Source organism: Proteus sp. G2673, assembly GCF_009915125.1.
In the GTDB taxonomy this organism is placed as follows: domain Bacteria; phylum Pseudomonadota; class Gammaproteobacteria; order Enterobacterales; family Enterobacteriaceae; genus Proteus; species Proteus penneri.
The window spans coordinates 115,344-173,014 of sequence record NZ_JAABLT010000014.1; the positions used below are offsets into that span (position 1 = coordinate 115,344).

54 protein-coding genes (1 of these 54 only partly in view) are annotated in these 57,671 nt (G+C 37.3%); 19 read left to right on the plus strand and 35 right to left on the minus strand.

Features of this window, described 5'->3' with window-relative positions; all coding sequences use genetic code 11:
• Window positions 1-163: 163 nt before the first annotated feature.
• Window positions 164-1,492 carry a 30S ribosomal protein S12 methylthiotransferase RimO gene (gene rimO / locus GWI59_RS07470; protein WP_109848264.1) on the minus strand — a complete coding sequence of 443 codons (1,329 nt, stop codon included), beginning with the start codon at window positions 1,490-1,492 and terminating at the stop codon, window positions 164-166.
• 359 nt (window positions 1,493-1,851) lie between these two features.
• On the opposite strand from rimO, the gene GWI59_RS07475 reads away from it, so the two are divergent.
• The 5 genes from GWI59_RS07475 (at window position 1,852) to GWI59_RS07495 (ending at window position 5,314) form a co-directional block, all read left to right on the plus strand.
• Window positions 1,852-2,289, plus strand: coding sequence for a rhodanese-like domain-containing protein (locus tag GWI59_RS07475; RefSeq protein ID WP_023583406.1), 438 nt, complete (start codon window positions 1,852-1,854; stop codon window positions 2,287-2,289).
• A 69-nt stretch (window positions 2,290-2,358) separates the two neighbouring features.
• Entirely contained in the window at window positions 2,359-2,829 is a 471-nt protein-coding gene (gene secB, locus GWI59_RS07480) for a protein-export chaperone SecB (protein WP_006534205.1), read from the plus strand.
• Window positions 2,829-3,845 carry an NAD(P)H-dependent glycerol-3-phosphate dehydrogenase gene (gene gpsA / locus GWI59_RS07485; protein ID WP_006534204.1) on the plus strand — a complete coding sequence of 339 codons (1,017 nt, stop codon included), beginning with the start codon at window positions 2,829-2,831 and terminating at the stop codon, window positions 3,843-3,845. Before secB ends, gpsA begins: the two co-directional genes overlap by 1 nt.
• A gap of 90 nt (window positions 3,846-3,935) precedes the next feature.
• Window positions 3,936-4,757, plus strand: coding sequence for a serine O-acetyltransferase (cysE, locus tag GWI59_RS07490; RefSeq protein WP_072064676.1), 822 nt, complete (start codon window positions 3,936-3,938; stop codon window positions 4,755-4,757).
• Window positions 4,757-5,314, plus strand: coding sequence for a serine acetyltransferase (locus GWI59_RS07495; RefSeq protein ID WP_006534202.1), 558 nt, complete (start codon window positions 4,757-4,759; stop codon window positions 5,312-5,314). The genes cysE and GWI59_RS07495 overlap by 1 nt, the downstream gene beginning before the upstream one ends.
• Before the next feature lie 70 nt (window positions 5,315-5,384).
• Here GWI59_RS07495 and trmL read toward each other — a convergent pair whose 3' ends face one another.
• The 11 genes from trmL to cpxR all read right to left on the minus strand — a co-directional run bounded on the left by trmL (window position 5,385) and on the right by cpxR (window position 17,460).
• Window positions 5,385-5,888, minus strand: coding sequence for a tRNA (uridine(34)/cytosine(34)/5-carboxymethylaminomethyluridine(34)-2'-O)-methyltransferase TrmL (trmL, locus tag GWI59_RS07500; RefSeq protein ID WP_006534201.1), 504 nt, complete (start codon window positions 5,886-5,888; stop codon window positions 5,385-5,387).
• A gap of 11 nt (window positions 5,889-5,899) precedes the next feature.
• Window positions 5,900-7,066 (minus strand): nucleotide sugar dehydrogenase, encoded by a 1,167-nt coding sequence (locus GWI59_RS07505; protein WP_161669202.1) that lies wholly within the window; start codon window positions 7,064-7,066, stop codon window positions 5,900-5,902.
• A gap of 231 nt (window positions 7,067-7,297) precedes the next feature.
• Window positions 7,298-8,245 carry an NAD-dependent epimerase/dehydratase family protein gene (locus GWI59_RS07510; protein ID WP_161724364.1) on the minus strand — a complete coding sequence of 316 codons (948 nt, stop codon included), beginning with the start codon at window positions 8,243-8,245 and terminating at the stop codon, window positions 7,298-7,300.
• A 13-nt stretch (window positions 8,246-8,258) separates the two neighbouring features.
• Complete coding sequence (locus GWI59_RS07515) at window positions 8,259-9,074, minus strand: glycosyltransferase family 2 protein (protein WP_109406992.1); 816 nt, start codon at window positions 9,072-9,074, stop codon at window positions 8,259-8,261.
• Entirely contained in the window at window positions 9,071-10,015 is a 945-nt protein-coding gene (locus GWI59_RS07520) for a glycosyltransferase family 2 protein (RefSeq protein ID WP_161724366.1), read from the minus strand. The genes GWI59_RS07515 and GWI59_RS07520 overlap by 4 nt, the downstream gene beginning before the upstream one ends.
• Window positions 10,012-11,235, minus strand: a complete 1,224-nt coding sequence (locus tag GWI59_RS07525) for a CDP-glycerol glycerophosphotransferase family protein (protein WP_161724368.1) — start codon at window positions 11,233-11,235, stop codon at window positions 10,012-10,014. Before GWI59_RS07525 ends, GWI59_RS07520 begins: the two co-directional genes overlap by 4 nt.
• Window positions 11,236-11,238: 3 nt before the next feature.
• Window positions 11,239-12,384: an EpsG family protein gene (locus tag GWI59_RS17685; RefSeq protein WP_161724370.1), complete on the minus strand. Its 1,146-nt coding sequence runs from the start codon at window positions 12,382-12,384 to the stop codon at window positions 11,239-11,241.
• Window positions 12,374-13,606, minus strand: coding sequence for an oligosaccharide flippase family protein (locus tag GWI59_RS07535; RefSeq protein WP_161724372.1), 1,233 nt, complete (start codon window positions 13,604-13,606; stop codon window positions 12,374-12,376). The genes GWI59_RS17685 and GWI59_RS07535 overlap by 11 nt, the downstream gene beginning before the upstream one ends.
• On the minus strand, window positions 13,603-14,973 hold the full coding sequence (gene ispD, locus GWI59_RS07540) for a 2-C-methyl-D-erythritol 4-phosphate cytidylyltransferase (RefSeq protein WP_161724374.1): 1,371 nt from the start codon (window positions 14,971-14,973) through the stop codon (window positions 13,603-13,605). Before ispD ends, GWI59_RS07535 begins: the two co-directional genes overlap by 4 nt.
• A gap of 384 nt (window positions 14,974-15,357) precedes the next feature.
• Window positions 15,358-16,749 (minus strand): envelope stress sensor histidine kinase CpxA, encoded by a 1,392-nt coding sequence (cpxA, locus tag GWI59_RS07545; protein ID WP_072064663.1) that lies wholly within the window; start codon window positions 16,747-16,749, stop codon window positions 15,358-15,360.
• A 12-nt stretch (window positions 16,750-16,761) separates the two neighbouring features.
• Complete coding sequence (gene cpxR, locus GWI59_RS07550; protein WP_161724376.1) at window positions 16,762-17,460, minus strand: envelope stress response regulator transcription factor CpxR; 699 nt, start codon at window positions 17,458-17,460, stop codon at window positions 16,762-16,764.
• 197 nt (window positions 17,461-17,657) lie between these two features.
• On the opposite strand from cpxR, the gene cpxP reads away from it, so the two are divergent.
• On the plus strand, window positions 17,658-18,197 hold the full coding sequence (gene cpxP, locus GWI59_RS07555) for a cell-envelope stress modulator CpxP (RefSeq protein WP_161724378.1): 540 nt from the start codon (window positions 17,658-17,660) through the stop codon (window positions 18,195-18,197).
• 129 nt (window positions 18,198-18,326) lie between these two features.
• On the opposite strand, the gene GWI59_RS17590 is transcribed toward cpxP, so the two are convergent.
• Complete coding sequence (locus tag GWI59_RS17590) at window positions 18,327-18,851, minus strand: serine acetyltransferase (protein WP_265820734.1); 525 nt, start codon at window positions 18,849-18,851, stop codon at window positions 18,327-18,329.
• A gap of 151 nt (window positions 18,852-19,002) precedes the next feature.
• On the opposite strand from GWI59_RS17590, the gene GWI59_RS07565 reads away from it, so the two are divergent.
• A complete protein-coding gene (locus GWI59_RS07565) occupies window positions 19,003-19,758 on the plus strand; it encodes a glycosyltransferase family 25 protein (protein ID WP_161724382.1) in 756 nt (251 codons plus the stop codon).
• A 37-nt stretch (window positions 19,759-19,795) separates the two neighbouring features.
• On the opposite strand, the gene GWI59_RS07570 is transcribed toward GWI59_RS07565, so the two are convergent.
• Window positions 19,796-20,953 (minus strand): glycosyltransferase, encoded by a 1,158-nt coding sequence (locus GWI59_RS07570; RefSeq protein ID WP_161724384.1) that lies wholly within the window; start codon window positions 20,951-20,953, stop codon window positions 19,796-19,798.
• Between the two features lie 122 nt (window positions 20,954-21,075).
• Window positions 21,076-21,831: a 3-oxoacyl-ACP reductase FabG gene (gene fabG / locus GWI59_RS07575; RefSeq protein WP_006534171.1), complete on the minus strand. Its 756-nt coding sequence runs from the start codon at window positions 21,829-21,831 to the stop codon at window positions 21,076-21,078.
• Between the two features lie 533 nt (window positions 21,832-22,364).
• Here fabG and pfkA point away from each other — a divergent pair.
• Window positions 22,365-23,342, plus strand: a complete 978-nt coding sequence (pfkA, locus tag GWI59_RS07580; RefSeq protein WP_109398909.1) for a 6-phosphofructokinase — start codon at window positions 22,365-22,367, stop codon at window positions 23,340-23,342.
• Between the two features lie 262 nt (window positions 23,343-23,604).
• Window positions 23,605-24,606, plus strand: coding sequence for a sulfate ABC transporter substrate-binding protein (locus tag GWI59_RS07585; protein ID WP_161724386.1), 1,002 nt, complete (start codon window positions 23,605-23,607; stop codon window positions 24,604-24,606).
• Between the two features lie 104 nt (window positions 24,607-24,710).
• On the opposite strand, the gene tpiA is transcribed toward GWI59_RS07585, so the two are convergent.
• A complete protein-coding gene (gene tpiA, locus GWI59_RS07590) occupies window positions 24,711-25,481 on the minus strand; it encodes a triose-phosphate isomerase (RefSeq protein WP_161724388.1) in 771 nt (256 codons plus the stop codon).
• A 106-nt stretch (window positions 25,482-25,587) separates the two neighbouring features.
• Window positions 25,588-26,223: a DUF1454 family protein gene (locus tag GWI59_RS07595; protein ID WP_072064657.1), complete on the minus strand. Its 636-nt coding sequence runs from the start codon at window positions 26,221-26,223 to the stop codon at window positions 25,588-25,590.
• Window positions 26,224-26,320: 97 nt separating this feature from the next.
• On the opposite strand from GWI59_RS07595, the gene GWI59_RS07600 reads away from it, so the two are divergent.
• Window positions 26,321-26,752, plus strand: a complete 432-nt coding sequence (locus GWI59_RS07600; protein WP_161724390.1) for a DUF805 domain-containing protein — start codon at window positions 26,321-26,323, stop codon at window positions 26,750-26,752.
• A 55-nt stretch (window positions 26,753-26,807) separates the two neighbouring features.
• Here the strand turns inward: GWI59_RS07600 and fpr are convergent, their stop codons facing one another.
• Window positions 26,808-27,554, minus strand: a complete 747-nt coding sequence (gene fpr, locus GWI59_RS07605) for a ferredoxin--NADP(+) reductase (RefSeq protein WP_109848270.1) — start codon at window positions 27,552-27,554, stop codon at window positions 26,808-26,810.
• Window positions 27,555-27,886: 332 nt separating this feature from the next.
• Between fpr and emrD the strand changes: the two genes are divergently transcribed.
• Window positions 27,887-29,071, plus strand: coding sequence for a multidrug efflux MFS transporter EmrD (gene emrD / locus GWI59_RS07610; protein WP_109848271.1), 1,185 nt, complete (start codon window positions 27,887-27,889; stop codon window positions 29,069-29,071).
• A gap of 101 nt (window positions 29,072-29,172) precedes the next feature.
• Here emrD and glpK read toward each other — a convergent pair whose 3' ends face one another.
• Window positions 29,173-30,705 (minus strand): glycerol kinase GlpK, encoded by a 1,533-nt coding sequence (gene glpK, locus GWI59_RS07615; RefSeq protein ID WP_109398903.1) that lies wholly within the window; start codon window positions 30,703-30,705, stop codon window positions 29,173-29,175.
• Between the two features lie 42 nt (window positions 30,706-30,747).
• Window positions 30,748-31,563, minus strand: coding sequence for an MIP/aquaporin family protein (locus GWI59_RS07620; protein WP_006534156.1), 816 nt, complete (start codon window positions 31,561-31,563; stop codon window positions 30,748-30,750).
• A 294-nt stretch (window positions 31,564-31,857) separates the two neighbouring features.
• On the opposite strand from GWI59_RS07620, the gene zapB reads away from it, so the two are divergent.
• Window positions 31,858-32,100, plus strand: coding sequence for a septal ring assembly protein ZapB (zapB, locus tag GWI59_RS07625; protein ID WP_072064652.1), 243 nt, complete (start codon window positions 31,858-31,860; stop codon window positions 32,098-32,100).
• A gap of 93 nt (window positions 32,101-32,193) precedes the next feature.
• Here the strand turns inward: zapB and rraA are convergent, their stop codons facing one another.
• The 7 genes from rraA to priA form a co-directional block, all read right to left on the minus strand.
• Window positions 32,194-32,697, minus strand: a complete 504-nt coding sequence (gene rraA, locus GWI59_RS07630; RefSeq protein WP_006534154.1) for a ribonuclease E activity regulator RraA — start codon at window positions 32,695-32,697, stop codon at window positions 32,194-32,196.
• 109 nt (window positions 32,698-32,806) lie between these two features.
• Window positions 32,807-33,724 (minus strand): 1,4-dihydroxy-2-naphthoate polyprenyltransferase, encoded by a 918-nt coding sequence (locus GWI59_RS07635; RefSeq protein WP_072064651.1) that lies wholly within the window; start codon window positions 33,722-33,724, stop codon window positions 32,807-32,809.
• A 97-nt stretch (window positions 33,725-33,821) separates the two neighbouring features.
• A complete protein-coding gene (hslU, locus tag GWI59_RS07640; RefSeq protein WP_006534150.1) occupies window positions 33,822-35,156 on the minus strand; it encodes an HslU--HslV peptidase ATPase subunit in 1,335 nt (444 codons plus the stop codon).
• Window positions 35,157-35,168: 12 nt separating this feature from the next.
• Window positions 35,169-35,699 (minus strand): ATP-dependent protease subunit HslV, encoded by a 531-nt coding sequence (hslV, locus tag GWI59_RS07645; protein WP_006534149.1) that lies wholly within the window; start codon window positions 35,697-35,699, stop codon window positions 35,169-35,171.
• Between the two features lie 114 nt (window positions 35,700-35,813).
• A complete protein-coding gene (locus GWI59_RS07650) occupies window positions 35,814-36,605 on the minus strand; it encodes an SPOR domain-containing protein (RefSeq protein ID WP_072064649.1) in 792 nt (263 codons plus the stop codon).
• 70 nt (window positions 36,606-36,675) lie between these two features.
• Window positions 36,676-37,707 (minus strand): DNA-binding transcriptional regulator CytR, encoded by a 1,032-nt coding sequence (gene cytR, locus GWI59_RS07655; protein WP_072064648.1) that lies wholly within the window; start codon window positions 37,705-37,707, stop codon window positions 36,676-36,678.
• A 305-nt stretch (window positions 37,708-38,012) separates the two neighbouring features.
• The gene (gene priA / locus GWI59_RS07660) at window positions 38,013-40,214 is read right to left on the minus strand and encodes a primosomal protein N' (RefSeq protein ID WP_161724392.1); all 2,202 of its coding nucleotides are present in this window, start codon (window positions 40,212-40,214) and stop codon (window positions 38,013-38,015) included.
• 203 nt (window positions 40,215-40,417) lie between these two features.
• On the opposite strand from priA, the gene rpmE reads away from it, so the two are divergent.
• The gene (gene rpmE / locus GWI59_RS07665) at window positions 40,418-40,630 is read left to right on the plus strand and encodes a 50S ribosomal protein L31 (protein ID WP_006534140.1); all 213 of its coding nucleotides are present in this window, start codon (window positions 40,418-40,420) and stop codon (window positions 40,628-40,630) included.
• Between the two features lie 134 nt (window positions 40,631-40,764).
• On the opposite strand, the gene metJ is transcribed toward rpmE, so the two are convergent.
• Complete coding sequence (gene metJ / locus GWI59_RS07670; protein ID WP_006534139.1) at window positions 40,765-41,082, minus strand: met regulon transcriptional regulator MetJ; 318 nt, start codon at window positions 41,080-41,082, stop codon at window positions 40,765-40,767.
• A 283-nt stretch (window positions 41,083-41,365) separates the two neighbouring features.
• Between metJ and metB the strand changes: the two genes are divergently transcribed.
• From metB to GWI59_RS07690, 4 genes are all read left to right on the plus strand, one after another.
• Complete coding sequence (gene metB / locus GWI59_RS07675) at window positions 41,366-42,526, plus strand: cystathionine gamma-synthase (RefSeq protein ID WP_006534138.1); 1,161 nt, start codon at window positions 41,366-41,368, stop codon at window positions 42,524-42,526.
• Between the two features lie 9 nt (window positions 42,527-42,535).
• Entirely contained in the window at window positions 42,536-44,974 is a 2,439-nt protein-coding gene (locus tag GWI59_RS07680) for a bifunctional aspartate kinase/homoserine dehydrogenase II (RefSeq protein ID WP_072064645.1), read from the plus strand.
• Window positions 44,975-45,095: 121 nt separating this feature from the next.
• On the plus strand, window positions 45,096-45,632 hold the full coding sequence (locus GWI59_RS07685; protein WP_109398897.1) for a TIGR00645 family protein: 537 nt from the start codon (window positions 45,096-45,098) through the stop codon (window positions 45,630-45,632).
• 61 nt (window positions 45,633-45,693) lie between these two features.
• Complete coding sequence (locus GWI59_RS07690) at window positions 45,694-45,855, plus strand: YtxH domain-containing protein (protein WP_006534135.1); 162 nt, start codon at window positions 45,694-45,696, stop codon at window positions 45,853-45,855.
• Window positions 45,856-45,913: 58 nt separating this feature from the next.
• Here GWI59_RS07690 and GWI59_RS07695 read toward each other — a convergent pair whose 3' ends face one another.
• A complete protein-coding gene (locus tag GWI59_RS07695; protein ID WP_109398896.1) occupies window positions 45,914-46,651 on the minus strand; it encodes a cyclase family protein in 738 nt (245 codons plus the stop codon).
• Between the two features lie 639 nt (window positions 46,652-47,290).
• Between GWI59_RS07695 and ppc the strand changes: the two genes are divergently transcribed.
• The gene (gene ppc / locus GWI59_RS07700) at window positions 47,291-49,927 is read left to right on the plus strand and encodes a phosphoenolpyruvate carboxylase (RefSeq protein WP_109398895.1); all 2,637 of its coding nucleotides are present in this window, start codon (window positions 47,291-47,293) and stop codon (window positions 49,925-49,927) included.
• 61 nt (window positions 49,928-49,988) lie between these two features.
• Here ppc and GWI59_RS07705 read toward each other — a convergent pair whose 3' ends face one another.
• Genes GWI59_RS07705 through proP form a run of 3 tightly spaced genes read right to left on the minus strand, consistent with a single transcriptional unit; the run spans window position 49,989 to window position 53,948 of the window.
• Complete coding sequence (locus GWI59_RS07705; RefSeq protein WP_161724394.1) at window positions 49,989-50,966, minus strand: glycosyltransferase; 978 nt, start codon at window positions 50,964-50,966, stop codon at window positions 49,989-49,991.
• On the minus strand, window positions 50,963-52,435 hold the full coding sequence (gene phrB, locus GWI59_RS07710; protein ID WP_161724396.1) for a deoxyribodipyrimidine photo-lyase: 1,473 nt from the start codon (window positions 52,433-52,435) through the stop codon (window positions 50,963-50,965). The genes GWI59_RS07705 and phrB overlap by 4 nt, the downstream gene beginning before the upstream one ends.
• Window positions 52,436-52,445: 10 nt before the next feature.
• Entirely contained in the window at window positions 52,446-53,948 is a 1,503-nt protein-coding gene (gene proP / locus GWI59_RS07715) for a glycine betaine/L-proline transporter ProP (RefSeq protein ID WP_006534128.1), read from the minus strand.
• A gap of 705 nt (window positions 53,949-54,653) precedes the next feature.
• On the opposite strand from proP, the gene GWI59_RS07720 reads away from it, so the two are divergent.
• A complete protein-coding gene (locus tag GWI59_RS07720) occupies window positions 54,654-55,667 on the plus strand; it encodes a LysR substrate-binding domain-containing protein (RefSeq protein WP_072064642.1) in 1,014 nt (337 codons plus the stop codon).
• 66 nt (window positions 55,668-55,733) lie between these two features.
• On the opposite strand, the gene GWI59_RS07725 is transcribed toward GWI59_RS07720, so the two are convergent.
• The 3 genes in view from GWI59_RS07725 to GWI59_RS07735 are tightly spaced (each overlapping or abutting the next) and all read right to left on the minus strand, a layout consistent with a single transcriptional unit that may run on beyond the window.
• A complete protein-coding gene (locus tag GWI59_RS07725) occupies window positions 55,734-56,912 on the minus strand; it encodes a M20 metallopeptidase family protein (protein WP_006534125.1) in 1,179 nt (392 codons plus the stop codon).
• Window positions 56,912-57,361, minus strand: coding sequence for a hypothetical protein (locus GWI59_RS07730; RefSeq protein ID WP_006534124.1), 450 nt, complete (start codon window positions 57,359-57,361; stop codon window positions 56,912-56,914). The genes GWI59_RS07725 and GWI59_RS07730 overlap by 1 nt, the downstream gene beginning before the upstream one ends.
• Window positions 57,358-57,671, minus strand: partial view of a DUF3100 domain-containing protein gene (locus GWI59_RS07735; protein ID WP_006534123.1) — the end only. It continues 508 nt past the right edge of the window; 314 of the gene's 822 nt are visible here — the last part of the coding sequence; the start codon falls outside the window, past its right edge; the stop codon is at window positions 57,358-57,360. The genes GWI59_RS07730 and GWI59_RS07735 overlap by 4 nt, the downstream gene beginning before the upstream one ends.

A 57,671-nucleotide genomic window follows, 5' to 3' on the forward strand; every position in this document is an offset into this window, starting at 1 on the left:
CAACTGACCAGCTAACACGAAATAAAGCCGAAATTTCAGATAATACCTAACAGGTAATCTATTCAATTAATAAGAGATTATAAAGCAATAATAGTGGAAGAGAGGAAAAAAGAGGCAATCTATGTGACAGCGCAATAGATTATCACGCTGTCTAAGATAGAGATTATTCGACGATAGTACCCCACAGATCATATTCATCTGCATGTTCAATAAGCACACGAACGATTTGCCCTGGTTCTACATCAAATTGCTCATTGAGATAAACGGCACCATCAATTTCAGGCGCATCAGCCATACTGCGACCAATTGCCCCCTCTTCATCGACTTCATCAATCATAACAAGCAACACTTTACCGATTTTCTCTTGTAGACGTTCAGTCGAAATTTGTTGCTGTAATTGCATAAAGCGATGATAACGCTCTTCTTTCACTTCTTCAGGCACTTGATCTGCCAGTTCATTTGCTTTTGCACCATCAACAGGGCTGTATTTAAAGCAACCTACGCGATCTAAACGTGCTTCGGTGAGGAAATCCAATAGCATTTGGAAATCTTCTTCTGTTTCACCCGGAAAACCGACAATAAAGGTAGAACGTAAAGTTAATTCTGGGCAAATTTCACGCCAGCGTTTTACGCGCTCTAAGGTACGCTCAACGGAACCTGGGCGTTTCATTAGTTTTAAAATCTTAGGGCTAGCATGCTGTAATGGAATATCCAAATAAGGCAAAATTTTACCTTCAGCCATTAAAGGAATGACATCATCGACATGTGGGTATGGATAAACATAATGTAAGCGAACCCAAATACCTAATTTTGCCAGTTGTTCACATAAACTGACCATACTGGTTTTGACAGGCATTCCATCCCAAAAGCCTGTTTGATGTTTAGTATCCACACCGTAAGCAGAAGTGTCTTGAGAAATAACCAGTAACTCTTTTACGCCCGCATTAACTAATCTTTTTGCTTCACTTAATACTTCACCAATTGGACGGCTATCTAAATCACCTCGCATTGATGGGATGATGCAGAAAGTACAACGATGATTACAGCCTTCAGAAATTTTTAAATACGCGTAATGACGGGGCGTTAATTTTACACCCTGTTCAGGAACAAGGCTGAGAAAAGGGTTGTGATCAGGTTTGGGGACATAGTGGTGAATATGAGATAAAACTTGCTCATAACTATGAGGCCCTGTGATTTCGAGTACTTTAGGATGCACTTCACGAATTTGGTTCTCTTTTGCACCTAAGCAACCAGTGACAATAACTTTACCGTTTTCATCGAGTGCTTCACCAATCGCTTCTAGCGATTCTTGTACTGCGCTGTCAATAAACCCACAGGTGTTGACGATGACTAAATCAGCATCATTATAGGTAGGAACAACTTGATAACCTTCTGTACGCAGTTCGGTTAGGATACGTTCAGAGTCCACTAAATTTTTAGGGCAACCTAATGAAACGAATCCAATTTTAGGCACTTGATTTGTTTGCGACATGCTCGTGTTCTCAATACTTTTAAATAAATAACAGATAGTTGTTGTATCTCAGACAGGTATAAATCTTACGTAATATGGGCGATTTTATACGTAAGTAGCCACTATTAGGGATGTTGATTTATTAATAGCTTGCCTGAAGAGGGATCCTGTAGAGTAAAAAGGTAAGGCCTTTTCAATTCATCATTTTTCACGGAACCGACACTAATGGTACATAAATCCGTCAATAAAAAAAATGATTGTTGAGAAACTTTCCGCAAAAACTGAAAGAGAAACGCAGGAATAGGCTGTAATTGCGCCATGACAAAGGTATACTTTGGCTCTTTGATACTATTTTTAACTAACGAGAGTGATTGCATCCTATGCTGCAAGAAGTAATGCAATTTTTCAACCGGCACACCCTGTTAAGTTTTGTTTGGGTTGCGCTGCTGGTGGCGGTCATCGTATTGACCTTTAAAGGGCTTTTTTCTAAGACGAAAAATATTTCCCGTACAGAAGCGATTTCTTTGATAAATAAAGAGAATGCGGTGTGTGTTGATATCCGTAGCCGTGATGAATTCCGTAAAGGACACATCATTGATTCTATCAATTTAACGCCTTCTGAAATCAAAAATAATAATATTGCTGAGCTGGAGAAATATAAATCACAGCCAGTTATTGTTGTATCACCGTCAGGCATTGAAGGTGCAAAACCGGCAGAAAGCTTAATTAAACTCGGTTTTGAAAAAGTCTTTATCTTAAAAGATGGTCTTTCAGGCTGGAGTGGTGAAAATTTACCACTGGCTAAAGGTAAAAAATAACGAGCGGGCAGATTGAGTTCTATACTTACTGCTATTCAATTAATAAGGATATAAAAAGGTAAGATTATTATGTCAGAACAGCAAAACCAAGAGATGACTTTTCAAATTCAACGTATCTATACAAAAGATATCTCTTTTGAAGCGCCTAATGCCCCACAAGTTTTCCAAAAAGAGTGGCAACCAGAAGTTAAATTAGATTTAGATACTTCTTCTAACACTTTAGCTGAAAACGTCTATGAAGTTATTCTGCGCGTTACTGTAACTGCAACTATGGATAACGAAACTGCATTCCTGTGTGAAGTGCAACAAGCAGGTATCTTCACCGTTGAAGGTATTGAAGGCACTCAATTAGCACATTGCTTAGGTGCATATTGCCCTAACGTTCTGTTCCCTTATGCTCGTGAATGTATCACTAACTTAGTCAGCCGTGGTACTTTCCCACAACTGAACTTAGCACCAGTTAACTTTGATGCGTTGTTTATGAACTATTTACAACAGCAACAAACTGATGCCGCTAATGAAGGGGCTGAAGAAGCTTAATGAACGCTTCTATGACAGTTATCGGTGCCGGTTCATACGGCACCGCTTTAGCGATTACCTTAGCGCGCAATGGCCATGATGTTGTACTTTGGGGCCATGATCCTGAACATGTTGCTGCGTTAGAGCAAGCTCGCTGTAATCAGGCCTTTCTGCCCGATGTTTCCTTTCCTGATAGTTTATACATGGAAGCTTCTTTGCAAAAAGCCATTGAAGCTAGCCGTAATATTCTGGTTGTGATCCCAAGCCATGTTTTTGGTGATGTATTACAGCAGATCAAACCCTTTTTACGTCAGGATGCACGTGTTGTTTGGGCGACAAAAGGACTTGAGGCTCATACTGGTCGCTTATTGCAAGATGTAGCGCGTGAAGTATTAGGTAATGAAATCCCGCTTGCAGTTTTATCTGGCCCTACTTTTGCCAAAGAGCTTGCAGCAGGTCTGCCTACTGCGATTTCTGTGGCTTCAACGGACAATACCTTCTCTGAAGAGTTACAACAGTTGTTCCATTGTGGCAAAAGTTTCCGAGTATATAAAAATCCTGACTTTATCGGTGTCCAATTAGGTGGTGCGGTAAAAAACGTGATTGCTATTGGCGCAGGTATGTCTGATGGTATGGGGTTTGGTGCTAATGCGCGTACAGCATTGATTACTCGTGGCCTTGCTGAAATGAGCCGTTTAGGTAAAGCGTTAGGTGCAGATGCTGCAACCTTTATGGGCATGGCGGGGTTGGGTGATTTAGTTTTAACCTGTACCGATAACCAATCTCGTAATCGTCGCTTTGGTATGATGTTAGGTCAAGGCCTTGATGTGGAGACTGCCCAAGAAAAAATTGGACAAGTAGTTGAAGGCTATCGTAATACTAAAGAAGTTCGCGCATTAGCCGAACAAGTTGGTGTTGAAATGCCTATTACTGAGCAGATCTACCAAATTTTATATCAGCATAAAGACGCGAAAGAAGCGGCATTATCTTTATTAGGCCGAGCTACTAAAGATGAGATAGACAGCAATCTGTTCTAAGTCTATTTTAGATAGTTATTTATTTCAGTTTTAAACATAAGAAGCCTAAGTCTTTACTTAGGCTTCGATGTAAAAAGAATGAGAGTGAGTATGTCGCTAGAAGAGCTAAAAAGAGTCTGGGATCATATTAAAAATGAAGCAAGATGCTTGGCAGATTGCGAGCCAATTTTGGCGAGTTTTTTCCATGCGACATTACTCAAACATGAAAACTTAGGTAGTGCCTTAAGTTATATGTTGGCAAATAAGCTAGCAACTCAAACAATGCCCGCGATTGCTGTTCGGGAGATTGTTGAAGAAGCATATCGTAGTGATAATTCTATGATTGAATCGGCAGCTTATGATATTTCGGCTGTGCGTTTACGCGATCCTGCCGTTGATAAATACTCTACACCACTGCTTTATTTAAAAGGTTTCCATGCCTTACAAGCTTATCGCATCGCGCATTGGTTATGGAATCAAGATCGCAAAGCGTTAGCGGTGTATCTGCAAAACCAGATTTCTGTGACCTTTGGTGTTGATATTCATCCAGCTGCCCGTATTGGCCACGGTATTATGCTTGATCACGCAACAGGCATTGTAATTGGTGAAACCGCTATCGTAGAGAACGATGTTTCTATTTTACAATCTGTGACGTTAGGTGGAACAGGTAAAACTTGTGGTGACCGTCATCCTAAAGTGCGTGAAGGTGTAATGATTGGTGCGGGTGCAAAAATACTCGGCAATATCGAGATTGGTCGCGGTGCCAAAATTGGTGCGGGATCAGTCGTTTTACATGAAGTTCCTGCGCACACTACCGTTGCTGGTGTTCCTGCTCGCATTGTTGGTAAGCCGACCAGTGACAAGCCTTCACTCGATATGGATCAACACTTTAATGGTGTCGTACCCGGTTTTGAATGTGGTGATGGCATTTAATGGCATTAACTGAAGTCACCCTTTCTGAACTAAAGGCTTGTTTACACGCTGAGTATATAGGTGATAACAAGCCTTTTAGTTGGATAAGACTTTATCACCGTGTTTTTTTCTGCCAACGTTCACGTTATCTATTTTGGTGGCGTGTCGCCCAATTCTTTTATTTTTCTAAAAATCGTTTTATCAAAAAATTAGGCATTCGTATTGGTGCTAAAAACAATCGTATATATTGCAACGATATCTCACTAAGAACGCGCATAGGTAAAGGCCTTTCATTACCACATCCCATAGGGATCGTACTAACTAATTACTGTCAGCTAGGCGAGAATGTGACGTTAATGCAAGGTGTGACAATCGGTGTAAAAGAAAAGAATGGCAAAGCGGATATTCGGGTTGGTAATAACGTTTATATTGGTTGTAACTCATCGATTATCGGCGGTGAGATAGAGATTGGTGATAATGCGGTGATTGGAGCTCATGCATTAGTACTGAAGGATGTAGGGGAAGGGTGTCGATATATCACGAAGGTTGTTGCTGAAATAAAACAATCCTCAATGTAATAAATTAACATGTTAGTTATTTGAAGTTAAAAAGCGCTAGTCATTATTTATGATCAGCGCTTTTTGCATTTCAGTCTCTTAGTAATGCACCAGGATAACCAAGTTGGCGCCATGCCTCAAAAACCACAACCGCAACCGTATTTGACAGATTCATACTGCGGCTATCAGCAAGCATTGGGACTCTGATTTTCTGCTGTGTTGGCATATTATCTAATACATAAGGTGGCAAACCACGGGTTTCAGGGCCAAACAGGAGATAATCTCCATCTTGATAACTGACATTGCTATGTGCTGGCGTGCCTTTTGTGGTTAAGGCAAATACACGCGCACCTGATGGTGATTGTGCATTATCAGGGTTTAAACCTTCACTTTCTAAAAAAGCATAATAATCGTGGTGCTGTTTAATATCAGCAAATTCACGATAATCAAGCCCTGCACGACGTAGACGTTTATCATCCCAAGTAAAACCCAATGGTTGGATCAAATGAAGATGAAAGCCTGTGTTAGCACACAGGCGGATAATATTACCCGTATTCGGTGGAATTTCGGGTTCAAATAAGACGATATTGAGCATATAAAATCGATTTAATCGTTACCAAAGAGGTCACGAGTATAAACTTTTTCTTCAACATCGTTTAGTGCTGATGACATTCTATTGGTAATAATGACATCAGACATTGCTTTAAACTCATTTAAATCACGAATTAATTTTGAATTAAAGAAGGTCTCTTCTTTCATCTCTGGTTCATAAATCACCACTTCAATCCCTTTGGCTTTAATGCGTTTCATAATGCCTTGGATAGAAGAAGAACGGAAATTATCCGAGCCAGATTTCATAATTAAACGATATACGCCGACGATTTTGGGTGATTTTGCAATAATAGAGTCTGCAATAAAATCTTTACGTGTGCGGTTTGCTTCCACGATGGCACTAATAATATTATTAGGGACAGAGTCGTAGTTGGCTAACAGTTGCTTGGTATCTTTTGGTAAGCAGTAACCGCCGTAACCGAATGATGGATTGTTATAGTGATTGCCAATACGCGGATCTAAGCAGACACCTTCAATGATTTGTCTTGCATTTAGGCCATAAGATTCGGCATAGCTATCTAGCTCATTAAAGTAAGCAACACGGAGTGCTAGATAAGTATTAGCAAATAATTTAATCGCTTCGGCTTCTGTGGAGTCAGTGAACAGAACATCAATATCTTTTTTCAGTGCGCCTTGTTGTAAAAGGTCAGCAAACTTTTGTGCTCTTTCTGATTGTTCACCAATCACAATACGAGATGGGTATAAGTTATCGTAAAGCGCACGACCTTCACGTAAGAACTCAGGGGAGAAAATAATATTATTGGTATTATATTTCTCTCTCATCTCTTTGGTAAAACCAACAGGAATGGTTGATTTTATAATCATTGTCGTGTTTGGATTATATTCTAAAACATCACGAATAACAGACTCTACAGAAGAGGTGTTGAAATAGTTCGTTTTAGGATCATAATCGGTTGGTGTAGCAATGATAACGAATTCAGCATCTTTATAAGCGAATTCTTTATCTAATGTTGCTGTAAAGTCGAGCTCTTTGGTTGCTAAAAACTCTTCAATTTCTTTGTCTGTAATTGGCGAGATTTTTTTGTTAAGTAATTCAACTTTTTCTTTATTGATATCTAACGCAACAACTTTGTTGTGTTGGGAAAGCAGTATCCCGTTAGATAGACCGACATAGCCGGTACCGGAGATGGTGATTTTCATGGTTTCTCTTATCTAAAGTATATGTATTTATAATTTCACTATACTAGAATAAAAATAGATATTTTAGTGTTAATTCTCACTCTTTAGTAAAGGTATAGTATATTTAGCAATCATAAGGATCATATACTTATTAAATTAATGTAAAATTAATTTTTTATTAGAAAATAAGTAGAGAAGTGTAGGGTGTATTTTAATTATTTGTTAATACAAAGACTATTTAAAATTAATCTATTATAAAAATTCATTTTTAACTGTGTTAGCAATACCTTGTTGAAGAGTAACTGGCGCTTTAAAATCAGTATTAGTAATACTATTTGATTTAAATTGAGTGCGGGCACAGAATTTTTTGATTCGAATACTGCTTACAGGGAATTCTTTACCTGTAACTTTAGAAAGAACATCAAAACAATATCCACCAAGTAATCCAATAGCATAAGGAACTTTAATGTGGGTATGTCGTTTATCTAGAGCTGTATAAATGATATCTGTCAATTCATTCATAGTAAAATCAGGTTTATCAATATAATTAAATATATGATGACCAGATTCTATTTTAGTAGCAAATTTTAAGAAAGCAGCGATGTTTTCTACATAAGCCATAGATTTTTTATTATTACCTGAACCCACCATTAAAAATTTACCCGATGCTATTTGGCGGAATAGGTTATATACGTTCCCTCTATTGCCTTCACCAAATACAACGGTTGGCCTGATAACGATTAATGTATTTGTATTATCTTTTTTATACCAAGCTTCATACTTATGTTCAGCTTCAAGTTTTGATTTTCCATAATCATTAAATGGATGAAACTCACCATCTTCACCCGTTTCTTTTTCAACAAATCCATATACAGCAACAGATGAAGTAAATACGATATGTTTAATATTTAGTTGTTCAGCAACATCACAAACATTTTTAGCTCCATCTACATTAACTTCATAATATAAACTAATAGGATGAACATTATCTTTATGTTGTGCCGCTAAGTTGATAATAACATCAGAGCCTTTTAATGGTTCAAGTAATGTATCTGGTTTTGTTACATCACCAAATATCCATTTTTCAGGATATTTTTCACTTTTAGCAATATCTACAATTTTAAATTCAATATTTTCTTTAGTTAGTTGATCTGAAAGGCGTGTGCCAATAAAACCTGAACCACCGATGATTGTTAGCATAGAAATACCTTGGTTATTTTCTTAACATTTTATAAATTTTAGATAAAAAAGATGTAGGTAGCATTCTTGGAATACTTCTCAGTAGAAAAATAGAATATGCAGAAAAAGAATTATCTAAATTCGTTTTTATTTTTAAATTAGCTAATTTATATTCGCTTTTTATATATTTGAGCCCTTTTCTTCGTGTAACCATAGAGTTACCTGCTCTAACTTTGACAAGAATATCAGGTAAATTAGCTACTTTATATCCAGAAGAAATCATTCTAATCCATAAGTTATAATCTTCCATAAATAAATGATGTTGATACCCGCCGACGGCTAAAACAGCTTCTTTTTTAAAAGCAACGGTCATGTGATTAATGGGATTTCTTTTTTTTGCATAATTGACTATATCGTTATGTTCTGTTGGATTAATACGATAGCCAAAAGAGTTTTCCATATTTTCATCAAATTCTTCTGTTGATGAACCTAAAAGCGAAATGTCTGGATTATGTTTTATAAAATCAATTTGTTTTTCAAAACGGTTTGGTAAGCATATATCATCAGTGTCCATTCTAAAAACCCAATCATATGTACAATGCTTTAAACCTTCATTTAATGCAAATCCAAGACCTACATTATTTTTTAATGCTATAATTTTTAAATTATTAGATAATAAATCCTTCCATTTGTCTAATATGTTATCTAACTCTAGTGTTAAAGGACCATCTTTTATTATTATTATTTCTGTTGGTAATAATTTTTGTTCACTCCACAGGCTTCTAAGTGCGGAGTCTAAATTAATAGGGTTTTCTTTAAAATATAGTGAAACTAATACAGAGAATTTCATTTTCTAGCTCTTGATTTTAAATATATTATATCAATAATAATATGATTAAAGTTATATATAAAAAACTTAATAATGTTAAATGAAATATTTCTAGAAGAGTTTTTTGAATTAAGTATAAATTTATATTTTTTCAGTTGTTGCATGGTCTCTTTATCACGAATTCCATATTTTATAGCTAGTTTTAATAAATATAAATATGTTCTTTCTATAAAGTAAATAATGACTTTATTTTCTTTATATTTCTCTTCTCTTAACGTTAAATAAAGCTCGATAACATCTATTTTGTTTTTATTTAAAGGCGTGCTAACAACACTGCCATGGTGAAAATTATAGTTATAAAGTGAATTCTTTATATAATGAATTTTCTGTTCATTATAAATGCTAGATAATATAAAAAAACTATCTTCACCAAAAGAATATCCGTTAGGAAAAAAGATAGAGTTACTTAATAGATGTTTTTTTCTAAAACACACTGCGCAAATATGCAGTTTTATTTCTCTTTTAAAAAACATATTTGACACTTCCATCCAATTAAATATATTTTTATTTAGAAGTGAGAGAGTATCATTTTGTATTTTCTTATTTATAGAATAATTTAATAAAAAAATATTTGATTGTTCATCTGTAGTAAAAACATCTAATACTGAAAATATATTATCATCATATGTATCATCAGCATCTAGAAATAAAATAAATTCTCCTATAGCTGACTTTAATCCTAAATTTCTGGCACTAGATACCCCACCATTTTCTTGATAAATATATTTTATATTCTCACTTTTATTTTGAATTGATGAAGTATTATCTATTGAGCCATCATCCACAAAAATTATTTCAATATCTTCTCTTTTTTTTAAAATCTTTTTTGAAAATGATATTATTTTTGTTAAATAACTTTCTGCATTAAATGCTGGTATTATAATGGAATACTTTATATTCATAATGATTTTTCTATTTTTTCTTTTAATTGTATTGATTTTTTAGACTCATAATTTCCCCAAAATATATTTCTTATTTCGTTTATTTTTCTTGATGAATCTTCATTATTACTATAAATGCCATCTATAAATTCTAATAAGTCATGAAAGGTATATATGTATATACCCGGGGTATATTCTTTGTAGTCAAATGCTAAATCATCTTCTTCATTAGTATACTCCTCTAGGTCGAAAGGATATAAAACAAGTTCTTTATTTTTTAATAAGATGTAGTCAAAATATACAGATGAATAATCTGTAATTAAAGTATCTGTATAATATAATATAGGATATGGATCTATATTATTGTTAAGTATCATTATATTACTATATTCTATTATAGATTTTTCGTATTCCGACATTGGATGTAGTTTCAATATAAGAAAAGCATTGTTTTTTATTAAAATGTCATTGAGTTGTTCTATATCCCAATTCAAAAATTTAAATATATTTTTTTTATTACTACGCCAAGTTGGCATATAAAAGTAAATTTTATCATAACATTTTAATTGATTTATAATGCCCTTAATTTCATTATCTTCATATTTATTAATAAAACTAGCAACATCATCTTTAGAGCTAAGCAAAAACTCACACCTAGGATATAATCCTTCAAATATATTCTTTTTGTCTATATTAAATGCTTCGCTGAAATGTTTATTCATTAATGGGGAGGTGGAGAGAAAGAGATTAGGTTTTTCTCTATAGGGATAATATTTGACTATATTAAAAATATTTTTTGAGTGATACATTCTTCTTATGTTTTCTTTTTTAGATAGATAACCAATATTTTTTATCCCTACTCCGTGCCAAAGATAACATTTAAAAACATTTCCAGAAGTCCAGAACGATAAATCAAATTGTGTACCATATGAAGTAATATATACTTTAGCTTTTAATAAAAAAATAAATCCTTTGATTGAGTATTTATAAACACAAGGTAACGATAGAGCAGTGAGTTTATTAAACGTGTTTTTATCTTTGGCTATCCAATATAGTTTTATTTTACTATTTAATGATGAGTTTATATGTGAAATAAAATAATACTTAGAGTTGCATCTAAATCCATCTTTAGAACCTATTAGCCATAGGTCATGATCCCTTTTTATTAAAAAGGAAATAATATAGATAGGATAACCAATAAAAATATAAAATAATAATTTTTTTATTTTAAGCATAAACATAAATTATAATTTCTCACATTGTATTCTAGTTAAATTTAGGCTCTGATCATCTTCTTTATTTAATATACTTACGTAGGGAGTTATTCTAGCCCCCTCACATTTATAAGATGATGAATTAATAATAGTTAATTCAAATATAAGGAGGTATACTAATATGAAAAAGAAGCAATAAAAATTTCTAAATTTGATTGTTGGGCATTGTAATATAGCTATAATACCAAACATGTAAGAAAATATGAACATTTTTTCAAGACGAGAAAAAATTTCAATAGTCGATGAAAAAATTATAGATATAATAGATATTAATGCTGTAAAAATTATTAAACTATTTCTTTTATCATGGGTTAATAATTTTTTTGTAAGAAGGATTATTATGATAAGAGGAAGAGCTCTTAATAAAATTCCTAGACCACTTCCATATGATGTTTTTTTAGAAAATAGTTCTGATGAAACATAATCTGAATATCCTAGAATATCTATTAATTTACTATGAAATACAAAGGTAACTAATTGGTCTTTAAAGATAAATATTACAAAAATAGAAAGTAAAATTATAAACCGAAGATTTATATAAAGTTTTTTCAATTTCATTGAGCCTAATATTGGAATAAGCATATATATTAGTGCTGCTTTATGGAATAGTGAGGCTATAAAAATTAATAATAAAAATATAAAGACTTTAGAGTTATTTAAGTATAAGGCTATTGCAAAGATACAAATTGATAATGAAATAGTTGAGCGTAATAGATAAAAACTAGAAAAATATCCTGTACAAATAAATAAAAAATGAAATATATAGCTTTTATTTGACTTAGAATATGTTAGATATATGAAAAAATATGTTAAAAATGCTACAATCGCAAATAAATATTCTGAAGTTAAGTTAAGGGATATAATTAATTGATTTAATTGAGTGTATCCAAACTCCACATAAGAATAATGGTAAAGTTTTAATTTGTTGAATATTTCAACATAAGTTCTATAATCAGTCCCTATATTATAACGTAATGCTGATGGTATAAATACTATAAAGAAAGATATAAATATAAATATATGTTTAATATATTTTGATTTTGTTATGTTAAATAAAAAAATAAAAAGTGTACTTGAAAATAGAATGAAATTATATAATATAAAGCTAAAGACCATTTTTATTCCTAGTATTTCTATTTTTAATAAAAGTCATAAATCTTATTAAAGTCATGGTGCTATCACTAGCTAAATATAATATAGTTATATTCTTGGCATTAATATCTATATTTAATAAGTGTAATGTGATAATTCCAAGTAGCTGTATTATTCCTGCTATTATTACACTATAGTTAGCTATCTTAGTTTTGTTTATAGGTATTAATGCAGGGTATCCAAATTGAATACCTATAATACTAATAACAATTGTTATCATAAAAATACAGAGTATTGGATATGCATCAATTAAATTATTACCATATATTAGATATATAATATCTTTACCATAAAAGAATCCAATAAATGCACCAATCAAAGTCATTATAATGGATAATATTGTTACTTTGTAAAAAACTAAGTAATTTTTTGTTCTTGCCATATATGGAATAAGAGGGGTGGAAATAGCTGTCATAGTGTATACGCCAGCTTTATATAGCTGTTCGGCTGCACCATAAATGGCTACTTGATGCAATGAACCAGAAAATAAACCTAAGAAAAAGCTACCACATGTTGAATAAATTGAAGTGCCTAGGCGGGATAAAAAATATTCAAATGAATTAATAAGTAAACTAACTGTGCTTTGTAAAGAAGATGGAATTATTTTATAACCAGATTTATAACAATAAAAAAAGCACAACAGTACAGATAATAGATATTGAAAAAAAGTAATTAAAAATAATAAATTAATATCATTTTTAGTTTTAACAATTAAAAATATTAATAGCAAAGATATTATTTTAGTTGTTATTATAATTCGGCTATATATATAGAGTTTCTCTAATCCTTGAAATAACCAAACTAAATTGAATGTATTGACTAGTACAGAAAATATTAGCAATAATAATATATTATTATCTTCAAAATATGATGTGCTAAACTTTGATATGAAAATTATAATCAAAGGAATAATTAGTAAAATTATTTTTAATACTGACGTCTGAAATATAAAAATACTTACATCCTTTTTGCTATTTTCTCCTTCAGCTATTCGTTTGGCTACATAAATATCGAAGCCAAATGTTGTTATAATATTAGATATATTAATGATTGATATTGAGAAAATATATAAGCCCAGAATATCAGTACCAATGACTCTACTTAGATATGGATATTGTAATAATGGAACTAAGTAGCTGACTACTTGAGTTCCAAATAAATTAATTATATTTTTTTTAAGGCTCATAAATCATTCTTTATACTAAAAACTTGTCCAGTATGTTCAAATGACATCGCAGATAGCGTAAATTTGGCAACAGCCTCTGCACTAAGTAATGAATTAGCTGGCTCAATCCCAAAATTACTACGTCTCATCGGCGTATCTGTTCTTTCAGGATTAATGCAGTTTACTTTAATACCTAATGGCAGCCATTCTTCTGCAATTGCTTGAGTAAAATTAACAATTGCAGCTTTTGTTGATGAATAAATACTATAATTAGGTCTTCCTCTAGTAAATGAACTAGATGTGAAGTTAATGAGCATACCTTGAGATTCTTTTAGATATTTATAAGATGCGAGTGCTACATTAATTACACCAGTGTAATTTATCATATAGCTATCAGTAATCTCAGAATTGCTCATGGATAAAAGAGGTTTTTTTATTAATAGACCTGTCGTATTAATAATAAAGTCTATTCTATTTTCTTTAAGAGAAATTTCATGGAGAAATAAATCAATACTTTTTTTATCTGTTACATCTACGTTATTTTGACTTCGGCTACAAGAGTAAACTCTGCTATTTAATTTTTTACATTGAGTGACAATATCTTCCCCAATACCACTACTACCCCCAATAACGACTACAACTTTATTGTCTATTTTCTCTTTTATTAAGTTACTATCAGCATTTAATCGAGTATATAAGCCATCTTTTATAATATTATCAGCTAAATATAAATCTTGTTGATGTGTTAACTTGAAGTTAGACTCCGCGCCATTGACTGTATATATTTTTTCTTCTTTTAAGTATTTTAGTACAATGCCACAATCATCTGATGCTGCTTTTTGTGGATCTAAAAAGAATTTATTGTAGGCATCTTTTAATGTATCTCTTTTAAAAGCTTGGGGAGTTTGTCCGCGTTTTAATTTTCTTCTGTCAGGAATATTAGAAATAAAATTACCATCAACTTCAACAATTGTGTCTACAGCATCTACAACAACGTCTACAGCGTTATATTTTACTAAGGCCGCTATACAGTCATTAATAATTTTTTCTGAAATAAATGGTCTAACTGCATCATGAATAATTAAATTGCAATTTTCTTCAGGTGTAGCGTTAATTGCAGCCCATGTTGAATCATAACGTTCTTTACCACCTGAAATTACTTTAGATATTTTCTTTAATTCGTTTTTATTAGTAATTTCATAAACCAAGTCGATATAATCTTCTTTAGTGACAACATAAATTTCATCTATAGCTGAACAATTCTCAAAAGCTTCGATAGTATATTGAATGACGGGCTTCCCTGCTAATTTTACAAACTGCTTTGGAATTTTGGATTCGAAGCGAGAACCTGTTCCTGAAGCTAAGATCACTGCAATATTTCTAGGCATTACTTATCCTTTAATAAGAACAAATTAATTATTAATGTAGGGAGGAAAAATATATTTATTACAAAGCTACCGCACTGGGTTTACGGCCCCCAGAGCGCCAAAATTTATCTCGAAAAACCCTTATCTATATGTAATATAAGAATTTTATTATATAAGCATACTTTAACAATATGCGAAAATCCGCACTGAGAGTAGACTCTTCAAACCAGACGGTCAAGTAATAGCTGGGTATTTTAGCATTGATTGTAGATATATAAATATCGGAATAGCGATCGATTCAGCCAGATCATTCTGAATTGCATCAATAAATGCGAACAAAAAGAATATGCCACCTATTCTTCAATAGATGGCAGGATATTTTGATACAACAGTTTAATTACTCTATTAAGCCGTTGGCGATTTGTTACTTGCACCCGCTCTCGGCAACCAAATCTCAACCCTCAACCCACCTAATGGACTGTCATCGGCTTTAACATGGCCTCTGTGTTGGCTGACGGCAGTTTCAACAATCGCTAATCCTAAGCCAGTACCACCGGATTCACGATCTCTAGCTTCGTCAGTGCGATAGAATGGTCGGAAGATATGCTCTCTATCTTCAGGGCTAACGCCAGGGCCATCATCATCAACAATAATGGTGATACCTTGGTTCTGTTCAGTAAACGCGACTTCAATGCGAGAATTTGAATAACGCAGAGCATTACGGACTATATTCTCAAATGCACTCGCCAGAGAATATGGATTGCAGTAAATAGGCCAGGCTCCTGGAGGTGTTGTGACTTGCAGTGTCTTATTACTTTGTTCGGCCTCAAATTTAGCGTTATCTAAAATGTCATCCCACAATTCGTTGGCTTTTACCGTTTCGCGTAATAACTCGTTTTTATACTGATTACGGGAAAGTACTAGTAAGTCATTAATCATACCATCAAGGCGCTGAGTTTCAGTTTCAATGCGCTCTAGTTCTTTGCTCTCTCCACTACGACGACGTAACAATGCACTGGCTAATTGTAAGCGTGTTAATGGGGTACGTAGTTCATGAGAAATATCAGAGATCAGACGTTGTTGCGCCTCTACCATACGTTCAAGAGCACTTATCATCTGATTAAAACTCGTGCCTGCGGCTAAAAACTCTTGAGGGCCAGTTTCTAGTTCAGGGTGAGGGCGTAGGTTACCTTTAGCCACATCGTCAGCCGCATTTTTAAGCTGTCTTGCGGGTTTTGCTAAGCTCCAAGAAAGCCATACTAATAATGGTGTGCTGATAAGCATGGTGAATATGAGTAGCAACAATGGTTTATCAAATAATAAGTTGATAAAGTCAGATTGAGGGCTACTTGAAGGGCGCACGAGATAAAGTTGGTAATGATCTTCACCATCCCTTACAGAAAAAGGCCCTAGCATCTCAGAGCGACCATATTTTTTCTTTTTGGGATGATCGGCGTTATCAGATTGACCAATAAAGTTTCTGACAACTTGCATCTCATTACGTTGAGCACCGATAATCCGGCCTTCACTCGTGACAATAATTAAACGTTGGCCAGGGGGAGCCCATTTATCAATAGCTCGAATTAATCGACGCCACCAAAGGAGATCGTTAGCCGGATCTTGAGCTAATTCAGCTTCGATATGTTGTTCTAGCATAACGCCTTGACGGTATTCACTCTCTAAAAGAGGGGTAAGCTGGCGCGAGTCCAGCTTTGGAACCATCATAACTAGCACGAGAACTAATGCTAGCGTCAGCCAGAATATTGCGAAAATGCGCGCTGACAGACTATTTATCATAAAGAATATTTATCAAGTTATTGAAACCATTAGATAACCGCGGCCACGTAACGTTTTAAACCAAGGTTGTCCATCTGTTCTTTCTGGTAATTTACGGCGTAAATTGGAAATATGCATATCAATCGCTCTATCAAACGGTGTTAAGCGCTTGCCAAGGACTTCTTGACTTAGATGTTCGCGTGATACCACTTGTCCTAAATGCTGAGCAAGTAAATAAAGCAGAGTAAACTCAGTTCCTGTTAACTCTAGCGGTTTATTATCAAAACTTGCTTCTTGTCGGCCAGGGTTAAGTTGTAATTTATCAACCTGTAATGTTGGAGATGTCGTGCTATCAGTCTGTTTTTGTTCGCTCCAGTTTGAACGACGCAAAATAGCTCTGATACGCGCAACTAGCTCTCTATCATTAAAAGGTTTTGGTAAATAATCATCAGCACCTAGCTCTAAGCCAAGAACTCGGTCAAGATCACTGCCTCTTGCCGTTAACATAATGACTGGTGTCTGGAAATTTTGGCGTAACTCTTTGAGTGTCTCAATCCCGTTTTTACGTGGCATCATGATATCCAGTAATAACAAGTCGACAGACGCATCCAAAAGTTTAAGTGCTTGTTCGCCATCAGAGGCGATTACAACATTAAAGCCTTCCATTTCAAGCAGTTCTTTCAATAGCGATGTTAATTCGCGATCGTCATCCACTAATAAGATTTTATGCATTCGTCAATTCCTCCAAGAGAAAAATACGATAATAAATAGCGCGAATCTATGACTTTACGTTCTTTTACACGCTCTGACGCTAGTTTGCAGCCGTAACGGTATAGTAATCCACATAGCAAAGAATTACACATATGAATTATACACATTGAGTCGTATTAATTAGGTCGGTATTAATTTACCGAATTAGGAGTGAAGCAATGCGTAAAGTAGCAGTAGTTGCACTAGCATCAATGTTTTTGGCAGCTCCGACGATGGTATTAGCTGAAACCGCAAATACTAATCTGCCTACTGAGCAACAGTATAATGGTAACTACCACTGCGGTTATGGCTATGGAATGCATGGCGACCGTGATTATAGAGGTCACCGCGGACAACGAGGACATATGATGGATCGCAATTATGGCGAGTCACGTATGTTTAACGGTATCACATTAACTGAGCAACAACGTACTCAAATGCGCGATTTAATGCGCCAGCATCATCAAGATAGATATAACGGAAATTTCCGTCAATATCATGAGAATATGCATAAATTAGTTACTGCTGAAAAGTTTGACGAAGCAGCAGTCAGAGCACAGATGCAAGATATGGATAAACAAGCAATAGAGCGCCATGTAGAAATGGCAAAAGTCCATAACCAAATGTATCAGTTGTTAACCCCAGAACAGAAAGCGCAATTGGAAAAGAATTACCAACAGCGAATGTCGTATTTTGACCAACAAAGTCAACAGAATTAGTAATGAAGTAAGAGTGTAGTAAAGTAGTACCTAGTTAGAGAGTAAGTAGCAACAACGAAGTTTTTTCCTTGCCATAGACACCATCCCTGTCTTTTGCAGCCCCTCTGGAGAGGGGCTTTTTTTTGCCCGTTACCTTTTTACCACTCGGGCTGGTACACCAACAGCTGTTACATTATCTGGGATGTCATGAATGACTACCGCTCCCGCGCCTATTTTTATGTTATTTCCAATAATTACATTTTCTACGACACAAACATGTGGAGCGATATAAACATTATCACCTATAATGGCAGGATTTTGTTTATTAGAGCCTATAGTAACTTGATGACTTAATGAGAAGTTTTTTCCTATAATTGTGTTTGGATTTATACATATTCCACCAACAGATACATGTCCAATATATAACCCGCCTTTAATTCTGGTCTCAACAGGGAGATAGATATTGTATTTTTTACATTTATTTTTATATATTTTTCGAGCTAATTTTCTTATCCACTTATTTTCATATGAACACAATCTGAACCAAAATGAAAAATTAAATGATTCATTTTTTCTTAATGTTCTCAATATTGATTTAAAGCTACTTTCTGATGTATAACGTAGCAAATCTTCAGTAATTATATTTATTATTTCAGTTTTATTTTTTGATTTCATAAAGCTAAAAACCATAAGGAAAGTTAATGATATCATATGGTGATGTGATTGTTTTTATTGTATCTTCAAATTTATAACAGCATATCTATGATAAAACTACTTTTTAACATATTATTTTGACTAGGATAATCAATATCTGGTGTGAATAGAAATGAATATTTTTGTTATTAACCTGAAGAATGATCAGGAACGAAGGGCTACAATACAGAAACAAGCTGATTCTTTAGGGTTAAAAGTCGAATTTATAGAAGCTGTAAATGGAAAATTATTGACAGAAGAACAGATAAATGAGCTTAGTCAGGACTTTTACCTTAATGGAATGACTCATGGTGTTTTAGGGTGTTCTTTAAGCCATCTCAAAGTGTATGAGAAAATAGTTTCTGAAAAAATTGCTATGGCTTTAATTCTAGAAGATGATGCTAAGATAAGTGAAAATATAAAAATTATTTATGATATGGTAGGCGAGTATAATGAAAAACATAGAGATAATTCATTAGTTTATTTACTGAGTCAGGTCAATGAATATATAGATACCTTTAAAAAGCGTTTATATAAAAACTATTTTTTAGTTAATGTCATTGATGCTGACTATGCATATGGTTATATTATTAATAATGTTGCAGCGAAAAACCTACTCCAATATCTTTATCCTGTTAGGCTCGAAGCTGATGCATGGCGCTTTATGCAACAAAGAAATATTGTAAAATTGAAAGCAGTGATACCACCAGCGATAATGTTAACAAGCCATTGTGAACAATCAACATTAGAAGAAGAAAGAGCTATTTTGTTACAAAAAAGAATTTCTTTTTATAATGATCAATATAAGAAAAGAAGTTTCTGTATAAAAGTTAGAATGGCTTTATGGCGTATTTTTGTTCGCTCATGGGTCAAAAGAATAAGACCTTAGCTCTAGGCCTATATAAATAGTGGGTATATACCCACTATTATTTGGTTTGTAATGCTAATTTATTTAAACAACTTTCAAATTCAAGTATAAACAAATTATAGTCAGTTACTTTTTCAGCCCAATGAATCGCATTTTTACTGTAAAATTGATAATTATTTGTAATTTCTATAATACTATTTGCACATTCTTTAGGTGAAATTAATTTTGCTTTTGTCAATTGATCTAAGATTGGATCATAAACTTCATAAGAAAACATTACATCTAAATCGGTAAGTTCATTATATTCCGAAATAGATAATGTCGGTTTAATACCTATACCACAATATTTGTCTTTTATTGCTTCAGGTTGTCCATTCAGTTTAGGAAATATAACTGGAATTCCATTTGATAGAGCTTCTATGCATGACAAACCGAATGCTTCTAATATTGGTGTACTTAAATAGATGTCTATTTTTGAATAAAAAATAGACATCTCTGATTGATATCCTATAAACTCAATAGAATCTTCAAGGTCTAATTTAGATGCTAAATTTTCTAAATCACGCCGTTGCTCTCCTTCTCCTGCAATAATGAGTTTTGCGGAAATATTTTTATTTTTTAATTCTTTCAAAGCGATAATGGCTATTCCTATACCTTTTAACCCAACAAGTCGAGAAGCCACGCCTAATGTAATGATATTTTGTTTAAAGGTATGTGTTGTTTTATGAGCTATATTAGGTAACCTATTGATAACAATATTAATATCAAATAGAGGTTTAAATCTTAATTCCATTACTCTTTTTGATGCATTCGATACAGCAATACCAGAGTCAAGGATCTGGAAAAAAAATTGCGTTTTTTGATTTATAGGATATTGCCAAGAACAACCATGATCATAATAGACCAAGCTAGTATTTTTGGGTTTTCTAGATAATCTTGGGACAAAGTCCCATACTAAAGTGACATCAGCTTTGCTTGCCTCAATTTTTTTTGTTAAGACATATTTTCTTAAAAAAGAAGGATATTTTATTTTAGTAGAAGCAATTTTATTGGCATATTTTATATTAAAAGACTTAAGTTCTTGGCTCAGATTTTTATTTAAAGAGTTGCTGGTGCACAAAATCTCATTTTGAAATGAACTATTTTTTAAATATTCAATAAACAAACGTTCAGCACCACCAAACCCTTGTAAATTAATCAAATGAAGTATTTTCATGATGCTAAGCCTGTTCCATTCTTTATTAAATCACCTAATAACACGATTAATTAGCTATAACTCAAAAATTTATATTAATTTATAAGTAAAAATTAGGGTGAATTATTCCACCCTAAAATATATTACAACAACGCCTCTGGAGATTCAGGTAAAATCTGTCCACCATCGACAATAATTGTCTGCCCTGTAATATATTTTGCTTCATTCGACGCAAAGAAGGCAGCGGCGTAACCGATATCTTCAGGTTCACCTAAAGTATGTGTTGGGATTGATGCCTTCATTTGATTTAAATACGCTTCACCTTGCGCCTGTAAGCCTTCGGTGAGGATATTACCCGGCATCACAGCATTAATGGTTATACCATGACGTGCATATTCTAATGCTGCGCTGCGCATAAAGCCAAGTTGTCCTGCTTTGCTTGCCCCGTAGTGGCTCCAACCTGGATAGCCTGTGATTGCACCCGTAATGGATGACGTGATAATCACACGACCTTGTTTTTGTTTCTCCATGACACGAAGTGCAGCTTTCACTAAAAAGAACATACCTTTAAGGTTAACTGTATGCATTTTATCCCAATCAGCTTCGGTCATCTCTTTAATCGTGGCTTGAGGGAAAATGCCTGTATTGGAACAAAGAATATCAAGTTTGCCATACTCTTTTACGACATCATCAACCACTTTTTCACAGGCGGATTGATGAGTGACATCAAGGTGCATAAACTCAACATTTAATTCTTGTTTTGTTTTATTGCCAGCAACATCATCAATATCGGCAATAATCACCTTAGCACCACTATTTTTTAGGGCGATGACAATACCTTTACCAATGCCTTTTGCGCCACCTGAAACTAAAGCGATTTTACCCGTTAAATCAAACATAAAACCTCCTATTAAGTGAAAGTTCCACTGTATCAGTCTCGGTTGAAAAGCGGTAAATCAACCAGAGAACTTTGTTGTCGGTCACAAATGTACCTTAGATCATTTTTTTCTTTAAAAGGATGACATCACAAAATAGAGAGATAAACGGCAGATAGAACATCACACCAGAGAAAAACTGAATATTTATCAAAATATGCCGATGCTATTTTTTAGCATAAATAGCGTTTTTTTGAGATGAATGCAAAAAGGCAGTAAAGTGTCTGTATAAAAAGTGTTAACTTATTAGAGAAACATATTTGAGATAGACTAGTATAATCTTTATATAGCCCATTTGATTAGTTTAATGCGCATCAAGTTTATGAAAAAAAATATACGATAATGATGAACTGGTAAAAAATATGCGTACAATGGTATTGTTGAATCAATTCAGCATTTACGATATCGGTATATAATACCAGACAAGCCGATATTGAGATAAAAAGTTATTCCAACAATTTTGCAATAATTACATCGAATAAGAATCAGAGGTAATCATGGTCAATAGGATCAAAAGAATTGGGGTTTTAACAAGTGGTGGTGATGCACCAGGTATGAATGCCGCGATCCGTGGTGTTGTTCGTGCCGCACTAAGTGAAGGTTTAGAGGTTTATGGGATTATGGATGGCTATATGGGGCTATACGAAAATCGCATGAAAAAACTCGACCGTTTTAGTGTGTCAGACATGATCAACCGTGGTGGTACGTTCCTTGGTTCTGCTCGTTTCCCTGAATTCCGTGAAGACAACGTTCGCGCTGTTGCCATCGAGAACATGAAACAAAATGAGCTTGATGCCCTAGTCGTTATTGGCGGTGATGGTTCTTATCTTGGTGCGAAAAAACTGACGGAAGCAGGTTTTCCATGTATCGGTTTACCGGGCACAATTGATAATGACGTTGCTGGCACTGATTATACTATCGGGTATTTTACTGCATTAGAAACGGCTGTTGAAGCAATTGACCGCTTACGTGATACATCAACTTCTCACAAACGTATCTCTATCGTGGAAGTGATGGGGCGTTACTGTGGTGACTTAACACTGTCTGCGGCAATCGCAGGGGGCTGTGAATTTGTTGTTCTGCCTGAATCTGAATTACCTTTTGATCGTGATGAATTGCTGGCAGAAATCAAAGCAGGTATTGAACGTGGTAAACGCCACGCAATCGTCGCAATCACCGAACACGTTTGTGATGTGCATGAATTAGCTCGTTTTATTGAAGCCGAAACTAAACATGAAACGCGTGCAACGGTATTAGGTCATATCCAACGTGGTGGTTCTCCAGTTGCTTACGACCGTATTCTTGCTTCTCGTATGGGAGCTTATTCTGTACAACTGCTATTAGAAGGTTACGGTGGTCGTTGTGTTGGTATTCAAAATGAAAAACTGGTTCACCATGATATTATTGATGCGGTCATGAATATGAAACGTGTCTTTAAAGCAGATTGGTATGAAACAGCGAAAAAACTCTATTAATCAATAGTGTTATCGTAATACCTGAGCCTTTCTGAGTTCTATCCTTATTCGTGAACTGCTCTGATACATTTTCTTTGTGTCAGAGTAGCTTCTCGAGTGAAAATATTTCATTTAGCTATTTCTATTCTCCTTTATTTCTTTTTATCCCCTTATATTGATAGTCATATTCCCGTTGTGTATATCCATCGGTTTTTTGTTATTTCATCGTGATAACACTTTCTGTCAGCCTAGTTAAATACTTAACGATAAAGGGTGGATAGCTATGCTTAAACAATGGGGTTTATTATCAACGACTTTAGTCGTATTACTTTTTTCTAATAGTTTATGGGCTAAAGATATTCAGTTATTAAATGTCTCTTATGATCCAACGAGAGAGCTTTATCAGCAGTATAACCAAGCATTTAGTCAGTATTGGAAGCAGAAAACGGGAGATAACGTCACTATTCGCCAATCACATGGTGGTTCAGGAAAGCAAGCGACATCAGTTATCAATGGTATTGAAGCGGATGTTGTCACATTGGCACTCGCTTATGATATCGATGCGATTGCACAAAGAGGAAGCATCAATAAGCAATGGATAACACGATTACCCGATAACTCTGCTCCTTATACTTCAACGATTGTTTTTCTGGTGAGAAAAGGAAATCCTAAGCAGATAACAGATTGGGATTCGCTGATAAAACCGGGTGTTTCCATTATTACACCTAATCCTAAAACCTCAGGAGGTGCAAGATGGAACTATCTTGCGGCATGGGGTTATGGATTAAAAGCTAATCATCAAGATAGTGAAAAAGCGAAAGCCTTCGTTAAAGCACTTTATCAGCAAGTTGAAGTATTAGATTCAGGAGCACGAGGCGCAACCAATACCTTTGTTGAGCGAGGCATCGGTGATGTATTAATTGCATGGGAAAACGAAGCGTTATTAGCGATTAATGAACTAGGCGCTGATAAATTTGAGATAGTCACACCATCAGTATCTATTCTTGCAGAGCCTACAGTATCTGTAGTTGATAAGGTTGTCGATAAACGAGGAACTCGAGAAATTGCCACAGCGTACTTAGATTATCTTTACTCATCACAGGGACAAGAGATTGCAGCAAAAAACTATTATCGCCCTAGAGACAAAGCAATAGCAGAGAAATACCAAAGTCGTTTCCCAAAACTCGAACTATTTACGATTGATGAGGTTTTTGGTGATTGGCAATCAGCACAGAAAATACATTTTGCGACAGGCGGTGTGTTTGATGAAATAAGTCGTCGTTGATGTGTCATAAAGCAAAAACAAAAAAATCACCTTCTGGTTTTATATCCAGCAAGGTGATTTTCTCTATTTTTTATCTCTTAATGGCAGAAGCCAAAAAGATAAAATTATTTTTTCGCTTTTGCAGCGGCGGCTGCTTTAACGATAACGGCAAATGCATCAGCTTTCAGTGATGCGCCACCGACTAATGCACCGTCGATGTCTGGTTGACCAAACAGTTCAGCGGCATTTTTATCGTTAACAGAACCACCGTATTGGATGATTACTTGTTCAGCGATAGCGGCATCTTTCTTCGCAATATGATCACGAATAAATTTATGGACAGCTTGTGCTTGTGCTGGAGTTGCAGATTTACCAGTACCGATAGCCCAGATTGGTTCATAAGCAATAACGGCATCTTTAAATGCTGCAGCACCATGTGCATTTAACACGGCATCGATTTGGCGAGCACACACTTCTTGCGTTTTGCCTGCTTCATTTTCTGCTTCAGTTTCACCAATACATAATACTGGTGTTAAACCTAACTCTTTTAACACGCCGAATTTTTGAGCGATAAACTCGTCAGATTCTTTATGATAAGTACGGCGCTCAGAGTGACCAATGATAACGTATTTAACATCAACGTTTTTCAGCATTTCTGCTGAAGTTTCACCAGTGAAAGCACCTGATAAGTGAACACCGGTATCTTGAGCACCTAATGCGATACGGCTTCCACCAATTTCATGGCGTGCTTGGCATAGATAAACTGCGGGTGGTGCGATAGCAACATCACAACCTGCAATACCGCTAACTTCTTTACGTAATGCAGCAATTAATTCATGAACCATATGAATGCTGCCGTTGAGTTTCCAGTTACCCATGACTAATGGATGGCGCATAACTTTTCCTCCAACCGAGTGGTTTAAATTTAGTTTGCTAATAAACACGAATTCTGTTGATGCACAACAGTATAGAGAACAATGAATAGAATAGCTTTGTTTTTTATCACGGAATAGCTGAAACGATCTTGCTGTTTAAAGAAAGCTTAATCGGTTCAATAGCAAAGGTTGTTAATTGTTCACCTTCATGGGCAACAATATAGCGAATAGCACCCACATCATGGCTAATATAATCAGAAGTTTGATTTTTAAAGGCGAATAAATTGAGAGCCTCTTGAATTTGTTCTGGGGTTATTGATGAGTCAAATTGAGCCACCAAAGTAATAATATATTGTGTGGTGATCTCGCGATTTCTCTTTTCTAATTCAGGTGAATCAGGGGTATGGATCAGCGTGAGTTGTAAGCTTTTTATTTTTTCGCTACCGCGCTCTAATATTGCAGATGAATAGAGATAAGGTGTAATACGCGTTGCGGCTCTGACAAGCGGAATGGCAATATCGTGATTAGTGATAATTTTATATTCATTAAGCGATAACAACGGATTTTGTTGATTGAACTTAGCTCTTAGCTCCGGAATTGTCATTTCAAAAACAGGTGCATCTTGCTTAAGATAGGCAATATCATCTTTACTGGGCTGTTTTGGTGCGACAGACATCTCTGTTGCAAAAACAGAAGTTGGCAAACAAAGAGCAATGCTTATGATTATCAGGTATAACGTAGAAAGTGTGTTTGCTTTTATCATCTGTCCTCCGCTTGTCTGTGCTGTTATTGGCTAGTCTGTATTATTTGATACTAAATGGACAGTGTAATTCACAAATTAAGTAAATTATTGAGAATTTATGACCTTACAACATTGGGCATTTTCATTCAAAGGGCGAATTGGGCGTCGTGACTTTTGGGCCGGTTTAGGTGCTTGTTTTGCGCTGTTTTTAGGCCTTTTTATTATCAATGATATGATTTATCCATTACCTGCCATTGTAATATGGATAGTGTTCCTTTTTATTCTTTATCCGCTATGTGCAATTTTTACAAAAAGACTTCATGACAGAAATAAAAGAGGAATATGGCTTTTATTACTCTTACTTGCCATGATGTTAGGATTAGCCGATACAAGTAGTTTAGAACCATTTTGGCAATGGGCGATAGGACGTTTTCTTCCTTCTTTTATCGGAATGATTATGTTGCTTGATTGTGGTGTCTTTGTTGGTAATGACGGTGAAAACTATTTTGGTAAACAGACTGAACAAGTAGATTATCGTCGCTGGCGTTAATCTATATGATTAAATCAATGAGGGTGAGAGAAATAAGCTCACCCTTATTTTTTTATTACCAATATTGTTCGCTGGTGATATGTCCGGGTTTGCGTCGTAAGTGCTTACGCATTTCTCGTTGTTCTTTTAAGAGTTGTTGAGTATCTCTGACCATTTGAGGATTACCACACAACATAATATGGCTCTCTTCTGGGCTGATGGTTAGGCCAACCGTTTTTTCTAAAGCGCCACTTTCAATTAATGCAGGAATACGTCCGGTTAATGAGCCAATGTGATTTTCACGGCTGACAATGGTTTGAATACGTAATTTGCCTTGATAACGTTCAACGAGTTTTTCCATTAAAGGTAAATAACTTAAGTCATTAGCATATCGAACAGCATGAACAAGAACGATATTTTCAAATCGCTCAAGATCGTGACCTAATTGCAAAATAGATAAAAAAGGCCCAATGGCGGTTCCTGTCGAAAGCATCCAAAGTGTATTTGTTGTGGGAATTTCTTCTAATACAAAAAAACCACTGGCTTGTTTAGTGATCAGGAGTTCATCACCGACGTTAAGTGCGCTTAATTTAGGGCTTAATTTTCCATTAGGCACAGTGACCAGATAGAATTCTAAATTGGGATCATCTGGTGCGTTTACATAAGAGTAGGCTCGTTGTACTCGCTCTCCATCAATATCTAGCGCTAATTTTGCAAATTGTCCGGCTGTAAACTTATCAATAGGAGCATTGACGACGAGACTTATTAACGCATCAGTCCAGTGATGAACTTGAATAACTTTTCCATTCACCCAATTAGCCATAGAGATAATCTCCTTTTGATAAACACGCTTATGTTGCTTATTTATTCTAAATAGGAAGTGGCTTTTTATTTATCAATATGGTGTGGTGATGTGATTAATCTAAGATTTTGTCAATAAATGACACAAAATGTACATTTATATTGACATCTATGGTGTATTTCTCTGACATTAATCTTTATACAAAAATTGCTGACTATCTCGCAAATTTCTCCAAATTTGTTAACTTAGTCTCATTCTGAGAAGGTACGCATTTTGCAGAGTTTATTTTTATAAATTCTCTGTGGTATGCGTCTGTCCGTTAATTTATTTATCTAAAATTCTTGAGAAAAGAAATGAGAAAGTTAGAGCATGCAAATCTATTATTATTGATAATTGCATTGGTTGCTGTGGGTCAAATGACCCAAACTATTTATGTTCCTGTTATTGCTGATATGGCCGTTTACTTTGGTGAACCCACAGGGGCGGTACAGCAAGTTATGGGGGCCTATCTTTTTTCTTATGGTTTTTCACAGTTAATTTATGGACCTATATCCGACAAAGTAGGGCGCCGTCCTGTTATTTTAGTCGGAATGACTATCTTTTGTTTATCTACGCTAGTGGCGATTTTCTCGCAAAATTTAATCACACTGGTTATTGCCAGTACCTTGCAAGGTATGGGAACAGGTGTTGCGGGTGTCATGACACGTACTCAACCTCGTGATTTATATACAGGCACTGCATTACGTTACGCCAATAGTTTGTTAAATATGGGGGTTTTAGTTAGTCCATTATTAGCGCCGATGATTGGTGGTGTTGTCGCTCACTTCTTTGGCTGGCATGCGTGTTATATCTTCTTATTATTATTAGGAACCAGTGTCCTGTTTTGTATGTATCGTTGGATGCCAGAAACGCGCCCAGTGCAAGTTGAAAAACGTAAAATGTTGTCATCATTTTACTTACTACTTTCAAATAGTACTTTCAGTGCATTTTTGATTATGTTGATTTGTGCATTATCTGGTATTGCTGTTTTTGAAGCATCAAGCGGTGTGTTAATGGGAGGAGTATTAGGATTAAATAGTATTACTATCAGTATATTATTTATTTTACCGATCCCTGCGGCATTTTTTGGCGCTTGGTATGCTGGTCGTGAAGGTAAAACCTTTGTGCAATTGATGTGGCATTCTGTTTTTTGTTGTTTATCAGCCGGTATCTTAATGTGGCTCCCCGGTTGGCTAAATATCATGAATATTTGGACGCTTCTAGTACCTGCCGCACTATTTTTCTTTGGTGCTGGTATGCTATTTCCATTGGCAACAACGGGTGCAATGGAACCATTCCCTTATTTAGCAGGCTCCGCGGGTGCATTGGTGGGTGGACTACAAAATGTGGGTTCAGGTGTTGCAACATGGTTTTCAGCCTTATTACCACAACATAATCAATTTAGCTTAGGTATGATTATGTTTGCGATGTCAGTGGCTATTATGCTTTGTTGGCTTCCTTTGGCTCATCGTTTTAGCCATGAAGAACATACTATTTAGGCTATTGGTGTCATCAATTAAATAAAAATGCCGAGAATAGAATTTTCTCGGCATTTTGGTTTTGTAGCCTAGGCTACTTCTCTCTCAACTCGTTGTATTAATTAAGCGCGATCTTCCCACTCTTGTGCACGAGCGACGGCTTTTTTCCAGCCGTTATAGCGATAGTTGCGCTCAGTGGTTTCGATACCTGGGCGGAATTCTTTATCAATAGCGGCTTTGTTTTTCACTTCTTCTAAATCGCTCCAGAAACCAATAGCAAGTCCTGCAAGGAATGCTGCACCTAATGCGGTACTTTCACGAACAACAGGGCGTTCTACACGAGTACCTAAAATATCGGATTGGAACTGCATTAAGAAGTTGTTGGCAACAGCACCACCATCAACACGCAGTGATTGTAAACGCGCACCTGAATCGGCTTGCATTGCATCAAGTACATCGCGTGTCTGATAAGCGATAGATTCTAAGGTTGCACGAATGATGTGATTACGGTTAGCACCACGGGTTAAACCAAAAATAGCACCACGAGCATACGGATCCCAATATGGTGCACCTAAGCCTGTAAATGCAGGAACAACATAGACACCATTAGTATCGTTTACCTTAGTTGCGAAATATTCAGAGTCGGTGGCTTCATCAATGAGTTTTAGCTCATCACGTAGCCATTGAATGGACGCGCCACCAACGAATACGGCACCTTCTAAGGCATAGTTTACTTCACCGCGAGGGCCACAGCAGATAGTTGTTAACAAACCATGATTAGAGCGAACGGCTTCTGTACCCGTATTCATCAGTAAGAAGCAGCCTGTACCATAGGTATTTTTCGCCATACCACTTTGTACGCAAAGTTGACCATAAAGTGCAGCTTGTTGGTCGCCCGCCATACCCGCGATAGGAATACGTGTACCCCCTTTACCACCAATGTTTGTTTGGCCATAGACTTCTGAAGATGGCACCACTTTTGGTAACATATTGCGAGGAATATCCAGCAGATCGAGAATTTTTTGATCCCAATCTAAAGAGTGGATATTGAATAACATGGTGCGTGAGGCGTTAGTGTAATCTGTAACGTGAACGCGACCTTGTGTCATTTTCCAAACTAGCCAAGTATCAACAGTACCGAATAGCAATTCGCCTTTTTCTGCTTTTTCACGCGCACCTTCGACGTTGTCGAGGATCCATTTTAATTTTGTACCAGAGAAATAAGGGTCAACCATTAACCCGGTGTTTTGACGAATATATTCTTCAACACCTTCTTTATCTTTTAAACGCGTACAGAAATCCGCAGTACGACGGCATTGCCATACAATGGCGTTATAAACAGGTTTACCCGTTTCTTTATCCCATACAATCGTGGTTTCACGTTGGTTTGTAATACCAATACCGGCAACGTGGTCGGATGGAATATCTGCTTTTGCTAATACTTCAACTAGGGTTGCACTTTGTGTTGCCCAAATTTCCATTGGATCGTGTTCAACCCAGCCTGGCTTAGGATAGATTTGGGTGAATTCGCGTTGTGAAATACTGACGATATTGGCATCATGATCAATAACTACGGCACGTGAGCTTGTTGTACCCTGATCCAGTGCAACAATGTATTTTTTCTCGGTATTCGATGTATTTGTTTCTGTTGTCATATTAGTAACCTGTTCTGATAATCAACAATATTGCTCTTAATTTTATTTATCGTCTTCAATTTTGCAGGTATCGCAAGGTAAATGACGGCCAATTAATTTACGGTAAGCCAATGCACCTAAGATACCACCGATAAATGGAGCAATTATTGGAACTAAGAAATAAGGGATATCGCGTCCACCAGTCAGCGCAATATCACCCCAGCCAGCAAAGTACGCAACCAATTTTGGACCAAAGTCACGAGCTGGGTTTAAGGCGAATCCGGTTAATGGGCCAAATGCACCACCGATTACGGCAATTAAGATACCAATTAATAAAGGTGCTAATGGGCCTTTAGGTACACCGTTGCCATCATCGGTTAAGGCTAAAATTAAGCCAACTAATATAACGGCAATGATAACTTCAACAAAAAAGGCATGTATAACGGAAATTTGAGCTGCAGGATAAGTTGAAAATACACCAGCGGTGAAGAGACTTTCTTGTGAGCCTCTGACAATGCCATTAACTTGTTCGTAGTCGAGGAAAACACTGTAATACATAAAGTACACAATAGCTGCGGCAAAGAAGCCACCTAACATTTGTGCAATAATATAAGGGATAACTTTTCTGCGTTCAAAGCAAGCAAATAACCAAAACGCAACAGTTACTGCTGGGTTCAAGTGAGCACCAGAAGTGCCAGCGGTAAGATAAACGGCTAAGGCAACACCCAGCCCCCAGATAATACTTATCTCCCACAGTCCTAGCTCTGCACCTGCAATACGTACTGCAGCAACACAACCAAGACCAAAGAAGACTAGCAACGCAGTTCCGATAAATTCAGAAATGCATTGACCCATAAGAGAGGTTTTCGTCTGGCTCATATATTCTATCCTGAAAGAGGGTTATTTATTGTTAGTATTCTTTTCGAATTGAAAAGATAACTGTGAATTTATCGTTAATGAGCGTAAACGAGAATAAGCGAAATTGAAATTTGTGTGTCTCATCAAGAAAATGAGTGAAAACGCTCTTAATTAGTGACTTGATCGACATTTGTAATGTGATCTGACCAGTGTTTTTGAAAAATTGAAAAAAGAATGTAATTCCTCGGAAGATGCTAGACAGTTGTTGATAGGCTACTTACAATCGGAAGTATCGATTATATGGGGGATTACAGTATGTCATTTGAAGTTTTCGAAAAGTTAGAATCAAAAGTACAACAAGCAATTGATACCATCACGTTATTACAGATGGAAATCGAAGAGCTAAAAGAAAAAAATGATGCGCTGAGCCAAGAAGTTCAAGAAGCAAAAGGATCACGCGAAGCCCTTGTTCGTGAAAATGAAGAATTGAAACAAGAGCAATCAAGCTGGCAAGAGCGCTTACGCGCGCTGTTAGGCAAAATGGAAGACGTGCAGTAATTGTCTTTGTTTGCTTAAAACCTAAAAAACAAAAGCCACCGTTAGGTGGCTTTTGAGTATTGAAATCGTAAGAATGCAATTAAAAAGTAACAATTACTCTTCAATCAAATCTTCATCTAAGCCTAATGGTTCTTCTGATAAGATGATCCCAGTGTTATCGGCATAAAGATAATCACCAGAGAAGAAGGTAACACCACCGAAGTTAACACGGATATCACTTTCACCAATGCCTTCACTTTGGCAACCCGCAGGGATAGCTGCCATTGCTTGAATACCTAAATCAAGCTCTGATAATGCATCAACTTGACGTACTGCACCGTAAACAACAATGCCTTCCCATTCATTAGAAACAGCAAGTTGCGCGAGTTCAGCATCAACTAAGGCTTTACGTACAGAGCCACCGCCATCGACCAAAAGAATGCGGCCTTTACCATTTTCTTCGAGTAAATCATAAAGCAGGCCATTATCTTCAAAGCATTTAACGGTGATGATTTGACCGTTAAAGGCACTTTGACCACCAAAGTTTGAGAAAAGCGGTTCTACGACATTGATATCTTCTTGATAGATATCACAGAGTTCAGAAGTATCATATTTCATAGGAGATTACGTCAGGTTGCCACAGGAAAGGCCAGTATATCCCTTAACAGGGGTGGTTGGCAAAAGACTCACTGAAATTTCAGTGAGTCAAATCAACAATCGAGTGAAATTATTCTAAAACTAAACCTAAAGAGAAAAGAACGTTAGTTAGCAGTGCTGCTTTTACCATGTGTTCGAGTAGAGGACGCATCCCTTCGCCGGAGTGATCAGCGTTTACACGTTTGATATGCAGTAAAAGCATCGGGGTGGCGAGTAAAAATAACCACGCGGTCCAGCGATGCATATAGAGTAGAGTAAAGATAATTAAGCAGGCAATAGAGAGAAAAATAACACAGGTATGGTAAGTCCGAGAGCCAGCAGGGCCTAAGCGAACCGCTAATGTATTTTTACCTGCCTGAATATCACTTTCTAAATCGCGCATATTATTAATGTTTAGAACAGCGACAGAAAGTAAACCACAGGCCGTAGCAGGAAGTAGGGTAACAATATCAAAGGTGTTAGATTGTAAGTAATAAGTTCCGATGACACTCAACCAGCCAAAGAAAATTAAAACAGAGATATCACCTAGCCCCATATAACCATAAGGGCGCTTACCCACGGTATAAGTAATTGCAGCAACAATAGCGAGTAAACCCATCACTAAGAAGCCAATAGCGTCTTCAGGCTTTTTACAGGCGACAATAATCAGTGCAATACCACAGATACAGGAAATAATAACATTTAAAATCAGCGCTTTTTTCATTTGAGCGGCTGTTATTATGCCTTTTTGCATTCCACGAAGTGGCCCTAAACGCTCTTCAGTATCCGTTCCTTTTACGGCATCACCGTAGTCATTAGCAAGGTTTGATAGGATCTGTAACGTTCCTGCTGTCAAAATAGCAAGCAGTGCAATAGGTAGCTCAAAATGCCCCATCCAATACGCTAATGCGGAGCCAGTCACAATGGCAATTAACCCTAAAGGCAGTGTTTTGGGTCGTAAACTTTCAAGCCAGGCTTGAGTCCGGCTAGTGGAATTTAGAGAGCTCATGCTGAAATTCGATACTCATGTTCGTTGTTATTATAAAAATAAGAATGGGAGGCAAGCCTCCCACGTAAATATTGCTGATAAGGATCGCACAAGTTGATTATAAAATAAATCGACTCAGATCTTCATCTGCGACAAGCTCATCCAGATGCTGTTTTACATATTCTGCATCAATCAATATTGATTGACCTTGACGTTCACTCGCATCGTAGGAAATTTCTTCCATCAAACGTTCTAAAACAGTATGTAAACGACGAGCACCAATATTTTCAGTGGTTTCATTTACACGCCATGCTGATTCAGCAATTTTGCGAATACCGTCTTCGGTGAAGCTAATAGACACCCCTTCGGTTGCCATTAATGCTTCATACTGTTTTGTTAACGATGCATTAGGTTCAGTTAGAATACGCTCAAAATCTTCTGCTGTCAGCGCTTGAAGTTCGACACGAATTGGCAGACGTCCTTGCAACTCAGGAATTAAATCAGAAGGACTGGAAACTTGGAAAGCACCTGATGCAATAAACAGAATATGGTCTGTTTTTACCATACCGTGTTTTGTTGAAACTGTACAACCTTCAACCAATGGTAAGAGGTCACGTTGTACGCCTTCACGAGAAACGTCAGGGCCAGAACTTTGTCCACCACGTTTACAGATTTTGTCTACTTCATCAATAAAGACAATACCGTGTTGTTCTACCGCATCAATCGCTTGTTGTTTAAGCTCTTCAGGGTTAACTAATTTAGCTGCTTCTTCTTCAACAATCAGCTTAAACGCATCTTTGATTTTCATCTTGCGTGCTTTTTGTTTCTGACCTGCTAAATTTTGGAACATAGATTGTAATTGATTAGTCATCTCTTCCATTCCTGGAGGAGCCATGATTTCAACACCCATTGGTGTTGCAGATAATTCAATTTCAATTTCTTTATCGTCTAATTGGCCTTCGCGTAATTTTTTACGGAAAGATTGACGTGCTGCTGAAGGTTCTGATGCTTGTTCTGCTACGCCCCAGTTATTTTTTGCTGGTGGAATAAGTACATCGAGGATACGTTCTTCAGCCATTTCTTCAGCACGGAAACGATTTTTATCGATAGCTTGGCTACGCACCATTTTGACTGCAGAGTCGGTTAAATCACGGATAATTGAATCAACTTCTTTACCCACATAACCCACTTCGGTGAATTTGGTTGCTTCAACTTTGATGAAAGGCGCATTGGCCAATTTTGCTAAACGGCGTGCAATTTCAGTTTTACCTACACCAGTAGGTCCAATCATCAGAATATTTTTAGGTGTTACTTCGTGACGCAACGCTTCATCAAGTTGCATACGACGCCAGCGGTTACGTAGGGCAATTGCCACCGCACGTTTCGCTTTATCTTGACCAATAATAAATCTATCGAGTTCGCTGGCAATTTCGCGAGGAGTCATTTCAGACATGCTCTCAAATCCTTACTCTTTTGAAGAGAGTTCTTCAAAGTTAACATTGTGGTTAGTATAAATACAGATATCTCCAGCGATGCTCAGCGCTTTTTCAGCGATTTCGCGTGCAGAAAGTTCGGTATTTTCTAGCATAGCTCTAGCCGCTGCTTGTGCATAAGGGCCACCAGAACCGATAGCAATTAAATCGTTTTCTGGTTGAACCACATCACCATTACCCGTGATGATAAGCGATGTATTTTCATCTGCAACAGCAAGCAACGCTTCTAATTTGCGTAGCATTCTGTCTGTACGCCAATCTTTAGCAAGTTCTACCGCAGCTTTAGTTAAATGCCCTTGGTGAAGTTCTAATTTGCGTTCAAACAGTTCAAAAAGAGTAAAAGCATCAGCAGTGCCGCCAGCAAATCCCGCAATGACTTTGTCGTTATAAAGACGGCGTACTTTGCGAACATTGCCTTTCATGACGGTATTACCCATCGTCGCCTGTCCATCACCACCGATTACAACTTGGCCCTTACGGCGAACACTTACGATTGTAGTCATGAGTCAGCCCCTGGTTTAATCAATAAAAAAATGGGACGGGAAGTGCTTTTATCTAAGATAAAGTACGACCCGTTGTGTGAATTAGAATTATAGGTGGGGGAGATAATTTATTTTTCAACCCCCAGAAGAGCGAAGAATACAACCTGATACACCCGCTCCAGCCGCTTGTTTACTCACGGAGTTGGCTTGTTCTTTACTGTAAGGGCCTGATAATACGCGGATCCAGCCATCATTGCCTTTCGTTACTCGGCTTTCAACACCAGAAAAAGCTAGCGTTGCTCTCACAGATTCAGCTTGTTCGGTATTTTTAAATGAGCCACATTGCACTAAAAATTTTGTTTCAGTCACCGTTGGTTTAGGCGTTGTAACAATCGCAGGTGCTTGCGGTTGTTGAGTTTGTGCTGGCTGTTGTGAAACAGAAGGCGTTGTTGTTGCTGGTGGTGTTACAACCACTTGTGAGCGCGGGACTTCACCATTATAAGGCACTTCTGGCAGTTGAAGGGCGGGTTGGCGTTTATCCGCTTCAATTTGTTGTAAAAAACGCAATTGTTCAGGCGAAAGTGTTGCTTTCGGATTAATCTGGCTACCTGATGAAGGAAATTCAGGCTGTAAAGGTGTACCCACCTGACGATTTTCCAATTCTTTAATATATTGCCAACGCTCTTGCGGTTTTGGCGGTAGGCTATTCGCTGGATGTTGCCCAGTGATAGTTGGCGTTGTTTCTACGGCTTCTTTTTTATTATGTGTAATAAAATAGAGGCCGCCGATAAACAGCGCCACAATAGCGATTGCCGCGATAAGCGTTGTTAAAGGCAGCCCTTTAGCAGCCTTTTTGCTCTTACTTTTCGTTGTTTTTTTACGACGAGCAGATGTCTGCCCTCGTCCCACATAGTCTCGTTGTGCCACAGTTCGATTCGCTGATAATTAAAGGAATAGGTATCACAAACGATATGTTACTTAACATAGTGTGTTTTGCCTAGCTTTTAAGCCGACAGACACTGTCTCTTATAATTAGCTCACAATCTAATAAGCGAGAGCCAGGTGCAACAGGTCTACCTTGTAGTTGGTCGAGTAATAACAACATCGATTCACGTCCTATTTGATAACGAGGTTGTTCCATTGTTGTCAGAGCAGGTTCGCTATAACGTGTGATATCCAGATTATCAAAACCAATAACAGAGAGATCTTTAGGAAGCTCTAATCCTAATTTTTTTGCCTGCCACATAACGCCAATTGCCATTATATCACTATGACAGAACACAGCAGTGGGTGGCTCAGGCAATGAAATTAACTTTTTCAGACTTTCTGCACCGCTTTCATGGGTAAAATCACCACGAATAATATAATCTTCACGTAAGGGTACGCCTGTTCTACGCATGGCTTGAATATAGCCTTGCAAGCGATAACGACATAAAGGCATATCTTCAGGGCCTGTAATACAAGCAATACGCTTATGCCCCATTTGCTGTAAATAGTGTGTTGCTCTAAAAGAGGCTGTCAGATTATCGATATGAACAGTCGGTAATTCAAGTTCAGGTGCAAACTCATTTGCCATGATCATCGGCGGTAAATTTTTCTGCTCTTCTTTGGAAACATCAAAAGGGATGTGTGAGCCAAGAAGTAACATGCCGTCAATTTGTTTGGTGATAATAAGATTAATAAAGGCATTTTCATGTTTTTGCTGATGTTTACAATCACCAATTAACACGAGATAACCATGTTGTGCAGCGGTTTCTTCAATGCCACACACAACATCAGTAAAAAAGGGATCGCTGATGTTAGGGACGATCACTAGGATCGTTTTTGACTCGTTACGTTTAAGGTTTTTTGACAGGTTATGTGGATAATAGCCGACATCAAGAACAGCCTGTTCAACTTTCTGACGGGTTTGTGAGGATACTTTTTCCGGATTCATTAATGTACGTGACACAGTTGCTGTGGACACGCCGGCTGCAAGGGCAACATCTTTCATTGTTGCTTGCGTATTATCTTTATTATTTTGTTGCAAACCCCATACCTCCCTTTTGGATGGTTTAGTTAAACGATTGCTTTTTTATTGCAAAAAAACCGCCAATATTTAAAAAAGGATTTTATCGACGGTTTTTAATTCAAGAAATATTCTAAATTGTTATTCTACCCACTTTTTAAATAGATACTGTTACCTAGTTTGCATAAAAAGTGTGATACCAATCGTTTTTATGAGGTAGTTCGCAAAATTGATAAATAGTCTTTGATTGTAACGAGTATTCAAGCGGAATTGTATCCTTAACATAACGCTGGCTAAAATATAGTCAAGTTTGGTAGAGAAGATCCTTAACAATCTGTTGGGTCAACATCAATATTCCATTTCACTTTTTTACTCTCAGGTAAGGTGACAATCTGAGGGTAAGTGACAGACATTAATTTTTGTAAATAACTCCGCGAAGGATGTTGGAGCAATAATTGCCAACGATAATTTCCACCTCGTTTAGCTTGAATTGCCGGAACAGGCCCCATTACCCATAAATTAGTATCTCGCATTGGGTGTTGTTCAAAAAACTGCTTAAGCTGTCGCAAGAACTGGGGGGCACGTTGATTATTGTGATCTTCAGAGCGGATCATAATATGACTAGAATAAGGCGGTAAAAAAGTGGCTTGTCGCTCCTGTAAAGCTTCTTTCGTGAAAGCGTCATAACCTTTTTCTAATAGTGTCAGCAGCAGAGGGTGATCTGGCTGGTGAGTTTGTAAATATACCGCGCCTTGCTTACCTGCTCGGCCTGCACGGCCTGATACTTGTGTATAAAGCTGGGCAAAGCGTTCGGCCGCACGGAAATCACTGGAGAACAGCGCGCCATCAACATCCAGTAAAGCCACTAAGGTGACATCAGGGAAGTGATGCCCTTTGGCTAACATCTGTGTACCAATAAGAATACGTGAGCCACCTTGATAAATATCTTCCAGTTGTTGTTCTAAAGCGCCTTTGCGGCTTGTTGTATCTTTATCAATTCGCGTTATTGGTGTATCAGGAAATAATTCACCAATCCCTTGCTCAAGTTGCTCTGTTCCTAATCCTACGGGTATTAAATTTGTTGAGCCACATTGTGGGCATTGTGCTGGAATTCGTCGCTGACTATCACATTGATGGCAACGTAACATGCCATGTTTTTGATGGATCGTATAATAGTGATCACAGCGGGGGCATTCTGCTATCCAACCACATTCATGACATAACAATGCGGGCGAAAATCCTCGGCGATTTAAGAAGAGCATAACTTGGTTACCCGCATTAAGGTGCTCTTTGATTGCTTTAATAAGAATTGGAGACAACCCTGTTGTGAGTGGTTGGCCTTTTAAATCAATTAAATGCTCGGTTGCAGGTTTTGCATTGCCTGCACGTTGAGTTAGAGTGAGTTGTTGATATTTTTTTTGCTCAACATTAAAACTGGTTTCAATTGATGGCGTTGCGGTTCCCATCACGATAGGAATATTTTCTTGTTTTGCACGGAAAACAGCGAGGTCACGTGCATGGTAACGCCAACCATCTTGTTGTTTATAAGATCCATCATGCTCTTCATCGATAATGATAATACCAAGATGCTGGAAAGGGGTGAGGAGCGCTGATCGTGTACCAATAATAATGGCATTATCACCGCGTTTTGCTCGTAACCAAACGGCTAAGCGTTCAGTATCATTTAATCCTGAATGAAGCACATCAACAGGCGCATTAAAGCGCGCCTTAAAACGACGAATGGTTTGAGGTGTTAAGCCAATCTCAGGCACGAGAATCAATGCTTGTTTACCTTCCGCGAGAATTTTTTCTAATACACTTAAATAAACTTCTGTTTTACCTGAACCTGTAATGCCCAATAATAACCAAGGTGAGAATTGATTGGCCTGTGCAGTGATCGCACCTACGGCAATAGCTTGTTCAGTATTTAATTTAAACCGTTCGCCTTGAACAGTAAGATCATTGTGCCAGTGTATAGGAGCAGGTTGAATAGGACGGAGATCTGCAAAGGCTTTCTTTTTTAAGTTGTTGAGTGTTGCTGCGGTGATCTCAAATTCATCAAGTTGATGGCGATATAATGGTGTACGGCGAAGCGCCGCTAATGCTTGTTGCTGTTTTTTTGCACCTTTTAAACTATTGAGGTCAAGATTAAGTCCCTCTTCAGTGGCGTACCATTGCCATAGTGGTGTGAATTCTGCGGGTTTTCCTTGTCGTAACAAAATTGGCATGGCGTGAAATAACACTTCCCCTAACGGATAGTGGTAATACGCCGATGCCCAATTTAACATATCCCACAAAACACCAGGAAAGAGCGTTTCGCTATCAAGGAGCTCATCAATAGGCTTTAGCTTTTCGATAGGAAACTCACTGTGTGTGCTGAGCCCTTTGACAATACCAAGAGAGCGACGTTTATTACCAAAAGGCACGATCACCCGACTACCGATAACAGGTGCATCCATCCCTTCTGGTAACAGATAATCAAAAGAGGAAAATAGTGGTACAGGTAAAATCACCTGAACTATGGTCATATCAGGGTTTCCGAGAGTTTTAGCGAAAAGGTGTCTTTAAGAATATCACAAAAAGTGTGCAGATTTCATTGCGCGTTTAGTCGATATTCTGTATGATCCGCCCCCTTTGGTAGATAAATTACCAAACACTTAATTTCAATCAACACGACGTGTGGTGTTCGGCTGTGGGCTGAATGGCGACACGGCCTTAGTAGAGGTTTTCCATGCAAAAAGATATCCATCCTAAATACGAAGAAATTACTGCATCTTGTTCTTGCGGTAACGTTATGAAAATCAACTCCACTGCGGGTCATAACCTGAATCTGGACGTTTGTGACAAATGCCACCCATTCTATACTGGTAAACAACGTGATGTTGCAACTGGTGGTCGTGTTGATCTGTTCAACAAACGCTTCAAAATTCCAGGCAGCAAATAAGATATTTGTTGTCACAAGATGTCAGCCTAGTCTGGCATCTTGCAGACAGTTCGGAATTGAAAAAAAGCCCAAAGTTTTTGCTTTGGGCTTTTTTGTTCGTGTTAATCAAGCAATAAATCAAAAACTGGCGCTGATTAATACTCCCAAGTATCGGGATCAACCCCGCGCTGGCGCATTATTTCTTTTGCCTCTTCAGGGATTTCATCGTTACGTTCTTTACGTAAGTCTTCATCATTTGGCAGAGGCTGTCCGGTAAATGCGTGCAAAAATGCTTCACACAATAATTCACTATTGGTTGCATGTTTTAGGTTATTAACCTGACGGCGAGTGCGTTCATCGGTCAAAATTTTCAACACTTTCAACGGAATTGAAACTGTGATTTTCTTAACTTGCTCACTCTTTTTGCCATGCTCAGCGTAAGGGCTGATATATTCACCGTTCCATTCAGCCATGGATTACCTTTATTAATATTCATTTAGTTGAAGTCAGAATAGGGTTAACCCTCATTCTGATGGGCGATACCAGTTTATCATGACTTTTCTAAAACCACCGACTCTTCTGACTGAAGGTGAGAGAAAAAGTGATAGTCACTGGTGATATCCTTAATTTGGCTATTATTTCATTACTTAATCTATCCGTAAAGGAGTTTAGATGTCTAGATGTGTTGACGTCTTGGTGTCTAATTAGATATGCTGTTGTCGACTTTCCCACTTATCGCTGTGACAAGGTGCCTGTATGACGAAGAAAACAGCAACAATTGCTATCCATAATGGGCTAAATGAAGACACTCAATTTGGTTGTGTCGTACCGCCTATCTATCTTTCTAGTACCTATAATTTTTTAGAGTTTAATCAGCCTCGCGAACATGATTATTCTCGCCGAGGTAATCCAACTCGAGATATGGTGCAAAAGACATTAGCCGAACTAGAAGGTGGAGTGGGTGCAGTTGTCACTAGCAGTGGAATGTCAGCTATTCATTTAATTTGTACGGTTTTTCTAAAACCTGGCGACGTCATTGTTGCGCCTCATGATTGTTATGGGGGAAGTTATCGCCTTTTTAACAGCCAACAAGAACGTGGCGCTTATCGTGTCATTTTTGTTGACCAAAATGATGATGTTGCATTACAACAAGCTTTAGCTCACAAGCCTAAAATTGTTTTTATTGAGACACCTAGCAACCCATTACTGAGAATAACGGATATTCAAAAGATCAGTGAATTGGCTCATCAACAAGGGGCTTTAGTGGTGGCGGATAACACCTTTATGAGCCCTGTTTTGCAAAAACCGTTAACATTAGGTGCAGATATCGTTGTGCATTCCTGTACAAAATACCTTAACGGGCATTCTGATATTGTGGCAGGTGTTGTTATCTGTCAGTGTCAGAAACAACTTGAGGAGCTAAGCTGGTGGGCGAATAATATTGGTGTCACTTCTGGCGCATTTGATAGCTATTTATTATTACGTGGCATAAGAACATTAGTGCCTCGAATTCGACTTCAACAAGAAAATGCACAGGCATTAGTGGCATTTTTACAGACACAACCTTTAGTCGAGAAAATATATTACCCCGCACTGGAAAATCATGCAGGTCATCAAATAGCAAAAAAACAGCAGCAAGGTTTCGGTGCGATGTTAAGTTTTGAGTTAAAAGGGGGATTGGATGTGATTAAACACTTTTTATCTCAATTAACACTCTTTACACTGGCAGAATCTTTAGGTGGGGTAGAGACCTTAATTTGTCACCCAGCCACCATGACACATGCAGGTATGTCAGAAGAAGCGAAAAACACAGCAGGGATAAGTCCCTCATTACTTCGTATCTCGGTGGGTATTGAAGATAGTCAGGATTTAATCAACGATTTGCAAAGTGCGTTTGATGCAGCAACTAAAAGGTAACCATGGATCATGAGCGTAGTGGCGATTACACAACAGGCGGAGCCGATTTGCCGTCAGTTACATAAATTCGGTGGTAGCAGTCTTGCGGACATAAAATGTTATCAACGTGTCGTGAATATCATGACGAACTATAGCCAACCTAATGATCTTATGGTGGTTTCAGCAGCAGGTTCAACAACTAATCAGCTAATTAGCTGGCTCAAGCTGAGTCAGAATGATCGTATTTCAGCGCATCAAGTTCAGCAAACATTACGACGTTACCAATTATCATTAATTGAAGGACTTCTTTCAAAAGAGAATGCAGAACTTCTCTCTCAAGCCTTTATTGCTGATCTCGAACGTTTGAGTTATTTGCTTGATAAACCTATTACAGATGCAACTTATGCTGAAGTTGTCGGCCACGGCGAAATCTGGTCTGCAAGATTAATGGCAAGTTTGCTTACAGAGCAAGGATTATCTAGTGTGTGGTTAGATGCGCGTGAATTTTTGTGTGCTGAAAGAGCCGCACAACCTCAAGTGAACGAAGCGTTATCTCGGCCATTATTACAATCACTATTAGCTAAATATCCTGAAAGCCGTTTTGTCGTCACTGGTTTTATTAGTCGTAACCAACAAGGTGAAACGGTTTTATTGGGTCGTAACGGTAGTGACTACTCTGCTACACAAGTGGGTGCTTTAGCTGATGTCGGTAAAGTCACAATTTGGAGTGATGTTGCGGGGGTATACAGCGCTGACCCACGTAAAGTTAAAGATGCCTGCTTATTACCTCTATTACGCTTAGATGAAGCCAGTGAATTGGCGCGTTTAGCCGCCCCCGTGTTACATACACGTACATTGCAACCCGTATCAGGTAGTAACATTGATTTGCAACTTCGTTGTAGTTATCAACCAGAGCAGGGGTCTACTCGCATAGAACGTGTCTTAGCATCAGGAACGGGTGCGAAGATAGTCACAAGCCATGACGATGTTTGTTTAATTGAACTACAACTCTCATCCCATCAAAACTTTGAGCAAGTAGCAAAAGAAGTTGATGAATTACTTAAGCGTGCGCAAATCCGTCCTTTAGCAACTGGCGTGGATAAAGATAGCCAACTTTTACAACTTTGTTATACCAGTGAAGTGGCTAACAGTGCTTTAGATGTATTACAAGATGCCGTTTTGCCGGGGAAATTACATTTACGAGAAGGGTTCTCTTTAGTGGCGTTAGTGGGTGCAGGTGTGTGTAAAAATCCATTGCATTGCCATCGTTTTTATCAGCAACTTAAAGATCAACCGGTTGAATTTATTTGGCATGCTGAAGATAACATCAGCTTAGTCGCTGTATTGCGCAATTATACTGAGCATCTATTACAAGGTTTGCATCAAACATTATTTAGAGCTGAAAAACAAATTGGCTTAGTGCTGTTTGGTAAAGGGAATATTGGCTCTCGTTGGTTAGAATTGTTTGCTCGTGAACAAGAGCCGTTATCCGCACGTAGTGATTTCGAGTTTATTCTTGCAGGTGTCGTTGATAGTCGCCGTAGTTTACTTGATTATCAAGGGATTGATCCTAGTCGTGCTTTGGCTTTCTTTGATGATGAAGCAACAGAACATACTGAAGAATCACTTTATCTTTGGATGAGAGCACACCCTTATGATGATTTAGTGGTTGTTGATATTACAGCCAATGAGTCCCTTGCTGCATCTTATGAAGATTTTGCCAGCTATGGTTTTCATGTTATTAGCGCTAATAAAATTGCAGGCTCTGCATCAAGTTTACGCTATCGCACCACACGAGACGCTTTCTCTAAAACTGGTCGTCACTGGTTATATAATGCCACTGTAGGCGCCGGTTTACCGATTAACCATACTGTGCGCGATTTACGTGAAAGTGGTGATTCCATTTTATCAATTAGTGGTATTTTCTCAGGTACATTATCGTGGTTATTCTTACAATTTGATGGCTCTGTACCGTTTAGTGAATTGGTAGAACAAGCATGGCAACAAGGGTTAACAGAGCCTGATCCGCGAATTGATTTATCAGGACAAGATGTCATGCGTAAGCTGGTTATTCTTGCTCGTGAAGCGGGTTATGACATCGAGCCTGAACAAGTACGAGTTGAATCTTTAGTGCCTGTACAAGCTGAAACGGGTTCGCTAGAAGCGTTCTTTGATAACAGCGCGTTGATCAATGAGCAGATGGCACAGCGATTAGCTGCTGCAAATGAAATGGATATGGTATTGCGGTATATCGCGCGTTTTGATGCCAATGGAAAAGCCAAAGTGGGTGTGGAAGCAGTAAGAAAAGATCATCCACTGGCATCATTGTTACCCGGAGATAATTTGTTTGCGATTGAAAGTCGTTGGTATCGTGATAACCCACTGGTCATAAGAGGACCGGGAGCAGGAAGAGATGTGACCGCTGGCGCAATTCAGTCAGATTTAAATCGCCTTTCTCAGTTATTGTAAAACGATATTTTCATTCTTAATAAGAAACTATCAGTAATTTTTATTGCTGATAGTTTTCTGTGTATTTTTTTCTCCTCTATACTCAAGGAAGTTTTTATTCTTGCGTAGATAGAGAGGAATTATGAACAAAGTTGTAGAAAAATGGATGTATCGCTCTCGTTGGCTATTTGCACCTGTCTATATTGGTTTGTCATTAGGGCTATTGGCACTAACGATTAAATTTTTTCAGTCAATGTATGAAATCTTGCCTAATATTCTTTCCTTATCCGAGGCTACGCTTGTTTTACATTTATTATCTTTAATTGATTTAGCGCTAGTGGGTGGATTATTGATTATGGTCATTTTCTCAGGGTATGAGAATTTTATTTCTAATATGGAAATTGAAAGGGATCAAAAGGAGCTTTCTTGGCTAGGGAAAATGGATGCTGAGTCCCTAAAAAATAAAGTAGCAGCCTCTATTGTTGCAATTTCATCTATTCATTTATTGGGGGTTTTTATGGATTTAAAGAATATCCCTGATAATAAATTATTATGGTATGTCGTGTTGCACCTAACCTTCGTTTTATCTGCATTTGTCATGGGTTATTTAGAAAAAATTTCAAAGCGAAGTAAAAGCAAAGATAAACTTAGCCGAGTAGATGAAAAGAGTGAGCTATGACACTTGCTTATTTTAAAATTGGGCTATACTTAAGCTATCTCTAGTCACAAAGGAGTCATAAATGTCAAAGATCGAAAAACAGATAGATCAATTAAAAGACAAAGCGACGGAGGTAAAACATCGAGCAGAAGAGAAAATATCAGAAACCGCTCATGATGTGAAACATAAGACGTCTGAGCTAAAAGAAGATGTTGAAAAGAAAGTCGATTCATTGAAAAAATGAATATGTTTTAATTAACGTAAAGCGCTGAATACCAGCGCTTTATTTTTATCGTAAAATCTTAAGGTAAAATAGCAAAAGACCGCACAGGAAAGCCACTGGCATTATTAGGTTTAGCTACGATATTAAAAATAACGGCTCCACGTGTTGGTAATTGATCTAAATTAGTCATTAGCTCAATCTGATAAGTGTCTTGCTCCAAAATATAATATTCACCTAATAACGCATTATTTTTATGAAATTCTTTTGCTGGATCTGTATCAAAGGTTTCATGGCCGATGGCTTTAACTTTTCGCTCTTCAAATAAGAATTTTAATGCATCAAGACCCCAGCCAGGAATTTGATTCTGGCCTTCCTCATTTTTATTATCCATCGCTTCTTGTGATGGCCAACGTTTGCTCCAATCTGTGCGTAAAGCAACAAAAGTACCTGCTTCAATTTCACCGTATTTTTCTTCAAACTCAAGAATATCATCTTTAGAAAATGAAAAATTCGCATCAATATTTGCACGTTCAGATTGGTCAATAACTATCAAAGGCAACACTAACTCTTTAAGTTCTAGTTCATGCAAATAACGAGTATTAGGCACAAAGTGGCAAGGGGCATCAATATGTGTACCGTATTGACCCGGAAAGGTAAATTGTTGCGCGAAAAAACCATCTTGATAGTCAAAAAGAGTTTTGAAGTTAGCGGGATCGAACATAAAAAAATGGGGTGAATCTTTATCAAAACTATGTGTTAAATCGACCCATTTTTTAGATTTTATGATAGAAAAAGCATTAATTAATTCATTTGTCATCGGCTTCCCCTGTCTGATAACGGAAATAGTGATCTAAGTGTTCTAGATATTTACATTGATTTTATTTTGAACAACGATGGTTTGCTTTATTGACAATGATCATAAAGAGAAAACGAAATAAAGCATCGACCTATTTGGTAATAAAAGTCTTAATCTGACAGAGTGAGTAAAAAAAGATAGGAAAAATAAGGTATGAGATAGAGTAATTCGTTATAACACATGGGGGTGAAAAATTAAAAAATGGTAAAATCTACCAGACAATTTATCAATATTAAAAAAAATCATCTAAATTTCTCACCAGATAAATTTTCACGTATCTCCCTCTTTCTAGTAAAAAACTCTTCGTAGTAGATAAGAAACGAAAAAATGTCCTTATTCTTGATAAAATTGAGTTAGAACAGCGTGAATATTAGTCATTCTTATAACACTAAAGCCGTAATTAAATTTCAGAAAAATCCCCCAAAACGATTATTTTCTGATATGAATAGTAGGCTAAGTAAAAAAAGCAGTGTGGCTTATCACAAAAATCAAAATAAAGTCACATCAGAAATGAAAGTTAATTACACAACTGGGAGGACATGACTTTTCTGATAGGAAGATGCATGTTGTTACCGCCACAAAGACAAGGTCAGGAGTCTCATGAATCAACAATATTCTGCTATGCGTAGCAATGTCAGTATGCTTGGCAAGCTACTTGGAGATACGATAAAAGAAGCACTTGGTGAAGAAATTTTAGATAAGGTTGAATCTATTCGAAAACTATCTAAATCATCACGAGCAGGTAATGAAGTGCAGCGACAAAAGCTGTTACTCACGTTACAGAATCTCTCTAATGATGAATTATTACCCGTTGCTAGAGCATTCAATCAATTCTTGAACCTGACGAATGTAGCCGAACAATACCATAGCATTTCACCTCATGGTGAAGCTGCGAGTAATCCGGTGGCATTGGCGAAATTAATCTCTCGACTAAAAGATAAGAATTTTACCGACGAGCAATTAAAAGAAGCCGTAGAGCAAATCTCTATTGAGCTGGTATTAACGGCACACCCAACCGAAATTGCACGTCGTACACTTATTCATAAGTTGGTTGAAGTGAATACCTGTTTATCTCAACTCGATCACGATGATTTAGCGGATTACGAGCGTACTAATATTATGCGCCGTCTGCGCCAGTTAGTGGCCCAATCATGGCATACTGATGAAATTAGAAAAATTCGCCCAACACCAATTGATGAAGCAAAATGGGGTTTTGCGGTTGTTGAAAATAGTTTATGGGAAGGTGTCCCTGCTTTTTTACGTGAATTTAATGAGCAGCTTAAAGAATCCATTGATTACAACTTACCCGTAGAAGCTTCTCCTATTCGTTTTACCTCATGGATGGGCGGAGACCGTGATGGTAACCCAAACGTTACAGCTGAGATCACACGCCACGCTTTGCTATTAAGCCGTTGGAAAGCCGCTGATTTATTCTTAAATGATATCCAAGTTCTTGTTTCGGAACTTTCGATGACAGAAAGTACACCGGAACTGCGTGAATTGGCGGGTGGTGCTGATGTTGCAGAGCCTTATCGTGAAATAGCTAAACAATTGCGTACTCGCTTACAAGTGACCCGTGATTATTTAGAACAACGCATTAAAGGCCAACAATCTTTGCCACCGGAAGGATTATTAATTGATAACGCAGAGCTTTGGGAACCACTGTATGCGTGTTATCAGTCACTGACTCAGTGTGGTATGCGTATTATCGCTAATGGGCAGCTGTTAGATACATTACGTCGAATCCGTTGTTTTGGCTTACAGCTAGTTAAGCTTGATATTCGCCAAGAAAGTACTAATCACACAGAAGCGCTCTCTGAATTAACACAATATTTAGAACTTGGTGATTACGCGAATTGGTCTGAAGAGCAAAAACAAACATTCTTATTGGAAGAATTAAACTCTAAGCGTCCTCTTATTCCGACGAATTGGCAACCTAGTGCCCCAACACAAGAAGTCTTTGAGACTTGTCGTGTTATTGCGCAATCACCTAAAGACTCTATCGCTTCTTATGTCATCTCAATGGCAAAAGTGCCTTCTGATGTATTAGCTGTAAAGCTATTATTGAAAGAAGCGGGTGCGGATATCCGATTACCTGTTGCCCCGTTATTTGAAACACTTGAAGACTTAAATAACGCTGAAAGCGTGATGACTCGTTTGTTTGATATTCCTTGGTATCGCGATTTAATCGATGATAAACAAATGGTGATGATTGGTTATTCAGACTCAGCAAAAGATGCGGGTGTGATGGCGGCATCATGGGCGCAATATCGTGCTCAAGATGCATTAATCAAACTTTGTGAAAAATCAGGTGTGACATTAACACTATTTCATGGACGTGGTGGTACGATTGGTCGTGGCGGTGCACCCGCTCATGCGGCATTACTTTCTCAACCACCGGGAAGCCTGAAAGGTGGCCTGCGTGTGACGGAACAAGGCGAAATGATCCGCTTTAAGTTTGGGTTACCACAAGTCACCATCAGTAGCCTTGCTCACTATGCAGGTGCAATCTTAGAAGCGAATTTATTGCCACCACCAGAGCCCAAAGCCCCTTGGATTGAAGTGATGGATTCTTTGTCTGACGTTTCTTGTGCGATGTATCGTGACTATGTACGAGGGGAAGAAGACTTTGTGCCTTATTTTAGAGCAGCAACCCCAGAAGGTGAGTTGGGCAAACTACCATTAGGTTCACGTCCTGCAAAACGCCGTCCTACCGGTGGTGTTGAAACGTTGCGCGCTATTCCGTGGATCTTCGCATGGACTCAAAACCGCCTAATGTTACCTGCTTGGTTGGGGGCTGGAGCCGCATTACAACATGAAATTGATAGCGGAAAACAAGCGGTATTAGACGATATGTGTGAGAACTGGCCGTTCTTTAATACACGTATTGCGATGTTAGAAATGGTGTATGCGAAAGCAGATTTATGGTTAGCGGAATACTATGATCAACGCTTAGTAGATGAACGTTTATGGCCATTAGGCGCAAAATTGCGTCAGCAACTTTCTGATGATATTAAGAGTGTCTTGGCAATTTCAAAAGATGAACACTTAATGGCAGATTTGCCATGGGTTGCTGAATCTATTGCATTGCGTAATGTATATACTGATCCATTGAATGTGCTTCAGGCTGAATTATTACAGCGCTCTCGTACTCATAGCGAGTCTGATCCGCGTATTGAACAAGCACTAATGGTTACTATTGCAGGTATTGCTGCTGGTATGCGTAATACAGGCTAGAGTCATCAGTATTTAAAAAGAAAAACAGCGCTGAATAACAGCGCTGTTTTTTTATACTGATTTATTTCAATGAGGCAATAAATAGAAGGCTGTACACCCGGCAAATAAACCAGCGCTGATGCCAATTATTTACGCCTTTATTTAGCGAAGAAAAAAGCGCATGGGTACGAAATTGCTGTGCGATTAATTTTCTATTTTCTGTATCACAACATTTACGAAAAAGAATAAAAAAACTACCCAATTCACGAACTGCTTGTTGGCGGAGTGCTTTTGCTAATAACTGATCAGATTGTTTATCTGCTTCTTTTAATAGCTGTAAGATTATCTGCAAATAACTTTGTGTTCGTTTGGCTTCTTTTTGTTGGTCGGATTTACGAGTAATAGAGTCAGGATTAGCGCAGTAATAATAGAGGGGTTGGTTATCAAAACCTATTCGTTCTACAACAAGTGCTAATTGCGTTGTCCACAGAATATCTTCATGATAAAGCCCCTCAATAAATTGAAGTTGGTGCTTTTTTATTAAGTCATGTCGGATTAATTGCAACCAAACGAAATGTGGCCATTGATGTTGAGTGACGGCATGGATGATCCACTCACTGCCTTTGATGACTTTTTGATAAGGCTGTCGTTGATGAATGGGTCTTTGGTGTTTTTTAAGATCACTTGGATTGAACCTTTCGCCATTACCAATTAAAACATCAACGTGTTGCGTAACGGCTAATTGATACCAATGTGCGAGCAATTCAGGCTTAATAAAATCATCGCTATCAAAAAAAACTATCCATTCGCCTTGAGCATATTTTAAACCCGTATTTCTTGCGCTGGATAATCCTTGATTAGTTTGTTGATAAAGTTTCACTCTCGCATCTTTTTGGCAATACGGCATTGTGACTTCAACACTGTTATCCGTTGAACCATCATTAATAATAATGACTTCAAAATCAGTAAAAGTTTGAGTTATTAAACTATCCAATAATCTCGTGATACGCGAGGCTTCATTAAACATTGGCACAATGACAGAGATTATTGGGGGTTTCACAATATTGAACTCATTTTTGATAGATTATGTGAGGCTATTCTACCTTTTTTTGCTTTTTCATAAGACTCAATCGCTCTTATTCGTGCTTTGGCGTGATCAACTATCGGTAATGGATAATCAAGAGGATTATTGGTTTTTGCCGCCCATTCGTGAGGTGTGTGAATATATCGGCTCGGCACACTGGCTAGCTCAGGAAGCCAATGACGGATAAATTCGCCATCGGGATCGAACTTACGGCCTTGGGTTGTGGGATTGAAAATTCGAAAATAAGGTACGGCATCCGTTCCTGTTGATGCAGCCCACTGCCAACCCCCATTATTTGATGCAAAATCACCATCAATGAGTTGTGACATAAAATAACGTTCACCCCAACGCCAATCAATCAACAAATCTTTGATAAGAAAACTTGCTGTGAGCATACGTAAGCGGTTATGCATCCAACCTGTTTGGTTAAGCTGTCGCATTGCAGCATCAATAATAGGAAAACCTGTTGAGCCTTGAGTCCAAGCATTAAATTCATCTTGGTTGTTACGCCAATTGATTTTTTCTGTCCAAAGCTGAAAGGCAATGTGTTTACATAAATTAGGATTTGCCACAATTAAGTGTTGGTAAAATTCTCGCCAAATAAGTTCATTAAACCAAACAAATGCACCCGATGTATTGTTTTCTAAGAAATTAGGTTCAGTTTGGTAAAGGCGATTAAAACATTGGCGAATAGACAATAATCCAATTGAAAGATAAGGGGATAATCGACTTGTACCATCAACAGCAGGGATGTCTCGCCATTTTGCATAATGTGGCACGCTTTCGTAACAGAATTGTTTTAAGCGTTTAAGTGCCTCTTCTTCAGTAGAGATAAAAGAGAGCGAGCTTGTATTTTCAAGTGAAAATAGTGGTGCTTTTAAAGGCGATACCGCTTTTTGATGTGTTCTTATCTCTGGGATAGGTAACGAAGCGTTATCTTGTGAAACAAAGAGCCGCAAAAATGCATTTCTAAAGGGAGTAAAAACCTTGAACATCTCTCCTTGTTGGGTAACTACATTACCTGGTGGAATAAACACATTGTCATGATAAGTATAAACGGTTGTCTTATTCTTTAGTAACTCAGTGACTTTTTTATCACGGCGTTGTTCATTAAGGGCATATTGGTGATTGAAAAAAAGCGCAGTGACGTGATGTTGTTGGCAATACTCAGCCACTTTATCGGCTGCATTTGAATAAGTATCGCTAATTACTATTGTCAGTGGAATATTGAGTTTTGCTAGTGAAGTTGAAAGATCCAGCAACGCATTATGAATAAACGCCTGACATGACAAAGCCATATTATGGGCTTTCCATTGTTCAGGCGTTACGGTGAAAATAGCATGCACCTGTGCTTGTTTATCTTGGCAAGCGTGAAAGAGTGCCTTGTTATCTGTCACTCTTAAATCATGACGAAACCAAACTAAATGAACAGGGGACGGGTGCATGTAACCTCTCTTAATCTAACTTAGGATGTTGATCGATAAGGGATTGGCGTTTTTTCTGTAATGCTTCGATTTCTGCTTCAATATCTTCAACACGTTGTTCGATATTATCATAATGTTCAGAGAGAATTTCTTTTGCCTCTGATTTATCTGATGCCGCAGGTGTTGCACCTCGTAAAGGTTTATTTGCAGTTTCGATCATTTTGATACCGGTTATCAAACCGACAACAGCGACAATCATCAGATAATAAGCTGGCATATATAAATCACCGGTTGCTTCAACTAACCAAGCTGCTGCTGTTGGTGTGGCCCCTGCAATTAATACTGAAATATTAAAAGCAATTGCTAATGCACTATAACGAATATGGGTTGGGAAAATAGCTGGTAAGATTGATGCCATAACCCCAGTAAAACAGTTGAGTAAAACTGCAAGAATTAATAATCCTAAGAAAATTAAACCGATTTCATCACTGTTAATCATCATAAACGCAGGGTAAGCAAGGACAAACAAACCAATACTGCCACCAATAACAAACGGTTTACGGCCAATTTTATCACTCAATAACCCAATGACAGGTTGTACAAACAACATACCTATCATAATCGCGATGATGATCAGCACACCATGGTCTGCCGAATAATTTAAGTTATGAGATAAATAACTCGGCATATAAGTTAATAACATATAGTAGGTAACATTAGTGGCAATCACCAAACCTACACAGACGGTTAAGCTTTTCCAATATTTTGATGCAATTTCACGTAATGAAACACGAGGTGGATCTTGGATAGATTTACGATCGTCGCTATTCATTTCATCGACGTGTTGTTGGAATGCTGGGGTTTCTTCTAAAGCATGGCGTAAATATAGACCAATAAGACCTAATGGTAATGCTAAGAAGAATGGGATACGCCATCCCCACTCATGGAATGCTGTTTCTCCAAGGATAGTCGAGATAAGTACAACAACACCCGCACCCATAACAAAACCAGCAATAGAACCAAAGTCTAACCAGCTTCCCATAAATCCACGTTTACGGTCGGGTGAGTATTCAGCAACGAAAATCGCAGCGCCTGAATATTCACCACCAATAGAGAAACCTTGTGCTAATTTAGCGAGTAATAATAAGACTGGTGCCCAAATACCGATAGTTTCATAAGCAGGAATAAGACCGATGGCAAATGTACTGAGTGCCATAATGATGATGGTAACAGATAACACTTTCTGACGACCAAATTTATCCCCAAGCATCCCAAATACGACACCCCCTAACGGTCTTACAAGGAATGGTACTGAGAATGTGGCAAGGGCAGCAATCATCTGTACACCGGGTGATGCGCCAGGGAAGAATACTTGACCTAAGACATATGCAAGGAAGCCATAGACACCAAAGTCAAACCATTCCATGGCATTACCTAATGCTGCCGCCGTAATCGCTTTTTTAAGCTTACTATCATCAATAATAGTTATATCATTGATTCTTAGCGGTTTGTTTCTTTTTTTCTTCATTTTCATATTAAGTGACCTTTATTAAGGTATTCGTAATTTCTTGTTGTTCAATTAATTAAAAGAAATGAAGTGACTATTTGTTAGCGAGAAGAATGAGTAATAAAAATTCACTAAAAAACAGCTTACTTCTACTAAGTTTAAATTTAAATAGTGGTATTAAGCTAATAGATAAGAGAATATTTATTAAGTATAGATGAGATTGAATAAGATATTAGAATGTTTTCTTTGTTGTTTTGATATAACAAAACAGAGCCTCTAAGTATTAAAACGTGATCAATATCATAACGTAATTCTGCTTTTCTGTAAAACTTATGGCGTTATTGACGGGTTATTTGCGTTAAGGCAATTGAAAGCTCCGCAAAAATAAATGAAAAAACAAATTTGTTTTTTGTTTTAATAACAGTGTGTTATATCCTTTTTCTGTTTTTTTGATTCAGGCTAACGCATTTATATGAGCATTGTGCATAATACAAAGATTGATAGATAAGTAGAAAATAATAACACCTTATTTTGCTTTATTATTCTTTCGAATAGTTAAAGTGAATGTGTGGATAATAGAATAGATCTCGCTATTCTTATTATAAGATTAAATCAAGATAGTATGACGAGATATCACGACAGAAATATTAAAGATAGTTTATCTAGTGCTCATATTTAGAATAAAAATTAATAATTAACCGCGCATTTGTGCAAATTAACCCGGGTACCTCTATGAATATTAATCAACTGAAAAGCTTTGTTGAAGTCGTAAAAAATAATTTCAACATTACTAATGCGGCTGAAAAACTCTACACCTCTCAACCGACAATCAGTAAGCAACTAAAAATATTAGAAGATGAGCTCAGTGTGTCACTGTTTGTGCGTAAAAATAATAATTTATTAGCATTAAGTCCGATGGGTAAAGAAGTCCATAAAATTGCTTGTGATATTCTTGGGCAAGTTGATCGAATCAAAAGCATTGTGGCTGAAGAAGATCGTAATAAAAAAGTCGATTTACATATTGCGACAACACACACTCAAATACGTTATTCATTGCCGAATGTGATTGATCATTTTCGTCACTATTACCCTAATATTTCACTACATTTTCATCAAGGCGCACCAGCTCAATTAGCAGAAATGGTTAAAAACGGCGATGTGGATTTTGCTATCGCAACAGAGTCTATGCACCTTTATGAAGATCTGATTACATTGCCTTGTTACCGCTGGACTCGTAGTTTATTAGTTCCTTATGATCATCCTCTTGCCTTATTGAAAGATGATGAGCAGGTTACCATCGAACAAATGGCAGAGTATCCATTGATTACCTATGTTTTTGGTTTTACAAGAGGATCTAAATTAGACAAGGTATTTTATAAAAATAATCTTAAGCCCAAAGTAGCATTAACAGCGACGGATACAGAGATTATTAAATACTATGTTAAGCGACATTTAGGTATCGGTGTTATTGCCACCGCCTCTTATGATGAGACTGAAGATGGTGACGCATTAAAATGTATTAATATCGATCATTTAGTGCAACCGAGTTACACCCATATTTGTGTCAGTAAACATACCCATATGAAAGATTATATGCATGAGTTTATTTCTCTTTATGCTCCTCACATTGATAAAAATATTATTCAGATGCCAGAACAGTGGGGAACACAATGGCACAGTAAAGAGGTCTACCAAGGATTACCTGATTTACGTTCAGTCAATGTGAATAATAGTGTTGCAGAATAGAAGTCAGAATAAAAAAAGCCCGTTTTTGCGGGGGCAATAACGGGCTTAAGGCAGAATAATAAGAGTTTAACGAGTCAGAATATTAACAAAAATCTGAGCACCGACTAGTAAACAATCATCATCGACAAAATAAGGATTTGCGTGAAGGTAATTATTAATACCTTTCGCTTGATTACCACTTCCTAAGAAGAACATGGCACCGACTTTACCTTTTGTGGCATTAACCATATAGCTAAAGTCTTCACTGCCTGTCATTGGCTTACCGTTTGATTCAATATTCTCTTCAGGTAAGAATTTACGCATTGCATCTAATAAATGCTGATGTGCAGTTGGATGATTGACAACTGCAGGGTATCCGCTATAGCTTAATGTGGTTTTAAATCCACCCGCTGTACTACGAGCCACAATTTCATCAAAACTCGCTTTTAGTACTTGGTCGGTATTTTCATCCATAGAACGGATCGTACCGCGAGCTTGTACGTGATCAGCTAATGCATTAGGGATTGTTCCCCCATTGATCATGCCACAACCAAAGACTGCTGGGCTAAATGGATCTGTCTTTTTCGCAACAACATAATCCATATAATCAATTAAGCGAGTGGCTTCACGAATGGCATCTAAGCCTTTGTGTGGTGTTGAACCATGTGCAGAAACGCCATAAACATCTAATGTCCATGCAGAGCCATAAGATGACATCACACCATCATTAAAGCGAACACAACCCGTTTCAATGGCGGCATCGTTATGGAGTGCATAAGTTTCATCAACGCCTTCCATGCAACCGAGTTCAACCATTTTTTCAGCGCCAGGTACACGCATATCTTCTTCAGCCATTTGGAAAATAAAGCGAACGTTCGCGCTCATCTCTTCTTTATTTTCGGCAAGATACTTAGCACTGGTTAATGCCATGGTCATATGAGTATCGTGACCACAGTTATGTGCACAACCTTGGTGAACTGAACTATGTTCATTATTCGTTAAGTCTGGCATTTCTAATCCGTCCATATCAGCACGGATAGCAATTAATGGAAATTCAGCATTAACAATTAAGTCTGCTGTGAAACCAGTATACCCATCAAAAGTTTTAATTTGATAACCAAAACTTTCCATTAATTCACGGCAATACTTTGATGTCTTATATTCTTCACCTGATAACTCAGGTATTTTGTGCAAGTCTTGTCGTGTTTTTTTACTAAAGTCATTTAATTGAAAGAGTTTTTCACTGACATTATAAATATTATTCATTAGATAACTCCCTGGATCGTAAATCCAATTTGCGCGACGATTGATGCTCCAAAGAAACAACAAGTTGAAACAATCATGAAAATAAGAATAACTTTCCATGACATTTTCTTAAGTTCTTCTAATTGACCACCAACAGATAAACCAGCAAATGCTAATAAAGGCACACAACAAGATAAGAAAGAGACTTTACCAATAGAACTAATAAAGAAATCTCTTACTGGTGTTTCGGGTAAACAAATAAGTATCCCAATAATTGTTGCATAAGCAAATGTTGGTAAAGATGAAGGTAAATAATGTTTTGCAACGAGTGAAATAAATACCACTAATGACATAGCAATAAAGCTATCCCACATTGCATAAAGAGCGATCCCTGATGTTAACGTCTGAGTAAACATTGCCAGTAAAATAGCAACGAATACAAATTTCATATCAATAATTATATTTTTCATGCAGTTTTGCCTCTGGTGAAAATTTTATAAATTTTTTCTGAAAGAGGTAAACCTAAATAGGTTAATGACAGTGCGCCAAGTGCTGATGATAATAAGTTAGATGCAGCGGCAACACTTAATACTTGCTGTGCTAATGTTTCATCAAGACCATTAATTAACGCACCTGATGCAGCACTTAACATGGAACCAGAACCCACGCCAGAGCCTGCAGCAAGTGCAAGTGGGTGTAATCCGGTTAATGGCGCAATACTACCTAATACGCTAAACCACAAAGTACCGATAACAGAACCACATAAATAGATGGCTAATA

Excerpts from the sequence above, each read along its gene's own strand:
- GWI59_RS07510 (WP_161724364.1), bottom strand. The coding sequence starts at position 8,245 with ATGCTAACAATCATCGGTGGTTCAGGTTTTATTGGCACACGCCTTTCA.
- fpr (WP_109848270.1), bottom strand. The coding sequence starts at position 27,554 with ATGGCTAATTGGGTGAATGGAAAAGTTATTCAAGTTCATCACTGGACT.
- GWI59_RS07720 (WP_072064642.1), top strand. The coding sequence starts at position 54,654 with ATGAATATTAATCAACTGAAAAGCTTTGTTGAAGTCGTAAAAAATAAT.
- cysE (WP_072064676.1), top strand. The coding sequence starts at position 3,936 with ATGTCGCTAGAAGAGCTAAAAAGAGTCTGGGATCATATTAAAAATGAA.
- GWI59_RS07535 (WP_161724372.1), bottom strand. The coding sequence starts at position 13,606 with ATGAGCCTTAAAAAAAATATAATTAATTTATTTGGAACTCAAGTAGTC.
- ispD (WP_161724374.1), bottom strand. The coding sequence starts at position 14,973 with ATGCCTAGAAATATTGCAGTGATCTTAGCTTCAGGAACAGGTTCTCGC.
- GWI59_RS07565 (WP_161724382.1), top strand. The coding sequence starts at position 19,003 with ATGAATATTTTTGTTATTAACCTGAAGAATGATCAGGAACGAAGGGCT.
- hslU (WP_006534150.1), bottom strand. The coding sequence starts at position 35,156 with ATGTCTGAAATGACTCCTCGCGAAATTGCCAGCGAACTCGATAGATTT.
- glpK (WP_109398903.1), bottom strand. The coding sequence starts at position 30,705 with ATGACAACAGAAACAAATACATCGAATACCGAGAAAAAATACATTGTT.
- pfkA (WP_109398909.1), top strand. The coding sequence starts at position 22,365 with ATGGTCAATAGGATCAAAAGAATTGGGGTTTTAACAAGTGGTGGTGAT.
- metJ (WP_006534139.1), bottom strand. The coding sequence starts at position 41,082 with ATGGCTGAATGGAACGGTGAATATATCAGCCCTTACGCTGAGCATGGC.
- GWI59_RS07595 (WP_072064657.1), bottom strand. The coding sequence starts at position 26,223 with ATGATAAAAGCAAACACACTTTCTACGTTATACCTGATAATCATAAGC.
- GWI59_RS07515 (WP_109406992.1), bottom strand. The coding sequence starts at position 9,074 with ATGAAATTCTCTGTATTAGTTTCACTATATTTTAAAGAAAACCCTATT.
- phrB (WP_161724396.1), bottom strand. The coding sequence starts at position 52,435 with ATGCACCCGTCCCCTGTTCATTTAGTTTGGTTTCGTCATGATTTAAGA.
- GWI59_RS07725 (WP_006534125.1), bottom strand. The coding sequence starts at position 56,912 with ATGAATAATATTTATAATGTCAGTGAAAAACTCTTTCAATTAAATGAC.
- secB (WP_006534205.1), top strand. The coding sequence starts at position 2,359 with ATGTCAGAACAGCAAAACCAAGAGATGACTTTTCAAATTCAACGTATC.
- proP (WP_006534128.1), bottom strand. The coding sequence starts at position 53,948 with ATGAAAATGAAGAAAAAAAGAAACAAACCGCTAAGAATCAATGATATA.
- cpxP (WP_161724378.1), top strand. The coding sequence starts at position 17,658 with ATGCGTAAAGTAGCAGTAGTTGCACTAGCATCAATGTTTTTGGCAGCT.
- emrD (WP_109848271.1), top strand. The coding sequence starts at position 27,887 with ATGAGAAAGTTAGAGCATGCAAATCTATTATTATTGATAATTGCATTG.
- rraA (WP_006534154.1), bottom strand. The coding sequence starts at position 32,697 with ATGAAATATGATACTTCTGAACTCTGTGATATCTATCAAGAAGATATC.
- ppc (WP_109398895.1), top strand. The coding sequence starts at position 47,291 with ATGAATCAACAATATTCTGCTATGCGTAGCAATGTCAGTATGCTTGGC.
- cpxR (WP_161724376.1), bottom strand. The coding sequence starts at position 17,460 with ATGCATAAAATCTTATTAGTGGATGACGATCGCGAATTAACATCGCTA.
- GWI59_RS07690 (WP_006534135.1), top strand. The coding sequence starts at position 45,694 with ATGTCAAAGATCGAAAAACAGATAGATCAATTAAAAGACAAAGCGACG.
- trmL (WP_006534201.1), bottom strand. The coding sequence starts at position 5,888 with ATGCTCAATATCGTCTTATTTGAACCCGAAATTCCACCGAATACGGGT.
- cpxA (WP_072064663.1), bottom strand. The coding sequence starts at position 16,749 with ATGATAAATAGTCTGTCAGCGCGCATTTTCGCAATATTCTGGCTGACG.
- GWI59_RS17590 (WP_265820734.1), bottom strand. The coding sequence starts at position 18,851 with ATGAAATCAAAAAATAAAACTGAAATAATAAATATAATTACTGAAGAT.
- GWI59_RS07730 (WP_006534124.1), bottom strand. The coding sequence starts at position 57,361 with ATGAAAAATATAATTATTGATATGAAATTTGTATTCGTTGCTATTTTA.
- GWI59_RS07585 (WP_161724386.1), top strand. The coding sequence starts at position 23,605 with ATGCTTAAACAATGGGGTTTATTATCAACGACTTTAGTCGTATTACTT.
- priA (WP_161724392.1), bottom strand. The coding sequence starts at position 40,214 with ATGACCATAGTTCAGGTGATTTTACCTGTACCACTATTTTCCTCTTTT.
- GWI59_RS07520 (WP_161724366.1), bottom strand. The coding sequence starts at position 10,015 with ATGAATATAAAGTATTCCATTATAATACCAGCATTTAATGCAGAAAGT.
- rpmE (WP_006534140.1), top strand. The coding sequence starts at position 40,418 with ATGCAAAAAGATATCCATCCTAAATACGAAGAAATTACTGCATCTTGT.
- GWI59_RS07570 (WP_161724384.1), bottom strand. The coding sequence starts at position 20,953 with ATGAAAATACTTCATTTGATTAATTTACAAGGGTTTGGTGGTGCTGAA.
- GWI59_RS07495 (WP_006534202.1), top strand. The coding sequence starts at position 4,757 with ATGGCATTAACTGAAGTCACCCTTTCTGAACTAAAGGCTTGTTTACAC.
- GWI59_RS07505 (WP_161669202.1), bottom strand. The coding sequence starts at position 7,066 with ATGAAAATCACCATCTCCGGTACCGGCTATGTCGGTCTATCTAACGGG.
- metB (WP_006534138.1), top strand. The coding sequence starts at position 41,366 with ATGACGAAGAAAACAGCAACAATTGCTATCCATAATGGGCTAAATGAA.
- GWI59_RS07600 (WP_161724390.1), top strand. The coding sequence starts at position 26,321 with ATGACCTTACAACATTGGGCATTTTCATTCAAAGGGCGAATTGGGCGT.
- rimO (WP_109848264.1), bottom strand. The coding sequence starts at position 1,492 with ATGTCGCAAACAAATCAAGTGCCTAAAATTGGATTCGTTTCATTAGGT.
- zapB (WP_072064652.1), top strand. The coding sequence starts at position 31,858 with ATGTCATTTGAAGTTTTCGAAAAGTTAGAATCAAAAGTACAACAAGCA.
- GWI59_RS07685 (WP_109398897.1), top strand. The coding sequence starts at position 45,096 with ATGAACAAAGTTGTAGAAAAATGGATGTATCGCTCTCGTTGGCTATTT.
- GWI59_RS07680 (WP_072064645.1), top strand. The coding sequence starts at position 42,536 with ATGAGCGTAGTGGCGATTACACAACAGGCGGAGCCGATTTGCCGTCAG.
- GWI59_RS07635 (WP_072064651.1), bottom strand. The coding sequence starts at position 33,724 with ATGAGCTCTCTAAATTCCACTAGCCGGACTCAAGCCTGGCTTGAAAGT.
- GWI59_RS07695 (WP_109398896.1), bottom strand. The coding sequence starts at position 46,651 with ATGACAAATGAATTAATTAATGCTTTTTCTATCATAAAATCTAAAAAA.
- hslV (WP_006534149.1), bottom strand. The coding sequence starts at position 35,699 with ATGACTACAATCGTAAGTGTTCGCCGTAAGGGCCAAGTTGTAATCGGT.
- GWI59_RS07475 (WP_023583406.1), top strand. The coding sequence starts at position 1,852 with ATGCTGCAAGAAGTAATGCAATTTTTCAACCGGCACACCCTGTTAAGT.
- GWI59_RS07525 (WP_161724368.1), bottom strand. The coding sequence starts at position 11,235 with ATGTTTATGCTTAAAATAAAAAAATTATTATTTTATATTTTTATTGGT.
- gpsA (WP_006534204.1), top strand. The coding sequence starts at position 2,829 with ATGAACGCTTCTATGACAGTTATCGGTGCCGGTTCATACGGCACCGCT.
- GWI59_RS17685 (WP_161724370.1), bottom strand. The coding sequence starts at position 12,384 with ATGGTCTTTAGCTTTATATTATATAATTTCATTCTATTTTCAAGTACA.
- tpiA (WP_161724388.1), bottom strand. The coding sequence starts at position 25,481 with ATGCGCCATCCATTAGTCATGGGTAACTGGAAACTCAACGGCAGCATT.
- fabG (WP_006534171.1), bottom strand. The coding sequence starts at position 21,831 with ATGTTTGATTTAACGGGTAAAATCGCTTTAGTTTCAGGTGGCGCAAAA.
- GWI59_RS07620 (WP_006534156.1), bottom strand. The coding sequence starts at position 31,563 with ATGAGCCAGACGAAAACCTCTCTTATGGGTCAATGCATTTCTGAATTT.